Origin of the sequence: Carboxylicivirga agarovorans (assembly GCF_050589845.1) — a bacterium.
Taxonomy (GTDB): Bacteria; Bacteroidota; Bacteroidia; order Bacteroidales; family Marinilabiliaceae; genus Carboxylicivirga; species Carboxylicivirga agarovorans.
Window position 1 is genome coordinate 57,672 of sequence record NZ_JBNGPA010000020.1, and the last position, 49,663, is coordinate 107,334.

The window sequence follows — 49,663 nt, forward strand, 5'->3', positions numbered from 1 at the left end:
AATGCTCATCCAGTTCACCGCGACCTGTACGACGTGCTGTACCAGTCACTTCAGGAATGGTCAGCAACTCCTGTTCAATCAATTTTCCAAGCTGGTTACTCTCTTCCAGCGAAACCCCAGCTTGACTAACAGCAGATATAGTTAATGCTCCTTCATTAAATTGGGGCAAAAAACTCCGTCCCATTGTGCTCATAACACCAACAGCCACAGTAAATAAAATCAGGCTTCCCACAAGAAATCCATTTTTATGGCGAAGTGCCCAATCCAGTGAAGTTGAATAATATTTTTGTAAAAAACTTACCAAACGGTTCTCCTTTTCTTTCTTTGCCAAATACCTTTCATCAGACAACAGTAAACGACATAACAAAGGTGTTATGGTCATTGCAATGATAAGTGACATAAAAAGCGAGACGATGTAGGCAATACCCAAAGGCCTTAACATACGTCCTTCCATTCCTGATAAAAAGAACAATGGAATAAAGGCAACAATAATGATTAACGTTGCATTTAATATAGAAGCCCTTATTTCCTTAGAAGCTTCGTAAACAACAGAGATGGACGATATTCGTTTACTAACGGGCAGTTGATAATTCTGTCGCAGGCGTTTATACACATTCTCAACATCAATAATTGCATCATCTACAAGTGAACCAATTGCAATGGCCATACCCCCCAGGCTCATTGTATTGATGTTCAGATCAAGATATTTTAAGGTAATAACAGCTCCCAAGAGGGAAAGCGGAATAGCCAATAAGGAAATAATTGTCGTACGAAAGCTGCCCAAAAAGATAAACAGTATTACAACAACAAAAATACCCCCTTCTATTAATGCGCGCTGAACATTATTAACTGATGTTTCAATAAAATCAGCCTGACGGAATATTGTTGTGTCAAGCTTTACATCAGGAGGCAATGTTTCTTTCAACTCAGCTAGATTCTCTTCAATCCGCCTTGTTAGATCAAGTGTATTGGTATTGGGCTGCTTTGAAATAGATAGTATGACCGCTGAGGATGCATTTTGTGAAGCATACCCCATTTTAACAACCGGTTCAACAACAACCTCAGCCACATCGTGTACATATATTGCTTGTCCCTTGTTATGTTTAACCAATGAATATCCCAACAATTCGATATCAGAACTGCGCCCCAGACCACGTACTACATACTCATTTCCGAATTCACGAATAACACCACCTGTGCTGTTCTGGCTCAAGCCCTTACATATATTACTCAATTCTTCCAATGAAACATTATAGTTCATCATCTTTTGTGGGTCGGCCAGCACCTTGTATTGTTTAAAATCACCACCAATAATAGTAACCTGTGACACTCCTCCTGTTGCCAGTAACAGTGGCTTTACCTGCCAGTCGGCCAGGGTACGTAAGGTCATATTATCGGTACTGTCGGCCTGTAAACCAACAAACAATACCTCTCCCATCACACTCGACTGGGGTGCCAAAACTGGCTGCGAAATGCCTAAAGGCATTTTTCCGGCCAGTGTCACCAGCTTCTCACTTACTATCTGACGGGCACGAAAAACATCAGTCCCCCAATCAAACTCCACCCATACAAATGAGAAACCATGTGAGCTGGCAGAACGTACCCTTCGTACATCTGTTGCTCCGTTAACTGCTGTTTCGATGGGAAAGGTAACAAGACGCTCTACTTCTTCTGTTGCCATTCCATGAGCATCGGTCATAACCACAACCGTTGGTGCTGTTAAATCAGGAAAAACGTCGACATCCATCTCTCCAGCCGTATAAATCCCGGCAAGCATCAGCGCAACCGCTCCTAATAAAACTATCAGTTTATTATGAAGTGAAAATTTAATAATTGAATCTAACATATCTTCACCTCCTAATGTACATGCCCGGCATGTGGATCAACACTACTGGAAACAGCTGCCAGCTTCACAAAAGTTGCACCTCGTGCTACAAATCGTTCATTGTTATTTAATCCTTGTGTAATAACATATGAATCTCCATCTGTAGCTCCCAGCTTTACTTGCCTCCTTTCAAACAATTCAGGTGTTAACTGAACGTATACAAAGTACATACCCTGGGTTTCAATTAATGCGGTTTTGGGAATAACAATCTCCTTTTTTGAACTAACAGTGCGCAAATACACATTTGTAAAACCACCAACTGTAAGTCTCTGGTTATGATCCACCTCAATAGAAACCGGTAATAAATAAGCATTTTCACTGACTGCCTGCCCCACTGAAACTATTCGTCCATTTAAGTCGGCTAAAGAAACAATTGTTCCGTTATTCAACTCGATATTAGCATCGTACAGTGAATTAAGCATGGGAAGATGCCTGGGCCTAAGCATTGCTTTCAGCAACATCTTTTTTGCTTGTACCATGGTAAATAATGCTGTTCCAGCTTCCACATATTGGCCATTTTCAACTAATAACTGATTTACAAAACCTTCTGATTCGGCCACTACCTTTTCACCGCTTAGTCCTACAGTATTCTGCAAATTAGTCCAATGTGTCCTGGCTTTATCAAATCGCGCCTTTGATTCCAAAAACTGTTTATCCGATACTATCTTCTGGCTATTTAAGCGCTTATCCCGCTCATAGTCAGCCATAGCTATGTCATATTCTACCTTAGCTTCCTGCAACCTAATAAGCGCATTGTTATCCGTCAATCCCTCACCGGTGACAGTCATTAGCCACTCACCTGGTTTCACAGCCTGCCCTGCAGAAATAATACCTGATGAAAGCTTTACAAAACCATTTGTTTTAGCTGAAACAATAAACTGACCAGTAGGGGAAAAATCAACTTTAGCACCAGACTTTATAACATTACCAAACTCCATCATATCTGGCATTTGCGTCATGAAATCAACTTTCCATGCCTGTTCTTTGGTAAAACTTATGCCATTAGCAGAAACTGGTAGATTAGCTTCAGTAAGATGTACAGCATCATGCTGATTCTTATAGACATTTACATTTGTCACTGATACTTTATGTTTTTTCCCCTGCACTGTTAAGATAAATTCAAGATATCCTACTCCCGCTGTTTGCGGCTGAATAACTACCTTAAATATTCCATCCTGGACAGCTTGATCACTTTTCACTTTTAAACCCTTTTGTCCAACAATAAGAGCCACTTCAACTTCACTGGCCACTACCGGCTTAAAGGAGCTTAAATCGGTGAAATGTATGATCATCTGAGAATTGGCCCCAACAGCAAGGGGTTCTACATCTGCAAACACTTCAATGGAATTTGAATAACCGGTATAAGGAATGGTTATATCATCATGTGAGTGCCCCTCATTATGATGCTTTTGACCACAAGCCACTAATAAAGCCATGCCAAACAAACAGGCTATATATTTAAAATATTTCATAAAATTAGTATTGTAATTCAATCTAATGTTCAAGAAAAGCAACACCAACAGTAAATAATCTTACTGCTGATGTCTTTCTTTTATCGTCACCTTAATTGTGATCGTGATCATGTCCATGTTCGTGGTCATGATCATGCTGGTGCTTTTCTTCGTGCGTTGTGCACTCTTCTTTTGTAGCACAGCTGTCTTTACTGCATTTCGAACAATCGTGTTCTTTCACCTCAAAGGCTTCCTGAGAAGGAGCTTCATGCTCATGAGCTTCATGAACAGTGCCATCCGCATGCACATGTGTGCCCTCTTTCTGCTCTGCTTTTTTTGTGCCGCACGACGATAAGATCAAGGCTGATACAGCCATAATGAAAAGTAATTTTCGCATGATTCAATAGATTGAATTAGATAAATAAAAGAATAGTCCAATACCATTAGATCAACTATTGCATTGGATAATGTCGTAAAATGTAAATCATGCTAAAGCCGGCGGTGCCCTTAGTGGGACCGCATAATTATAGCCCTCCGGAAGTCGTTGGAGGAAATAATCAAATTCGTTCTTAGGTAATTCTTTAACCGGTTCATATAATTGAAGAAAATCACTGTTTAAAACAACAACAGCAATAAGAACCTGTGTTTTTGAATTGACAGGCTGTACTTCAAAATGACAAGCTTCATGTGGCTCATGTGAATGAGAATGTTTTACCTGATCATCTTCGTCATGCGCGTGAGACGCATGTGTATGATGATGAGGCTCGTCTCCATGATGATGGTGATGATGACCTGTATCTTCAGCGCAAATGACAGCAACTATGTTGTTAACAAGATCCAGGTGGTGATGATGAGGAATAACATTATGAGCGAATACAATACTGTATATCGCCAATAATAACAATGCTATTTTTCTCCTTAGATGAATCATCACTGCAATTTTAGCACAAAAAAACTAAACAAAAAATGATATAGGAAATTATTAACAGTTGATCCACAGCCTGCATATAGAAGGTAATGTGAAGAGATGCGATGAGAGTGACCAGTTCAAGCTCGTCTTGGTTGTTTAACTTTTATATAAGTTGTCGCCTGCATCTCTATTGCTTATTTCCTAAATTACCTTAAGAGTATAATATTATAAAGGCATGTTTCTAACAAGCGTATCAGTTCGACGGATAATCGATTCTACAATTCGACATTCTATCCACTTATTTTTTACAAACTCAACTCAAACTTAGCCCGAATACCAAACTCAGGTGCTCCAATATCTGAGTGCGGTGTTAATCGCCAGATGGCTTCTATACGAAATAAGCGAATAATATTTTCCAAACCTGCTCCAAGCTCTACATAAGGCTGATCAAGAGCCTGAACACTTGCTGGTAGTTCAATTGTTTCATACTGTTTATCACTCAGTGAGCCATACATGACTTTGGCTGAAAACACCTCTCGTAATCCCAGGTTTTTAAGCAAAGGCATCCGGTTAAAGAAGAATCCATTCAGGTGATAATCGGTGTATAAGTGTACATATTTATCGTGGGCGTACTCCAGGTAGTTAAGCATATTAAAATCGTAATTATAATAGCCATAGGTTTCATTTCCCCGCGGTATTTCAAGCAGTGTAAACGGCACTTTTCCAAAGATAGCACCACCTTCCAGGGCATAACGAAAATATGTTTGCCCAATATTGATCCGGTGTTTAACAGTTGCATGTAACTTGGTATAGTCGTGACTGACATTATTAAACTCAGCCCTTCCGGCTGTAAATGCCAGGTTTACTATGGGATAATCAGTTGATACATACAAGCGCATAAACTCATCATCGATTATCTTTTCCTGGAACGAAAATCGAAAATCAAGTGTTGCCTCATAAACCCCAATGGCGTCAACCGCCTGAGATTGATAAATAAAAGGATAATATTCCGGAGAAAACTGCTTGCGATATTCGAGGTTCAAACGACTTGACAAACCTGTACGCCATTCATGCTCATAGTTAAGACTCACGTTTTGCTGGCGGTGCAGCTCATTAAACTCATCCCTGACAAAAAAGGCTGAAACAAGGTTATTCTCCGATGGTGTCAGCATATTTTCATACAGGTATAGTATCTTTCGGTTCTCTCCCATCCTGATGTACCTGTCATCATAATAGAGCTTAAAAACTTTACGTTTAGGCGTTTTAAACTTATACCCCAGGCCGGAGGCTCCTGTAAAACGCTTTGTCCGGGTTCCGTACCCCAAACCACCCCAAAACATCCAGTTGCGACTGATCTCCTTACTTGTACGCCCGCCAACAAACAAGCGAAAGCCTTCAATCTTGTTGGCTTGTAAGAAATCCATATAAGGCCCCAACTCAATATTACCAATATCATAATAACCCGTCATAAACATACGGGTAGCGTTATCCGCAATTTTCACGATGGGGATGTTATTAATAGAATCAATGACCTGGTACATATCCTCCTCTTTATCACTTATTTGAATATGCCTGGCATCAGCCCAGTACGATTCTTCCCTGTCGTAGGAGTTATCGAGTTTAATGGACTCATAACTTAAACTCCTGGCACTCAATACAATTTCCTCCTGCGGGTTTATTTCAATATTACGAAAGGATACCTGTTGAGTAAAATCAAGCCCCATCTCACGTTTTCCGGCTCCTATATCAAAAGGCAGGTAGTCAAACTTTGCATCTATTTTCTGTTTTTTATAAAATGGCTGTCCGCCTTCCAGCACCTGGTACTCCACCTCCAGGCTCATATCTTTTAAAAAATTCAGATTGGTTTTGGACGATAAGCTTGCATTGATCTTAATAATATCAAAGCCATCCTCGTCAATCCACATGGTTCCTCGAAACACCTTATCGTGCTTGCGTTTAGGAACAAACAGCACTTCAAAGTGCTTGGAACTGTCTGTCATTACACTATCCTGAATGTAGTAGTTGTAATAAAACCAACCATTGGTGGTTGCCGGACTAACAAAGTTCTCTTCAAAAACCTTAATAAAGTTGGAGTAGAAATTATATTGCATGTCCAGGCCAGATGTATAGCCACTTATTTCGTAGTCACCAAGCACCCCCAACCCTTTGGTTTTATCGGCTACGATGGTTGACTTCTGCTTCAATGGTTTGCGCTGATACTCATTGTTAACTACCTGCTCCGACAGGTAAACCGGTAAATAACGTGAACCATCATCAGCGGTCCTGAACAAGGACTGATGATTACGAAAGTTATTGGAGTTCATGATCGAGCTATCAACATTGGTTACAGAATACTGCCACCTGGTGTATTTCTCATATGAATAACGCTCATGCAGGTCCGGGTTGTTTTGCGCTTTATTCTTCACGAGGCTCTTCATCAATGACCTGATCCTGCTGTCATCCGGTTTTACCGATACTTCGTGTAACTCTACATCTTCAGGCTCCAGGTAAATGGTTAATGGATTCTTTTGGCCTGCATAAGCCAGTTCTGTATTTCGATAGCCAATGGACGAAAAAACAAGTGTATCGACATTCGTATTGTTTTTCAGATAGAAAATGCCGTCAGCACCACTCACTGTTCCAATGGTCGTTCCTTTGAAATAAATATTAACCATAGGAATAACATCTTTATCCCTGGCATCTTTAACAACACCCCTTATCTCGGTTCTTTGAGCACTTACCGGAAAGGATATCAGACAAATTATATAAGTAAGAAATATATAATGAATTGTTTTCTTCATGTAAAATCAGGTACAGGTCTTTATAATCTGAAGTCCAAATTACATAATGTAGAGCCTAAGTTCACTAAAAAAGACAACAAAATGTAGATTTTTAAGCATGAAACAGCCGGTCAATGTACTTAATTTATAATTAATACTTAATTTTAGCCTTCAAATATAAGCTATGGAATTTCTGCAATCATTAATAGAACTCGATAAAGAACTTTTATTATTTCTCAACAGTTTCAACAATGGTTATTGGGACAACTTCTTCTGGATGTTTACCAGCAAGGAAGTCTGGATTCCGCTTTACCTGACATTGGCATATGTAATTTTTAAGAAACATGGCTTAAGAGGTCTGGTAACTGTGCTTTTCATTGGACTATTGATTACTTTATGCGACCAGATATCTACCAATGTGTTTAAACATGGTATTGAACGATTACGACCTTCACGCGATGAAGACCTGAAGTACCTGGTGCACTTAATTAATGGTAAAAGAGGTGGCATGTATGGCTTTGTCTCATCTCACTCCACCAATTCATTTGGTCTGGCTCTCTTTACCTCTTTGTTATTCCGAAACAGAACCTACAGTATATTTATTTTTAGCTGGGCCGCAATCAATGCCTATTCACGGGTTTATTCCGGCGTTCATTATCCCGGCGATATCATTGGAGGCATGCTGCTTGGATTATTACTGGCACGCATTGTTTACGGCATCTATTTAAGAGTTATCCCCCGTTTCATTGTTATTTCCCATCACAATAAACGACTACTGAAAGCAGGCATAGCAGAATCGTTTTCAACAGATTACCGCATGATTTACTTTGCAATTATAATCATGACCGGCACATTACTTACTGCGGCAAAAGTAATGCTGAAAATTACGGGTTAAAAGCTAAAAAGAACTATAACGCCCAAAACTGCAATCACTGCACCTATAAGCTCCTTGACGGTTACCCGCTCTTTAAAAAGAATAATTGCCGGTGGAATGATCAATACTGGTACTATCGCCATTATGGTGGATGCCACTCCTGTGGTCGTGTATTTTATGGCTAAGAGGGAAAATGATACACCTAGAAACGGTCCGAAAAACGCACCAATGGAGATACGCACCATGGCTGCTCCATAACTTAACGCTTTAATAACCTTGGGCCAATGCCCCGTGAAAATAAACAAAATACTAAAGCCAACAGTACCGGCTATTACCCGAATCATTGTTGCCGAGGCCGGATCATAATCGCCCATACCCAACTTACTTAATACAAGTCCCAGCCCCTGACCTGCTGCCCCTCCAAAAGCCAGCAATATTCCTTTTACAGGATATTTTATCTCTATACGTTTTCCTTTATCGGGCTTACCCAATATGACAAGGCAGATTCCCCCCATCGTAACCAACATACCTGTTATATGGGCGAGTGTCAGTTGTTCACCAAGTATGATCCAGCCAAATAAAGCTGCCAGAGGAGGCGACAAGGACATAACGAGCATTGAAATGCGTGCGCCAACCACAACAAAGGCTCTGAACAGAAGCATATCGCCAATAACAAAACCTACCAGACCACTCACCGACAACCAAAACCACTGATAGGTATCTGCTCCTTCAGGAAAAAAGTAACCAAAGCGAATGTATTGGGCCGTCCCCAACAGTACGATAGCCATTACAAGCCGGATGATATTGACCGACATGGAACCAACTTTTTTACCCGCCGATTCAAAGGATAAGGAAGTAAATGTCCAGCAAATAGCAGTAACCAGAGCTGCAAACTCTCCAAGGTGATTTGTTATGAATTGTTCCATGAGATGTGATGTTGCCACAAAAGTAATTATTCGGATGGATATATTGCTGATTTATTAAATTGGAAACAGGGAGTCAGCAACAACCTGCAAATAAAAAAAGGAGCGCCAAACGACACTCCTTTTGTTATATAGATAAGAACTAATCTATCTTAAAGTCATTGGTTTACTTTCTTCATCCTTTTTAAGTGAATATTTCAGCAGGTAGAAACCAAATAAACCGGCTACAATAGAACCGACAAATATACCGATCTTAGCCTGATTTAATAACTCAGGACTTCCCTTAAAGCCTAAGCTGGCAATAAAAATTGACATGGTAAATCCGATACCTCCAAGGAATGCCAGCCCAAGGAATGACAACCATGATGAACGCTTTGGCTTAACAGCAATACCAAGTCTTACAGCTAACCATGAGAAGAAAGTGATACCGATGCCTTTACCAAACACCAGGCTAAACGCAATGGCTATGGATAAGGAAGTAAATACTTCACCGTTACCTTCTCCATGGTGGATAATAGTAACACCCGCGTTGGCTAAGGCAAAAACAGGCAGTACAAACATACTGATGAATCCGTGAAACTGATGTTCAATAAACTGGAGTGGACTCTGAACCTTCTTAACACTGTATTCAACCTCATTGATGGCATATAACTGATCATCGGTCAATACGCGCTCATTCTCACTTTTAGGCACAGAATCAAAACGTGTTAATCCAGACTTAATACGCGCAAGAAACTCATTGACGTGAACCTTTGGACGAGCCGGAATAGTGAATGCTATTAACACACCTGCAATTGTTGCGTGCAAGCCAGATCCTGGTCCGTCAACACCCGACTGAAGGAACAGGTACCAGATGATGAAACCTAAGAAAGTATAGATTTTCAAATCCTGGATATTACGCAAGTTAGCAACTGTAAGTACAATTAATAATATACCGGCAATCATCAGGTATGTCCAGTTCAGGTCACCACCATAGAACAAGGCAATAACCAATACAGCACCAAGGTCATCAACAATGGCCAGGGCTGTTAAAAATACTTTAAGAGCCAACGGTACACGCTTGCCCAATAAGGAAAGAATACCTAATGAAAAGGCGATATCTGTTGCCATGGGAATACCCCATCCTTTAGCTGCCATACCTTCAAAGCCAAATGCGAAGTACAAAATAATAGGTACTACCATTCCACCTATGGCTGCGAAAATAGGCAATGAAGCCTGCTTAAATGAACTAAGCTCCCCAGCCAGAAACTCACGCTTGATTTCCAATCCTACCACAAAAAAGAATATAGCCATCAAGCCATCATTAATCCAGTGCATCAAGCCCATTTCAACATTAAATATTTCCGATGAAATACCAAACGGACTGTGCCAAAAATGATGATAGCTATCGTGGTCGACATTAGCCCAAACTACCGCAACCGCGGTTGCGATCATTAACAAGGCACTACCACTGGTGAAGAATTTAATAAATTTTTGAAACGGGTCACCTAATCTGCGTCGCCCGGTTCCACTTTGAATTTCACTCATTCTATTTTAGTTTATTTCCCTGGTTTATATATTTTTCTGCTTCTTTTAATTTTTCAATAGTCCCAACATCAAACCATGGTTCTTCATCGGCAACCCTGAATCCACTAACCTTTTTGTTTTTAGCCAGCTCCAGATAAGCCTGTATGATGGAAAAAGGCCTGATCTCTCCCAGGCTATCCAACACATGTGGCTCTACAATGTGCATCCCGCTAAAAGCCAGATCAACACTGGCATCAACCTCCCTCACTTTTATTTCATCACCGGTCTTAATGTTCTTCCAACCACACAACTGCATGTTATCATCAAACACGAGGTAACGCGATGTGCTACGTTTTTTAACCATTAAAGTTGCGTCATTTTTGTTGGATCGATGCGAATATATGAAACTTTCTACATTTGTAGATGTGATAATATCTACATTCCTTATGAAAATCGACTTATTTGGAATGAATAAAGATTGAGCTTTTAACAAACCACCCCCTGTATCAAGCAATTGATCTGACTCATCGGAAATTACAACATCAGCTTCCCACTTAACCGACTGGATATAATCAATAATCGTACCGGCAAAATGATGTACATTGACAACGATGCGTTCAGCCCCTGCTTTCTTCATACTCTTAATGGCATGCCACAATAACGGTTGACCATTAAACGGAGCCATGGCTTTAGGTAACTTATCGGTCAATGGTTTCAGTCGCGTACCCAGGCCGGCCGCAAAAATCATTGCATTCACTACTATTTAATCTTTTTAGGTTTACACAACTTATCCTCTTTTTTGGAGCCGATGCCACATTTTTTACATTCATACATATGGCTTTCTTTCACAACAGGATGTTTTAGCTTCTCTTTGTCTTTACACTTTTTCTTTGCCATGGTTAAAACGTCTACTTCTTCATTTCTTGCTCTACATGTTTTAACTCAACGTTTAATTTATATTTATGTTGAAGGTGGGTTGCTAAAGATTCTGCACTAAACACCGAACGATGCTGTCCTCCGGTGCACCCGAAGTTGACCATCAGGTTTTTAAACCCTCTGGAAATATATTTCTCAACTGATTTTTCAACAATAGAGTATACATCCTGCAGGAATGCCGACATCTCAGGTTCTTTACCAAAGAAGGCGATCACCTCTTCATCCTTACCGGTCTTATCAGCATACTCGGGATAGCGACCAGGGTTGTGAATGGCGCGGCAATCAAATACAAATCCACCTCCATTGCCAGATACATCAACTGGTATTCCTCTTTTATAGGAGAAACTGCTTATACGAACCGTCAGCAGGGAATCACTTTGACCGATTGTCATCAAATCCTCCGATTCAGTAACATTCTTAAGCGCCGCAAACAGTGTTGGCAATTCTATGCCCAAGTCAACATGTTCAAGCAGGTATTTTAGATTTTCAATGGCATAAGGAATACTTTTTAAAAAGTGTTCTTTCTTTTCGTAGAAGCCTCTGAACCCATAGGCTCCCATTGCCTGCATAATTCTGATTAATACATATCCGTAATAATGGCACACAAAATCATGTTCATTGACTTCCTGGTATTGCCCCAGTTCTTCCATGTAATAATCGAGCAATTGCTTCCTGACATCCTGCGGAATATCGGCTTTGGCGTCATATAACAATGACGCCAGATCATATTGTAAAGCTCCTTTTCGACCTCCCTGGTAATCAATAAACCATGGTTCATCATCAACAACCATCACATTTCTCGACTGAAAGTCTCTGTACAGGAAGTAATCATGCTTAACCTCCAGCAGGAAGTTAATCAGCTTATGATAGTCATCTTCCAAAGCCTGCTCATCAAAAGGAACACGAGCCAGTTTTAAAAAGTAATATTTAAAATAGTGTAAATCCCAAAGCATTGACTGCCTGTCAAAAGCCTCGCGCGGGTAGCACTTACTATAATCGAGCCCCTCCCCACCTTTTACCTGGAAGCAAATGAGCTTTTTAATGGTTTTTTGGTAAAACTTAAGCAACTCATCCGGGAACTCATCTCCCTTTCTAATTCCCTGAAGAAAACTATACAAGGTTACATCACCCAAATCTTCCTGTAAATAAACACTGTTATCCGTGTCTGTATCATAAATTTCAGGAACCGGCAAGCTCTTGGTTCTAAAGTGCTTTGAAAACTCCAGGAATGCCTGATTTTCTTTAGCATCTGAATTATAGGCTCCCATAGCAGATTTTGTACGCCCGGTTATGCGGTAATACTCGCGGTACGAACCTGAAGGTGGTAACATAACGAATGAGCGAGCTTCCTCACCAGCCCACTTTTCAAACATTTGTATCAGTAATGATTTTGTATTTGCTTCCAATGTGTATTTTTTTTGTCGATGAGCGTTTAATGGTTAACTGCTAATTAGAAAAAAGAACTGATCCATACCATTATAATAATAACAATAAGTGATGGTAACATATTCATGATTCTAATCTTTTTGATCTCCAGAATATTTATGCCCAGGCCAACCAAAAGAATGCCTCCTACAGCCGTTAATTCTGTAATTACCTCAGGTGCAATAAAGTCACCCAGCATATAAGCTAATAATGTGATGCCTCCCTGAAAGATAAATAATGGAATAACAGACATTCCAACTCCTAAACCGAATACAGAGGCCAGTGCAATGGATGAGAAACCATCCATTATGGCTTTTGTCATCAATATTTCAGAACCTTTGCCCATGCCTTCATCAATGGCCCCCAATATGGTCATTGAACCGATGCAGTAGAGCAAAAAAGCAGTCAGTAAGCCTTCTGAAAACTTAGAATTTTCAAGTTTAAGTCGGTTTTTTATCTTATCGGATAGACCATCAACAGCCGATTCAATGGACATCCATTCACCCAATATCGTACCAATGATAAGACTAAACACAATAGCTAACAGCATTTGTCCTTTAATGGCCATGCTTACACCAAGTACCAATGTAAATAGACCCAATGCCTGAAAAACGCCTTTGGTGATCTTGTCAGGGATTCGATTACCAACCACCATACCTATGGCACTTCCAAGCGCTACAGTAATCACATTCAATAAGGTTCCGCCCAATAACATATGGTCATTTTTTACTATTAAACCCGTAAAAATAGTTTAATAAACAATAATAAAGAAAATAGCAGGATAGATTTGTGTTGGAAAAAACGATCAACCATAATTAGGGCTTATGTGAATAAACTGATAAACTGATGAACTGATGAACTGATGAACTGATGAACTGATGAACTGATGAACTGATGAACTGATAAACTGATGAACTGATAAACTAAATAAAATCCTCACCATCGCCCAAAGAGACAGCACAGGTTCAACAGGAAGCCAATCAGAACTCATTTTTCCCCGATTAATCCTCCGCCTCATGTCTTCAAAACTTCGTCTTCAGATTAATGACAAAACTCAGCTTATTATAAGTTTATTTTCTCATTAATTCTTCTATTTTTGAGCAAACCAAATAAATGATAATAATAACCTATTAAATCTGTATTATGACCGATAAGAAGATGACACCTGCAGATTACATTGCACGTGAAGACAAGTACGGAGCACATAATTACCACCCACTACCAGTTGTTCTTGAAAAAGGAGAAGGCATCTACGTTTGGGATGTTGAGGGCAAAAAATATTTTGACTTCCTTTCTGCCTATTCAGCAGTTAACCAGGGACACTGTCACCCAAAAATCATTAATGCCCTTACTGAGCAGGCTCAACAGCTGACTTTAACATCACGTGCTTTTTACAGCAGTGTATTAGGTGAGTTTGAAGAATACATGGCCAAGTATTTTGGTTTTGACAAAGTATTGCCAATGAACACTGGTGCCGAGGCTGATGAAACAGCTTTGAAACTTTGTCGTCGCTGGGGTTATGACGTTAAAGGTATTCCTGAAAATCAGGCCAAAATAGTTGTTTGTGCCGACAACTTCCACGGACGTACCATCACCATCATCTCTATGTCTACCGATCCTGATTCATACAAAGGATTTGGTCCATACACACCTGGCTTTGTAACAGTTCCATACAATGACCTGGATGCATTGGCTAAAGAGTTGGAAGATCCTAACGTAGCAGGTTTCCTTGTAGAGCCTATCCAGGGTGAAGCAGGTGTTTATGTACCTGATGAAGGCTACCTGAAAAAAGCGTATGAATTGTGTAAGGAAAAGAATGTACTATTTATTGCTGATGAAGTACAGACTGGTATTGCACGTACAGGTAAGTTGTTAGCTTGCGACCACGAAGGTGTTAAGCCGGATATCTTAATTCTTGGTAAAGCTATTTCAGGTGGTGTATTCCCTGTATCGGCTGTATTGGCCAATGACGATGTTATGTTGGTAATTAAACCGGGTGAGCACGGATCAACATATGGTGGTAACCCACTTGGATGTAAAGTGGCTATTGCTGCTCTTGATGTTATCAAGGACGAAAATCTTGCTGAAAACTCAGAACGCCTTGGTAAGATCTTCCGTGAAGAAATGCTAAGCATAGATTCGGATATGATTGAGCTGGTGCGCGGTAAAGGTTTACTAAATGCCGTTGCCATTAAACCTAAAAATGGTAAAACCGCATGGGATGTTTGTGTTGCCATGAAAGAAAATGGTTTGATTGCCAAACCAACTCATGAGCACATTATTCGTTTTGCTCCTCCTTTGGTTATCAATGAGGAAGAGCTGCGCGAAGCCATTGCCATCATTAAGAAAACACTTGCTCAATTTGCATAATTGAGTTTAGAAGAAATAAAACCCGGCAGCTTAGTTAAGCTGCCGGGTTTTTATTTTGTGCCCCACACAAAGTCTGTCGTTTATAAATGATTATATCCCCCACGACTTCATAAGGGTTAAAACCGTTGATAGCCTGCCACTGTCATCATCTGCTGACTGACAGGCTCATCCTGATTCATTAAAAATTAAGCTGCTTCCATCCGGCCTTCAGGCGCTCGGTCAATGGCTTACCCATTCCCTTGACATCAATCCCCATTGCCCTGAGGTCATCAGCAACGCCATACATATCGGCACAATTAACACAAGCTTCAACTACCACACCATTGTCCTGCATGACCTTTAATTTTTCCTGTAACTCTTTATCCTCGCTCAACAATTTTGCCGATGGTCCCCAGATAATCAGGTAAACATCATTGAACCATTCCATCTTTTTTGCTGCATTGGTATACATAAAACAAACCTTAAGAGCCACATCTCTGTCACCACTGCTCCATATAACCATCAGTTTATCTTGTTCTCTCATCGTCTTTTTTTTAGCGGTCACCCCCAATAAAGGTACTGTTATCAAAAACAAAGTAAGTAATAAATGCTTCATAAGTATATTTTTTAAATTAGAGTTTACAATATCATATCAATAGTTGAAAAACGCAATTATGAACAGCCAGGCATCATACTTAACTTTACTGCAAAATCAACTTAACCAGATTGATGATCGGGAATTTGATTTTGCCTCATGGAAGAATGCTACTATTCTTTTAATTACAACTTGCTTTGGTGCTAACTCGCCTCAGGTTGCCGCTCTTGACAAAATTGATTATAACTATAGCAGTTGGGCTCTCAGGGACGAATCAGGCACCAGCGACCCGGTTAAACGTGAATGTAAAACCACTTTATCAACAATAATCAAGGAATTTGAGATCAGGCTGGACGCTGATACTGATGCCAGCAAGACCTCTTCAGATGCCGGTCTTGACTTTGTATGGTTGCCTTTTGAAGATGAATTAACAGGAGCCTCTCTTAAAAAACTAAAATCTATTTTAACACAGGCCAATGTCTCACCCGACGAAGTGGAGGCCTTCTTGAAAGACTTGCCCAATCAAACGCTGGTCAATATTATCCAAACCGTCTTGTTGTCTAAAGAATTTAAGCAATGGATAAGCAAGTAAACTCACCTTTTAAACTACGTTACATGACCTCATATGCATTCATTAATGACATACTGCATGTTTCTATTGAAGGACCAGCAACCATATACGACCTGTATGATTTTCTGGATGAATTAGGCACCCTGCACAGTTTACCCGAACACCTGAAAGTGTTTTACGATTTAAGAAAAGCATCAATTGACCTAAGACTTGACGAAATCAATATTTTATCAAAACGGGCAGAGGAAAAAACGCTTCATTGCAAATCTGTTAAAACTGCATTTTGCGTACAGGATCCTAAAATTACGGCTTATACAATGCTATTTTCATGGCTACCCGATAATTCTAAAATTAGGCGCAGGCAGTTCTCCACTAAAAAGGCTGCCTTTGAGTGGCTAAACGCCGATTACATAATGTAATTAACGATTCTTAATATTAAAACATCATTAAAACATTGAGACAATGTTAACTTTGTGCGAAATTTTACTCAAGTTAGCATGACCTTTACGAATAAATCAGGTAAAACTCATAACGAATACATCGTTCTGATTTACCGCCTATTATTAATAATGCTTTTTTACAGTGCCTTTCGCATTGTATTCTACCTTTTCAATGCTTCAGCATTTCCTAATTTAGATTTCAATGCCTTCATCACGATTTTGAAAGGAGGATTGATGTTTGACTTAAGTGCAATGCTCTATTTAAATGGATTGTATGCATTGCTGTACATATTACCGCTGCCATTTAAGTTCTCCAAAGCATATCAGTACTTCCTTAAAACCATTTACCTCTTCATTAATGGTCTGGGCTTTGCCCTTAACAGCATTGACCTGATCTATTACCAGTTTATTCAAAAACGCACCACTTACAACGTTTTTAACATTCTTGAGAATGAAACAAACATGACTAAGTTATGGGGGCAGTTCATTATTGATTACTGGTATGTGGCCTTACTATTTATCGCTTCGGTTTGGTTACTGAGCATTGCATACTCTGCCCTGCAACCAACAAAGATCAAATTTTCAAACAGATGGTTCTACCCCGCTGTCTCGATAGTTGCACTGGCTTTATTCTCCGGCTTTTCCATTATTGGAATGCGTGGTGGATATAAGCACTCAACACGCCCCATCAACATGGCCAACGCGGGCAAGTATGTCAATACGCCGGACGAAATGGCGCTTGTGCTAAATACGCCTTTTTGCGTTATTCGCACCTGGGGCAAAAAAAGCTTTACTTCTTATTCATACTTTAAGACTGAAGAGGAGTTGCAAAGCATTTACCACCCGGTGTATATACCAGATACAGCAGTAGTACAAAACAAGAAGAACGTTGTCATATTTATTCTCGAGAGTTTTAGCCGTGAATTATTCGGTTCGTTGAATAAGAACCTGGATAACGGAACTTATAAAGGCTATACGCCATTTTTAGATTCCCTGGCTCAGCACTCACTTGTTTTCAACCATGCCTATGCCAATGGACGAAAATCAATAGATGCCATGCCATCAGTTCTAGCTAGTATTCCGGCACTGGTTCTTCCTTATGTTGTATCAGAATACTCATCAAACCAAATAAATGGCTTGCCATATCTATTAAAGAAAGAGGGGTATCAAACGGCCTTTTTCCACGGTGCTCCCAATGGTTCAATGGGATTTGATTCCTTTGCCAATGTAGCTAAGTTTGACGAATACAAGGGAATGAACGAATTTAATAATGACGATGAGTTTGATGGCATGTGGGGCATTTGGGACGAGCCTTTCTTCCAGTTTTATGCCGATGAAATGAATAAGATGAAGGAACCTTTTATGACATCTTTATTTTCACTTTCATCACACCACCCTTTTAAGGTGCCAGAGCAATATACCGATGTTTTTCCCAAAGGAACACTTCCTCTGCATCAATGTGTTGGTTATACCGATAATGCGCTTCGTCAGTTCTTCAATAAAGCGAAAGAAATGCCATGGTACGAAAATACCTTGTTTGTAATTACCGCTGACCACAGCTCCCGTGGCCATTACGATATTGCACACATCAGCACCAACAAATTCCAGATCCCCCTCATATTCTTCAGCCCGGGCGATTCTACCCTGCAAGGTGTTGACGAACGTATTGCACAACAGATCGATATCATGCCAACGGTACTTGACTACATTGGCTACAAACAGGAACCGTACGTTGCCTTTGGTAACAACCTGCTAGATGATAATTCAAAGCGCTTTGCGGTTAACTATATTAATGACAGCTACCAGCTGCTGCATGACAACTACGTCGTTCATTTTGACGGACAAAATATCATAAGTGCATTTGATACTGATAAAGACTCCATGTTAACGACCAACATTAAAGATACCAACAAGGAATATCTGAATCACTTACCACTAATGAAAACGATTATACAACAGTATAATAACCGGATGATCGAAGATCGTCTGACGGTTGAATAAAGACAGTGATCCTTCACTTACGCAAAAGACTAAAGGTCAAAAACAGCACTAAAAAAGGGCCTGATACAATATCAGGCCCATTCATATACTTAGTCATTTCTTTCTAGAATTTATGCTTGAGTTTTTCGTCCATCAACTCACGCGCCAGCTTTTGCTCACGTTTCAATGCCGATTTACGGTGCGTTTCAAACTCCTCTTCAACCTCATTCAAACGATGCTTGGTTTCATTTGTAACGCTGTTGCTTCGTTTAAACATCAGAAATAATACCACCGACAAAACTATTAAACCAAAAACCAGTCCCCACATAGCAGAATTATAAACACCTTTAGCTATTTCAGCTCCCAGAAAGGCCATGCTATCCTTGCTCTTAGTCACAGCTTCAAGATCATTTGTCAGCAGGTTTATTTTATCATCTTTACCCGCTACGGTGTTTTCAAGCTCAGATATTTTACTATTACGCGATTTCAATTCCGTTTTATATATATTAATACTATCAACAGAATTCTGCTTAAGCAGGTTAAACGTAGCGATCTTAACCACTTTATACCGTTCGTATGTTTCTGACTTGTCGTAAACATACTCAAATTGCTCTTTTAATTCCAGGGAGTCAAAACGGGCCTTTAAATCGCTTTGAGCAAATAGACTAATAGATTGACCAGCAATAATAATCGCAAATAGCAATGATTTAATTCTCATTTGAAAGTATTTAATGTTTGAGTGTTTATTTCAGCAAATGGACTAACCACATCGATCATTGTATCCACTTCAGAGTTTTCACATAATCAAATATATTGAATAATCCGCAGAATCTTAAACCTGCAATGGTAAATTAGTCATCTGTCATCTGATTTGGAAAAAATGATCTGCTTACCATATAAACGCAAAAAAGGGACTATTATTTCAAATAACAGTCCCTTTCAATCGTTTTATTGTGGTTCTTTACATTCTTTCCGGAACATCAATTCCCATCATCCACATACCATTCTTAATTACAGTACCTACAGCCTTACATAACAATAGTCGCATAGAACGTTTTGTTTCATCTTCCTCGACTGCAATTGGAGACTCGTGATAGAACTGGTTAAATTCTTTGGCCATATCGTAAACAAAGTTAGCGATCAAAGCCGGGCTATATACCTTTCCGGCTTCTGCCACCACAGCCGGGAAGTTAGACACCATGCGCATTAACTGAATTTCCTTTTCACTCATTGCTGTTTCCAACACTGCCTTATCCGATATTTCAATGCCATTTTGCTTTGCCTTGCGATAAATTGACTGAATACGCGCATAGGTATATTGAATAAATGGCCCTGTATTTCCATTAAAATCAATTGATTCTTTTGGATCAAAAGTCATATTCTTACGAGGGTCAACCTTAAGTATGAAATATTTAAGGGCACCCAGGGCAATTGTCTGGTATACTTTTTCAGCTTCCTCTTCAGAGTAACCTTCCAACTTACCAAGTTCCTTCGACATTTCACGAGCTGTATTGATCATATCAGCCATCAGATCATCGGCATCTACAACTGTACCTTCACGCGACTTCATCTTACCCTCAGGCAGTTCAACCATACCATAACTAAAATGAACAAGATCTTTACCCCATTCAAGACCTAAGCTGTCTAAGAGGATAGCCAACACCTTGAAGTGATAATTCTGCTCATTACCAACAACATAAACCATCTTGTCAATATCATAGTCATCATAGCGGAGTTTGGCTGTTCCAATATCCTGCGTCATATAAACGCTGGTACCGTCAGTTCTCAACAATAACTTTTCATCAAGGCCATCTTTCTCAAGATCAGCCCAAACACTGTTATCTTCCCGACGATAGAATACTTCTTTATTAAGGCCATCCAACACCATGTCACGCCCTACCTTATAGGTATCTGACTCGTAATAGATCTTATCAAAATCAACACCCATCTGTTTGTAGGTCACATCAAAACCAGCATATACCCACTTGTTCATCTGCTCCCACAAAGCATAAACCTCCGGGTCGTGTGCTTCCCATTTCAAAAGCATTTCACGTGCTTCCTTCATCAATGGCGAATTAGCCTCTGCTTCTTCTTTTGACTGACCACCGGCAATTAGTTCAGCTTGCTCTTTTTTATATTCCTGATCAAACTTCACATAGAAATCACCTACCAAATGGTCGCCTTTTTTTCCTGTTGATTCTGGAGTTTGACCTTCACCCCATTTTTTCCAGGCCAGCATTGATTTGCATATATGAATACCTCTGTCATTAACAATATTCGTTTTGACCACACGGTTTCCATTGGCTGCAACAATACGCGACAACGAATAACCCAACAGGTTATTTCTGATATGCCCCAGGTGAAGTGGCTTATTGGTATTTGGTGAAGAATATTCGATCATTACCAAAGGGGAATTATCTTCAGCTTTAGTCAAGCCATGTGAATCATTCTGAACACACTCATTTAACAAGCCCAACCAATAAGATGTAGATAACTGCAGGTTCAAAAACCCTTTGATAACGTCAAATTCAGATACATCAGGACAATCCCCTTTAATAAATTCCCCTAGATCTTTACCTGTTTCAACCGGGTTCTTTTTAGATATTTTTAAAAGCGGAAACACAACAACTGTGTAATCACCCTTCATATCTTTTCGTGTTAACTGTATCTGAACCGATTCTTCAGTAATCTCTGTTGCATACAGTTCTTTCACTGCTTTAACAACCGAAGCTTTTATCTGACTTTCAATTATCATTTTTGTATCTTTAATATGGTCGATTTTTTACAAAACGCAAAGTTAATAAAGTTACCGTATATGACATGTAAGAATATTCAAAACATCTGCATAAATATAGACTTTAAAGATTTATAACATCATTTTTGTAATATTTCATACCTGACAACTTGTATACAAACCATCAAAGAAATACTTTTGTCGTCATTTTGAAACATTTTAGGAAAGGAGACCTAACTTAATGCATCTGACTCGATTAAATCAATATTATCTGTTTACACTCTTGCTTTGGCCGGCCAGTGCTATGGCTACAGATGATAATACAATTGACTTAAATGAGATTCAGTCTTTGTTTTATCAGATAATAGCTCTGTTAGGTCTATCTTTATTAGCATACCTCTATATCAACTTCCGAAACAACAAAAAAAGACATTCACACTCGACGAAGTTTAAAGAAAATGGTGCCGTAGAAAACAAGGTAACTGATATTCTGAGGCAGGTAGTGGATTTAATTCCCAATGCGGCTTGTATTGCAAACGAAAATCAAAAGGTCGTATTTACTAATGCCTTATACGATCAACTATCTGTTAACAAGCATAAAAGCTGGGATAAACAATTACAAATCGACACTTCAAGCCTCAACCTGAGCAACACCGGTGAAGTAATTGCCACAAACAACATTGGTCAAAGGCTTAAAATAAATATCAAGCCACTTAACATTGAAGCGATAAGCTTCCCCTTGTATTGCATTACAGTTGAAGAGCTTTCTGTAGGGCAAAACATTCAGAACAGCATTATTGAGAGGAGGGCCAACTTAAAGAAAACAATTTCTAACGCCAACTTCCCAATATCAATTATCGACAGTGATTTAAAGATTTTCGAATCAAATAAGCACTTCTGTAAAATTCTAAAAACAAAGTACGATCAACTGCTCAACTCCACCATCATTGAAATATTTCCTGAAGATGAACGTGATCTGGTATTACAGTTTTTAAGCACTAAAGACGAATCACTCCTTGAAAATAACTCTTTCCATATAACGACCAGTGAAAAACAGCTTATTCCTGTTGAACTTGACGCCATTCATTTTGATCTGGAAGGGGAAAATTCGATCATCTGTTTCTTCAAGGATATTTCTGTTCGCCAACACATGGAACAGGAAATGCGCAAAGCTAAAAGAAGAGCGGAAGAATCGGATCGTTTAAAATCATCCTTTTTGGCCAATATGTCTCACGAAGTTCGTACGCCACTTAACAGCATCATGGGTTTTACTGAGTTAATGAGCGATGAACAACTGAGTGCAGGCGAGCGAAAAGAGTTTCACAACATCGTTAAAGCCAGCTCCAGTGAACTCCTCAACCTGCTAAATGACATTATGGAGTTCTCAAAAATAGAATCAGGATTGATCAAACTCAACAACACACTTATTAACCCGCATGATATCATGCAGGAATTAAGTGAGTACGCATCGGGGCAACTGGCCAATAACAAGCAATTACAATTTGTTATTAATGAACCTATTGGTCTGGATAAAATCCCCGAACTCTCTTCAGATAAAAGCCGAATTAAGCAGGTATTGCGTCACCTGATCGATAACGCCATTAAATTCACCTATAACGGAACCATCACATTATCTTATCAATACAGGCTTGATAACTCCATAGAGTTTATTGTTGCTGACACCGGTATAGGTATTCCTCAGCATAAGATTCCGAATATCTTTCACAAATTCAGGCAGGCCAACGACGATAATTCTAGGGATTTTGGAGGTGCCGGACTGGGCTTAAGCATCTGTAAGCACCTGGCTAATGTGCTTGGGGGATTTTTATGGGTTTCCTCTGTTGAAAACCGCGGTTCTGAATTTCATTTTATATTACCGGCCGGTAATAATTCCACACAAAATTACCGCTATAATAATTCCATTGTCTTTTATTCGAAAACGCCTAAAGAAGCTCCTGTGAAGATAGAAGATACCAATAACTTATTGTTGTTTTCATTCACAGCGCTGCTGAACATCCCAATGGCACACAATGTATCTGTTATCATTCTTGACTCTCCTTTAAAAGATGAAGAACTGGCGCTGTTATTAGCCATTCCACAGGTTCAGTCATCAACCATTATTCTGTATGGCAGCAAGCAGTCAGAAGTTATCTACAGCCCGCTCTCAAAAGACATTAACCTGACTTTGAACTCAGGAAGTAAATTACAGAAATATATACTCAAAAGCATTGAGATGAAACTGAGCGATTAGTTCAGACTGGATTGCCTGACATACTCCAGGTCAAACTCAATGGTTATATGATATTCACCGGCAACCACCTGCCCCATATTAGTAGCCGGAATAAAACGCCAGTCGTTTGGCATCGTCTTAACACAATCAATTACAGCCCTGTCAAGAACCGGGTGTAACTTCTGGTAGATATAGAAACCGAAAACCTTTCCCTCTTGATTAATTTTAAGTGCCAGAATCACCTCTCCTTCCACATCGTTATCAATAGCTTTCATTGGATAACTGAGGTTATTAACCAGAAATAAGTAAGGTATAAGCGGGCTACCCAGGAATAAACACGGAGATTTACGTTTTAAATCATGACGGTCAATACCGCTTACCATTAACAGCTCATTCTTATCAAAGTCATACTCGTAATCAAGGATACTTTCCAGGTTATAAAAGCGCCATATGCCAACCCGTTTGTTTTCCTTATACTGCCCCTGCTCTATCACTTTGCCTTTATAATAGGTGCTGCTTTTACCGTTCCGCATTTCATTGTCAAGTGCGTTGACCCAATACACCTCTTTAAACAAACCGTCCTTTTGGGTTATTAAAACCTTATTTTGTCCGGTGGCAAAGTTCGCCACCAATAATGTGACTATGAATGTGATCAATTTTAACGTCCCTGAGTTCACTGCGTTGTTTTTAATAAACGATGAAGATACGATTATTTATTATGCACACCTGATAATCTTTTGCATTAATAATTGATGAACACGCATGAACAATGCTTTTGAAACTCAATTAAAGTGCATTTACAAACTTAAATGCAAAACCCAAAGACAGGGATTTGACAGGTCGTGATACTTGAAACAACTCAGAAATAAACAGTCTGCCTGCAATGTCATTGACTGTTGTATTCTCTCCCAGTACATAAAAAAATACAGAAAATGAATTTCCTGACATTTTTGCATAAATATACAAAAACAATACACTATATTCGTCTTGGCTTTTGACTGGAATTTCCTTCTGGCAAGGACTATTCCATCACAGCAGCCTTTAGGTCGATTTCGGCCAAAAGCCACTTTTAACACTTCTTAGCTTTGAGAAGTGTTATTTCCAACCTGTTACAAAAGTTGACATAAATTTGTCAGAATCTAATTAATTATACCTCAATATTTATCATTTTTTGATAATTTTACGCCTCCATTAAAAACAAATACAAGTGACCAAAACAGATAGTCAATTCGAGCATGTCATTAATATTTGCAAAGACATCTTTGAGAAAAAGATGAAAGATTATGGCACAGCCTGGCGCATTCTTCGCTCTTCGAGCATGACCGATCAAATATTCATAAAAGCCCAACGAATCAGAAGCATTGAAACAAAGGGAACTTCAAAAGTTGATGAAGGCATTCGCGATGAATTTATTGGTATAGTTAACTACTGTGCCATGGCTCTGGTTCAACTGGAGCTTAAACCAGCCGATCAACCTGAAATGAATCACGACGAAGCATTGAAAATGTATTTGGACAACATTTATGCGTCAAAATCATTGATGGAAAACAAGAACCATGATTATGATGAGGCCTGGCGAAAAATGCGAATCAGCTCATTTACTGATCTGATTCTGATGAAACTGCACCGCACTAAACAAATTGAAGATAACCAGGGTCAGACAATCATCTCTGAAGGTATTGATGCCAATTATATGGACATGATCAACTACGCCATTTTTGCATTGATCAAACTGGAGTTTCCGGATGACGCTGACAATGAATAAAACATCCTTCTGATGCTTAGAACAATTAGTCGAATTTTAACCGGTCTTGTATTTGTATTCTCCGGTTTTGTAAAAGCTGTAGATCCTGCAGGTGGCGCCATTAAAATTGCCGAATACCTTGAAGTTATTGGCCTCCACAATACAGATGGCATTGCACTTATTCTTTCAATCGCACTCTCTACTGTTGAATTCGTATTAGGCTTCCACCTCTTGTTTGGCTTTAAGATCAAACGGGTAGCATTACCTGCTCTCCTGTTTATGGTTTTCTTTACCATCATCACATTCTTCATAGCCCTTTTTGAACCTGTATCTGATTGTGGTTGCTTTGGTGATGCCATTAAACTAAGCAATTGGGAAACACTGATTAAAAACCTGATCATTCTTCCGTTCAGTTTGGTTGTCTTTTATCAGAAAGACAAATACAAATGCGAATTACCTTCAGTGAATCAGCACGTTCTCACCCTTGTTTGTTTTTCATTTATTGTTGGCATTTCGGTTTACAGTATTTACAACTTACCGGTCCTCGATTTTCGTCCATACCACGTAGGAGCTAATATTCCGGCTCAAATGAACATACCTGAAGGTGCCGATGAAGGTGAATATGAAACGACATTTATCCTTGAAAAAGACGGTGAAAAGAAAGAGTTTGGCGTTGATGATTATCCTTACAATGACAGTACATGGGTATTTTTAGAAAGTAAGACAAAGGTGATTCGTGAAGGTTATCAACCGCCAATTACCGCTCTTAATTTTGAATCGACCGACGGTGATGATCTGACCGATGCCATTATAAACAATGAGCGCACTGTCTTCCTGGCAATTGCACCTCAACTGGAAAAAGCTTCAACAAAGAACATTAAGCAGCTGATCGAGATAAAGAATGCAGCATTTCAACACGACCATCTCTTTTATTTCGCAACGGCATCACTAACTGATGCCTGCTTTAAATTCGACTTAAAGCACCAGGCTGCCTTTGAATACGCCTTGTGTGATGAAACAACCCTTAAAACCATTATCAGAGGTAATCCGGGATTGCTTATCATTCAAAACGGAACAATAATCGCAAAATACAACCATACTCAATTACCCGACGCAAGCCAGTTAAGCAACCCACTTTCACATTCGGTTCAGGCTTTGCAAAGTACAAATGACAAAACCTGGCTTTGGTTTAGTTTTACTGTACTGTTAGGAGTAATTGTCATAATATTCAAATTAAAGTAAACTTAAATTTTTATCAATGAGACAAAACATTGTTGCAGGGAACTGGAAAATGAACAACACTTTAGAAGAAGGTGTGACATTAGCCAAAGAAGTGAATGAAATCTTGAAGGCGAACAAGCCTAATTGTCAAGTTGTATTAGGTGCACCTTTTATTCACCTGACAGAAGTTGTTAAAACTGTAGATGCTGAACTAGTTGGTGTTGCAGCTCAAAACTGTGCTGATAAAGTAAGCGGTGCCTACACCGGTGAAATTTCTGCTTCTATGGTAAAATCAACAGGTGCACAATATGTTATTTTAGGTCACTCTGAAAGACGTGCCTACTATGGCGAAACAAATGCCATCTTAAAAGAAAAAACAGATTTGGCTTTAGCTAATGGTCTTACCCCTATCTTCTGTATTGGAGAGGTTTTGGAAGAGCGTGAAGCTGAGAAGCACTTCGAGGTTGTTAAAGAGCAGATCGAAGAAGCTTTATTCCACCTTTCAGCTGAAGATTTCGCTAAGGTTGTATTGGCTTATGAGCCGGTTTGGGCAATCGGTACAGGTAAAACTGCTTCTCCAGAGCAGGCACAGGAAATTCACGCCTTCATTCGTCAGACTTTAGCTGACAAATACGGTGCTGAAGTAGCTGATAACACCAGCATCTTATATGGTGGTAGCTGTAAGCCTTCAAATGCCAAAGAATTATTCGCTAATCCTGATGTGGATGGTGGATTAATTGGTGGTGCATCACTTAAAGCAGAAGATTTCCACGGAATTATCGCTGCATTTTAATTAGAGTATCAATTGCTCAAAATAGTTTTTCAGAAGAAAAGATCGCCAATGGCGATCTTTTTTTATATCCAGTTTTCCTGATCAATAAGCAAAAGCTTCCAAATATCGTATGGCAGATAACACATCCAGCCCCGCAATAACTGCTAAAACCATTCCCGGTTTATATATAACGATTATAAAATAAGAATATATAAGCCGACAGCTCGGTCGATTCATTTCGTTTTATTACGTTTACGATCTAAATCATTACACAAACATAAAACCATGAACATTAACACTTCGCGTCTTCACGTCATTGACGCCTTGCGAGGGTTTGCCATCGTTGCCATTATGCTCCTGCACAACCTTGAACATTTTGATTTTTACTTTCTGCCCGAGCACTTACCTGATTGGATGAAATCTCTTGATAAAGGCATTTGGGACACCCTCTTTTTCTTATTTGCCAGCAAATCATACTCCATATTTGCTTTATTATTTGGTCTTACCTTTTTTATTCAAACAAGTAACCAGGAGAAAAAAGGGAACGACTTTAGAGCACGTTTTGCCTGGCGCCTTGTTCTGTTATTTGCCTTTGGAATGCTTAATTCTCTGTTTTTCCAGGGCGACATACTAACCATATATGCAGTCATAGGGGTATTACTGATACCGATCTCTAAATTAAGTAACAAGGTATTGATTGGCATTGCCGTCTTTATGCTGCTGCAGCCCGCCGAATGGTATGGTTTAGTGCATGCCATTCAAAATCCTGACCTGGAAATAGCTAATCCTGTTTCATGGACCTATTTTGGTAAAATGCAGGAGTATATTCCCAACAACTCCGCCATTGATACATGGATTGGCAATGTAACCAATGGTAAAAAAGCTGTTATCCTGTGGAACTGGGAGAACGGACGCTTCTTTATCATTTTTGCCATGTTTATATTTGGTCTTGTGGCAGGCAGAAAACAATTGTTCGTCGCTTCCGAATCTTCCAATAAGTTCTGGAAGTCCCTCCTGATCATTGCGTCTGTGTCGTTTATCATTCTATACCCAATCCGCATGGCATTGCCTGAATGGATCGAAAGTCCCATCATCAAACGCTCAGTAACAACCATGTTCAACCCCTGGTCTGATATTGCTTTAATGCTTGTATGGGTAGCAGGTATCACCCTGTTGTTCCAAAAGAGAAGCTTCAATAAATTCCTGATGCTCTTTGCCCCCTTAGGCAAAATGAGTTTAAGTAACTATGTTATGCAATCGGTCATTGGCTCCAGCATCTATTATGGCTACGGCTTAGCCATGTATCAATATACAGGAGCAACATATAGCCTTCTGATCGCAATAGTGTTAACACTTATAACCGGAGGTTTCTGTCACTGGTGGGCAAGAAACTTTAAACACGGTCCGCTGGAAGGTATATGGCACAAACTGACATGGATAGGGTCAAAGAAATAAAACAAAAAAGGGGCGTAATGCCCCTTTTTAATTAACTACTCAATTAAGCGTGTTAAATTAATAATCCATTTATAAATGAGATATAAATAAGAAGCCCTCCAATTATTACGATAGAAACCATAAGAAGAAGCTCAATAAAAATATCCTTAAACATCTGATAGTTCGTCCTCCTTTTCATACGCTTTCTTTTTGTTTTCCCGCAATAAGAAAACAAAAACCATACCAAACGATCTGAAACTGATTAATAAACTATTTTTCCTCTGACGGATCATCACTTTCGCGTGCCTCTTCAATCAATGAATGGGTATCCCAGGCACAATCCATCTGCTGATACGGATGCTTCTGCTGCATCAGCAGTATATTTTCCAGGTGCTCTGAAAACTTTTTTGTTTCCATCACAAAATGGGGATCATCCTTAGAGTACCTCTGCTGAAGGTTTTTCATAAAACGTTTATCGAGGTGCTTAAAGGTTAAGGCTGCCCGGTAACTCTGATGTTTATTAAAGCCCAGAGAAGACATAGCATTAACACCTAATTCAATGGCAGAATCGAATATGCTCTGCCTGTGACCTTCTACTCCCAGATTCTGGAGAGCCAGTTCGTGTGCAACATCTTCAGCACGAACGATAAGCTTGAGATGAGGGTAGTGTTTTTGCGCCAACTCAACCAATTTATCGATCTGATGCCTCTCACTCATGGCAATAACAAGTGCTTTGGCGTCTGCTGCACCGGCTGCATCAAGCATATCCTTCCGCGTCATATCACCATAATACAGCTTGTAACCAAACTTTTTGAGGTATTGCACATTATGAGGATTATTATCTATGATCGTTAGTTTGATCCCATTGGCATTTAAAAAGCGCCCCAGCACCTGTCCCAGTCGCCCGAATCCTGCTATTATAACTGGATGACCATTATCTTCAAAATCATCATCATCCAACTGTGCCGTTTCATTCAACCTGGGCTGAATAACATGCTCATTGATGATGAACAGGACAGGTGTAATCAACATAGATAGAGCTACAACTATTAAAAGAATGCCTGCAGTAAATTCATCATAGATGGCATTTTGTGAAGCAAAAGTAATGAGTACAAAACCAAACTCACCCGCCTGTGCCAGGCTGAAGGTAAAGAGCATATTATGTGACTTCTCAAGTTTAAAGAGCTTACCCAGGGCATACAGCACAATTAATTTAACCCCTACAACGATGGATAAGATCAACAATATCATCTGCCAGTTAGTAAACAAGAGATCAAAATTAATACTTGCTCCTACTGAAATAAAAAACACGCCCAACAACAATCCCTTAAAGGGTTCCAGGTTATCCTCCAGCTCATAACGGTATTCACTGTTAGCTAAAACAACACCTGCCAAAAAGGTTCCCAATGCGGGTGATAAACCTACAAGATCCATGAATACGGCAATACCAATCACCAATAGCAATGCTGTTGCTGTAAACAACTCTCTCAGTCCGGTTTCCGCTATTAACTTAAAAATATACTGAGCCAGGTAACGGCCACCAACAACAATAACGGCTACGGCTGCGATTATAATCAGTAGTTGCTGCCACCCTTCACTAAAAGCACCTTCATCAACAACGGTAGTATCGGTTACTATCAGGTTGGCCAAAAGCGCAAGTATTGCAAATATGGGTACCACAGATATATCCTGCATTAAAAGAACCGAAAAGCTGTGCCTTCCGCCCCGTGTCTTCAGCATTCCCTTTTCGGTAAGGGTTTGTAGTACAATAGCCGTTGATGACAGCGCTAAAATCAAGCCGGTTGTTATGGCCTGGGCCGTATTTAACCAAAAGAAAGCTGTTATTCCCGCGAATATCAATGCTGTAAAACCGATCTGCATCCCTCCCAGTCCGAATATCAAACGTTTCATACGCCACAGCATACTTGGATGCAGCTCAAGACCTACGATAAACAACATAATCACAACGCCAAACTCAGCAATATGCATGACGCCTTCCCCTTCACTTCCGACCAGTTCCAAAGCAAAAGGACCGATAACTATACCGGCGATGAGATACCCAAGGACTGAGCCCAATCCTATTTTCTTGGCTATCGGCACTGAGATAACTGCAGCCAACAGGTAAATCATTATTTTGAAGAATATTTCGTCAAGATGCATAAAGTCTGTATTTGCATGTGTAATAATCAGCCAGCGCTCTGATTGCTGCCTTTCCTTAATCCTAATACCAATTGCTGATACTGGTTCTTATAATTCTCAATCTCTTCGTTTGTTAGTAAATGAACACCATGCACTACGAAAGGCTTGAGGTATTTCATTTTACATAAGTGGGCCGACTGGTTAAAGGGCAACAAATAATCTTCAACCGGATAACGATTTAAACCACCTGGTGCATAGCTTGCTTCCCTGCCTCCGGTGGTTATACAATTCATGGCCATTTTACCCTTTAGCGCACTTGCATCTTTACCATAGGCAAAGCCATGCTCCAAAACCAGGTCAAACCATTCTTTTAACAAAGCAGGTGCGCTGTACCAGTAGAACGGATGATGCCAAATTATTACATCATGTTTTAAAAGCAGGCCCTGTTCATACTTTACATCTATAAAGAAATCAGGGTAACGTTCATACAGGTTATTGACCGTAACATGTTCCATGCCATCAAGAACAGATATCAACTCCTTGTTTACCCGAGACTTATGCTCCATAGGATGAGCAAATATTATAAGTACCTTCTTCATATCGTAAGTTTGATATATAAAAATATAAAAAAAGCCCTTTTTATAAGTAAAAAGGGCTCTTCAATTACTATTTAAATAAACCGCTATCCAATCCATTCTCCTTTAAGGGCCTTCTCAAAACGTTTGTTAACAACATGCCAGTTGACTACGTTCCAAAAGGCACTGATGTAGTCACCACGTTTGTTCTGATAATTCAGGTAATAGGCATGTTCCCACACGTCAATCGTTAATAAAGGAATACCTTTAACCTCAGCTATGTCCATCAATGGATTATCCTGATTAGGGGTAGCTACTACTTTCAGCTTTCTTTCCGAATCAAGAATCAGCCAGGCCCAACCACTGCCAAATTGTGTTTTAGCAGCTTTTGAAAAGGCATCTCTAAAGGCATCAAATGACTTAAAGCTTTTGATAAGATGACTGAGCAGCTTGGCTGAAGGTTCACCTCCGTCAGGATTCATGTTTTCCCAAAACAACATATGGTTGTAATATCCACCACCATTGTTCCTGACTGCATCACCATGCTTGGAAACCTCACTGAAAATGGCAGGCATCGAGGTGGTTTCAAGCACGCTACCATCAATAGCTGCAGAGAATTTCTTAAAGTATCCACGGTGGTGTTTATCGTAGTGCAACTCCATTGTAGCTGCATCAATGTGCGGCTCCAAAGCATTATAGGCATATGGTAAAGCAGGAAAAAAATGCCCGCTTATTGGTCCTGTTTTAATTTCTGATTTTGCTTGTGCTTTATTTTCTTCACTTTTGCCTGTTCCTGTGCAGGCAGCCGCGGCTCCTAATCCTACTAAACTAATAAACTGTCTTCTCTTCATAGTGTTAAGTATCCATTTAAAAGACTTAACAAGTTCTACCTGCTATTGTTCAGCTACATACTGTCTAAAATAACACAAACACAACTTAAGAGGCCATTCATCAAATAATAAATGGTTGTTAGGCTAAAAATTGCTTTCTTTAATGTGAATAATCGCAATCACACTATGAATAAATTTCTAACCCCTTTATTACTTTGTTTGTGTGTCTTAAATGCTTATGCACAAAAATCATCTACACATAAGTATGAACAAAGAGCTGATAAATACTATAAATATTACAACTACGAGAAAGCCAGAAAAGATTACATCCGCGTGTGGAGAAAGGACAAGGACAATGCCGATCTCTTACGCAAAATAATAGACTGCTACCTTAGTGACAACACCTTACGCGAAGAAGCCTTACCATACGTTGAGCACCTTATCAAAATTAAACCCAAAGATCACGAAGCTTTGGTCAACAAGGCGATAGTCCTGTTTCACGCTCATCAGTTTGACGAGGCCAGTGCATTACTAAAGAAAACAGAACCGCTGATAGCCAATAATTCTGAACTAAGTAAAAAAGCAAGCACGCTCAAAAGAAACATAGAGAATGCTGAACGCCTGATGTCCAAGCCACTGGATGTATCCTTCATCAACCTGGGAAATGACATTAACACATCGCGCAATGAAGTAAGTCCATATGTCACCTTTAAAGAAAATGTGCTGTTTTATGCCTCTGACAAACGCTATAACAGTTATGCGGGCATCTATTACTATAACATATGTGTCAGTGAGAAGGAGAAGTTGAACTTTGAAAAAGGAAAAACCATTGGTTCCCAGGTTAATTCAATCTATGACGAAATGGTAGCCGGTATTTCTCCCGATGGCAGCAGTTTATTTGCCTTTCACAACAGAGAAGGATCTGAAGCTATGGGTTACGCTCCTTACAAAGGTAACTACCGCTTTGATCCATTGGTTAATTTCGGTCCTCCGCTTGACGCCAAAGGTTCTGAATATGGTGTCTGGATGACCGAACAAAAGGACACCATCCTGTTTTCATCTGAAAACATCAATGGAAACACCGACTTGTATTATGCCATTAAACTACCCAATGGAGAATGGGGCAATGCCCGTTTAATTCCGGGACGGATCAATACCGACAAGTACAATGAAAACTTCCCTGTACTGTCGAAAGATGGCAGGCGACTCTATTTCTCATCTGATAATGATCAGTCAATGGGTGGATATGATATTTTTTATTCGGTATGGGATGATCGTAAACAAGAGTGGGCTCAACCCATTAACATGGGCTATCCTATTAACGACACCTATAACAACTATAATATCTGCTGGGTAGAAGAACGCTTCGCGTATGTTTCTGCCATTCGTCCTGAAGGACAGGGAAAATATGATGTGTACAAAGTCGTTTTCAACAATACCAATCCCTACAACGCTGTAGTTCGCTGCGACATCAGAATTAAAAAAGACAGGCGCATACAGATTCCGGATTTTAGCCCTCAAATAACAGTAACCGATAGTTTGGACAATTTAATTGGAACGTATGTTGCCAATACAGATTCAGCTGATTTTGTCGTGGCACTCACTACCGGCTATTATAAAATAAAGATCGAACACGAAAGCATTGAGTCACTTAATTACGACTTGCTGATTCCTGATAACCATTTCGAATCTGTTGCTGACAGGATTCGCCTGATCGTATTACCCCGAAGACCAGAAATAACAAGCAAATAACGACGTAAAGCATAGATAAAACATGGCTTTTAACTACTTTTGCTTTTCAAACTTATTATTAAAAACGACATTAATATATGAAGCTTCATCTTAAAAATCCTATAGTATTTTTTGATTTAGAAACGACCGGCATTAACATTGCCAAAGACCGAATTGTTGAAATTGCCATTTTAAAGGTGAACATTGATGGTTCGGAAGAATCACATTGCTATAAAGTTAACCCTGAAATGCCGATCCCAAAAGTAACTTCTGAAATCCACGGCATTTATGATGAAGATGTAAAAGACGCTCCTACCTTTAAAGAGCTGGGTAAGCAGATGGCGAAGATCATGGAGGGTTGCGATATTGCCGGGTTTAACTCCAATAAGTTTGATGTGCCTTTACTGGCAGAAGAATTCATTCGTGCCGAAGTTGATTTTGACATGAAAAAAAGAAAGTTTGTTGATGTACAAACCATCTTTCACAAAATGGAAAAACGTACGCTTGGAGCTGCCTACAAGTTCTATTGTAACAGGGACCTGGAAAATGCCCATTCGGCTGAAGCAGACACCAAGGCTACTTACGAAGTGTTAAAAGCTCAGTTGGACAGGTATGAAGAATTAGAAAACAACATAGAGTTTCTGAATGACTTCTCATCCTTCAATAAAAATGCTGATTTTATAGGTCGTATTATTTTCAACGACAAGGGGCAGGAAGTATTTAACTTTGGTAAATACAAAGGTAAAGTTGTGGAAGAAGTATTGGCCAAAGACCCCTCCTATTATGGATGGATGATGAATGGTGATTTCCCATTATTTACAAAGAAAGTATTGACAAATATTAAATTGCGTAACTTCAATAAATAGGTCGTTATGAAGATTTTATGCATTGGACGCAACTACGTTAAGCACATTGAAGAGCTGAACAACCAGGTGCCCTCGGAGCCTGTTATTTTTGCCAAGCCTGATTCGGCCTTGTTATTGAAAAACAAACCATTCTTCATTCCCGATTTTGCAGAGGAGTTTCATCATGAAGTGGAACTGGTGGTGAAGATCAACCGCATTGGAAAGAACATTGCACCTCAGTTTGCTCATCGTTACTACGAAGAGATAGCCTTAGGTGTTGATTTTACTGCTCGCGATTTACAATCGGAATTAAAAAGCAAGGGTCTGCCATGGGAAAAAGCCAAAGCCTTTGACGGTTCGGCCGTCCTTTCAAAATTCATTAACAAAGAAAAGTACCCTGATATTCAAAACATCAACTTTCGAATGGAGAAAAACGATGAAGTGGTGCAAAATGGAAATACCGGCCATATGATATTCCCCATTGACCGCATCATTTCCCATGTATCGCAGTTCTTCACACTGAAAATTGGTGATCTTATATACACCGGAACACCCGCCGGAGTTGGTCAGGTAGCCATTAATGATCGTCTTAAAGGTTATATAGAAGATGAGCTGATGTTTGACTTTCTGGTAAAGTAAAGACACGTTAATTAAATAACAATGGAAGAAAGTAATGATATCATCGCTTTGATATTTTTCATTTTAGCTCATATGATTCTATGCGTATGGGCCATTCGTAAAGTCTTATTGGATAATTATTATTCCAGGAGGAGAAAAAAAATAATGAGTGCGTTGATAATCTTGCTTCCTTTCTTATTTAGTTTAATCGTCATCATATTCTTTAGTCCGGTCAGTAAAAAAACAAAAAGTAAATACCGCTACATGGAGGCTGGCTATAGCAGCTATACACGATGGTCATAATGCTTTTCAACTAAAAACGAATAATCTTGTAAACTACCTATCCTATCAACTGTTAAACTATTAAACATTCAACGAATAACTTATGAAAACTCTAAAACACCTGTTATTATTTGCCTTAGTCATTCCTTTTTTCACAAGCTGTGGTTACAATACCATGGTTGAAAAAAGTGAAACTGTTGATGCCAACTGGGCACAAGTTGAGAACGTTTACCAACGTCGTGCCGACTTGATCCCTAATCTAGTGAATACGGTTAAAGGCTATGCCGAACACGAACAAGAAACCCTGACGGGCGTTATTGAGGCGCGTTCAAAAGCAACCAGTGTTAACATTAGTGCCGATAACCTTACTGAAGCTAACCTGGCACAATTTCAACAGGCTCAGGCCGGTCTTACTTCCGCACTGTCAAAATTAATGGTGGTAATGGAGCGCTATCCTGACCTAAAGGCAAATCAGAACTTTATGGACCTGCAGGTGCAGCTGGAAGGAACAGAAAACCGCATTGCTGTTGAGCGCAAAAACTTTAATGATGCTACGCTCGATTATAATTCATACATAAAAAAGTTCCCGCGCGTTATTTATGCCAGCTGGTTCGATTTCGAAAAGAAACCATATTTCCAGGCAAGTGCAGGTGCTGAAAAAGCACCCGAAGTAAAGTTCTAGTCTGATCATTTTACGTGTTAATTCGCATTAAAAGGATAAGTTTAAAGACAGTGTACCAGAAGTGATGAAACACCTGTTTTATTCTTTTACAATTAACATTTAACTACCACTGACAATTGTAATTATGGCAAAAGACTTTTTTACAGAAGAGCAACGCATGCAAATTGTAAACGCGATCAAAGATGCCGAGCTTAATACCTCTGGAGAGATACGCGTTCATTTAGATAAATTTTGCAAAGAAGATGTTTTAGACCGTGCAGCCTACTGGTTTGAAAAACTGCAAATGCACAAGACAGAACAGCGAAATGGTGTATTGTTTTACCTGGCTTACGAAGATCGTAAGTTTGCTGTTTTAGGTGATGCAGGCATTAATCAGAAAGTACCTGAAAACTTTTGGGATTCCATTAAAGATCAGATGCTGGCTAATTTCAAAGAAGGACTATTCGCCGATGGATTGGCCAATGCCATTATTGAAAGCGGCAAACAACTAAAACAACACTTTCCTTACCAAACAGATGACGTCAATGAACTGTCTGACGACATATCCTTTGGTGACAATTAAACCGGATGCAATGAAGAAATATATATTGTTATTAACAGTGCTGATCGCAACCTGCGCGTATGCACAGGATATACCTGAAAAACCCAGCTCGGATCAGTTGATGCACGATTATGCAGGACTGTTATCGGAACAGCAGGAAAAGAGCATAGAACAGGTTTTGGCTCAGTTTGCACGCGAAACCAGCACACAGATAGCCATTTTAACGGTGAATGATTTTGGTGGCACTTCGCGAGAAGACTTTGCTATTAAAGTAGGCGAAAAGTGGGGCATCGGACAAAAAGGTAAAAACAATGGCCTTGTTGTAGTGATCAAGCCCCGTGTAGGAAATTCACGCGGTCAGGCATTTATAGCTACCGGCTATGGCCTGGAAGGTGCTGTACCTGATGCTGTTGTCAAACGCATTATCGATAAAGAAATGGTTCCCAGCTTTAAGCAAGGTGATTATTATAGTGGTATAGCACTGGCTGCTAATCGCTTAATGGATTTAACACGCGGTGAATACACGGCTGATGATTACCTCAATGAAACTAAAGGAGGTGGTGGATTCGGCGTCTTCGGCATCATCATTTTCTTTGCCATTGTATCCTTTGTTATGAAGGCTTCAGGTGGACACAGACGCTCTAATATAGGAGGATCGAGTCTACCTTTCTGGTTATTGATGTCAATGATGGGAAGTCGCAGCAGTGGCTCACATGGCGGTAGCTTTGGTAATTTCTCAAGTGGCTCAGGCGGCTTCGGCAGTTCGGGTGGCTTTGGAGGTTTTGGTGGTGGTAGCTTTGGTGGTGGTGGTGCCGGTGGAAGCTGGTAACAGCAAAAATCCTACCTTAAGAGCACCGTCCACGTGCACATGGGCTTGTAGACAGGAAAACACCAAAGCCGAAACCGATGAAGACGTGTTCGGCAGCTGTCTCGTTCCAAAAGACAATTGCATTGCCCTCTTGTCCGAAATAAAATACGGCATAGGCAATCAATACACAAACAACACAATAAACAATAGTTCTAAAGAAGTGAGGAGATGTGATAAGACGCCTTATCCAGCTCCTCTCCTTTTTTATTTCGAGTTTCTTAAACTTAAATACTTCCATATTATCGACAGGTATAGCCCAAACTGTTAATGGTTTCTTTTACGGTATCCATATCTATTTTTGTGCCCTCAAGTGTCACCGTTTTTTCGCTAAGGTTTACTTTAGCGCTGTCTACAAATGATAGTTTTTCCAGGTTCGTTTCCACATTGGCTTTACAATGATTGCAAGTCATACCATCGACCCTGACCACTTTGGTGGCAATGGGGCTGAACGTAAACTGACTGGCCGTTTGCTGATTGATAACGACCGGTTTTTGCTTCTTGGCCGACCTGTATTTTTGATAATAGCCATTGACGATCAACCCAGTCAGCACTAATCCCGACACAATCTGCAACCAGCTTAAACCCTCGTGATGCTCATGCCCCAGGTGCTGCTGTGTTATCCCGGTAAACCAATGAACCGGTAAGGTATAATCAATGATCAAGCCAAATGCTAAGGCCCCCACTATTATAGTAGACAGGTAAGTCAGTAAACTTTTCTTACCAAGCACTTTCCCGATCATGGTTATGGTGGCTGCGTTAGTGGCAGGACCAGCCATTAGCAGTACAAAAGCAGCTCCCGGACTGATGCCCTTAAGTATTAATACAGCCGCCAGTGGAATGGAACCGGTGGCACAAATATACAGCGGTACTGACACCAACAGTATCAATAGCATTTGAACGATCGGCGGTAAATTCAGCAGTTCAAAGAAATCGTTAGGTATTAATGCCGAGATAATAGCCGCCAACACCAATCCGATAACCAGCCATTTTGATATATCCTGTATAAATTCAACAAAACCATACCTGAAAACATCAACTACCTTTTGCTGCATCGTTTTCTTAACCTGCTTTTGTTCGTGCCAGGTTCTTGATTCTGTTTCGTTTTTAGTAACCACACTTGTTATTAATCCGCCTGTAACACCCGTTATCAAAGCTGCCAGGGGCCTTACTATGGCAAAAGGCAGGCCCATTAACGAAAAGGTAGCCAATATGGAATCCACACCCGTTTGAGGAGTCGAAATAAGAAATGACACCGTGCCGCCCTTGGACGCTCCGTTTTTGTAAAAGGCAGCACCCGTTGGTATTACTCCGCACGAACAAAGTGGCAGCGGTATGCCAAACACCGAAGCCAGTATTGACGACTTTAATGGCTTTCCGCTAAAAAAGCGTTCAATCTTTTTTTGTGGGATAAAAGCATATAGTAAGCCTGCAAAGAAAAAACCAAGCAGAAGGTAAGGCGACATCTCTCCCAGTATCTTCACAAAATCTGTAAAAAATGATAATATATAATCTTTAATAGGCATGTTGTTTGTTTTTTCTGATTTCTTTAAGAGTAATACAAAGTAAGCATGTACCTCAATACAATATGTTACATATTTATGGAAAAAATGTATATCATTTAGAATTAAACTTCGTCCAGGGGTTTACGTTTATAATCTTTTAAACGCCTGAAGTGCGATGGGGTCAGCCCGGTTATTTTCTTAAATTGATTTGACAGATGCTGGGTGCTGCTATAACCGAGTTGAAAAGCAATTTCTTTTAGCGATAACTCATTGTAAGCCAACAACTCTTTAGCTCGCTCAACCTTTTGACTAATAATATATTTCTCAATTGTAACGCCCTCAACGGATGAAAACAATTTGCTCAGGTATGAGTAGTCATATCCCAATGCTTTTGAAAGATGATCTGAACTGTTGATTACTTCTTGTGCCGGACCTGAATAATGTACCCTTTCAATAATCAGGGTCTTTATTGCTTCGATCAACTTACTTATCTTATCATCAATTAGTTCAAAGCCATTATCTTCCAGCACAGCCTTAACTTTATCCTTTGTTTCTGGCGATATGGAAGTAAACAGGCTTACTTTGCCAAGTTCAATAGATTGAATTGACAAATGCAGCTTTTCAAACTCATCACGCACCACTTTTATGCAGCGCTTGCAAACCATGTTTTTGATATGTAGTGTGGTCTTACCCATTCCTATAATTTGTTTAATGATGATGGTGTTCATGACCATGCCCATGCTTATGATCCGCACCTTTTATATCCAGTAATACCGAGCCCGAATCCTTTAACAAACCAACTGACCACTTAATGATAACCAGCGAACTGATAATGGCAGCAATGGTGTCAATAAATGGAATATCCCAAACCATGGCCACATACAGGCCAATAATTGCCGATAAACTGGTTAAAGCATCCGCTATTACATGCAGATACGCTGCTTTTATATTATGGTCGGAATGCTGATGATCGTGGTGCAGCAGGAACGCGCTGACAATATTAACCACCAGGCCGATTACGGCCACAGATATCGCCTCTTTATAAACAATATCAGCAGGATTATACAAACGCTCAACTGCCTCAACGATGATTACAATGGCAAAAAGTAAGAGCATTAATCCGCTACTATAGCCCGATAAAGATAGAATCTTGCCGGAATTGCCATTAAACGATTCTTTCTTAGACAGCTTTCGCACAATAACATAAGCCAGCCAGCTCAATCCAATAGCCAGTACATGAGAACCCATATGAATACCGTCGGCCAGCAATGCCATTGAATTGGTGGTGATACCATATATAATTTCAACCACCATGGTTACCGCCGTTAACAGCACCACCCAAAGGGTCTTTTTTTCATGCGAGTGTCTTTCCATTTCTATCCGTTCATTTGATTTACAAAACTAAAGACAGTAATGCGTATATCAAATACCAACATCTTGCGATTTTGTTCACCAAATAACTTAATACGGTGCAGATCCTAAATTAAACATCATATTTGGGTCCTAACTCACCTCATAATGCACTATATCATATACCTGGTGATATGTCACCTCAATACCACATGATATGCTTCCCCGTGTATTAGTTGATATGCATGCCTCCTATTAACTGATATGTACCTTCTGTATTATTTGATATACACATTAAATACCATATGATTTCATGTACAAATAGCACCTGACACATGCACTCTTGAACCATGTTACGGAAAATAGCAGATGGTATATCAGTTACTACGTGAAAAGCACAGCACACATCACGAATCCCCCCTTTAGAGTCAATCTGCTAATGACAAGAGATAAGGCTATTTTTCATCAAAAGTGGATGCGATCTTATGAAGCAACTCCAGCTTTGGCTTCATACGGTTGGCTTTTATCGTATCATTAAACGATGCGGCACCCAAACAGTATTTACTGAATGACTGTGGTTTCACTTTGTACTTGCGTAGTGTATTCATAGCCACGGTCGTGGGGCTGTACTTCAACTGTTTTAATTCAATAATGGCAATATGGTGAAACGACTCTTTAAAACCATTATTATCGGTGAATGACAAGCCAAAATCAATGGTCACACGCTCATGTATACCAACCAGGGTTATTCGATGAAAGCTATTGGATAGTTTCAGCTCCAGCTCTTCACTCTTATAGGGTGTATTTTCGTTGATAAAGTCCAGTTCAGGATGTGAGAAGCACGTATTATCATTTCTCTCGATCCGTTTCTTTATTGTTCGCCTTTTGTTATTTTTGAATTTAACTTCCAGAAAATGAAGTCCTGAAGACACATATTCTCTTTGGCGGACTTTATAGCGATTGAGTTTACCATTCTGATGGGCTTCATACATGTCATAGCCTGTTGTGTCGAAGTAATTGGTTCGGTATAAAAACTCCCGCTCACCATCGATCTCCAGTACCTTGTAACATTCCACAAGGTCTGTCAAGATACCTGTCATCAACCCAACAGAGGCAACAAATTTGGTATCCACCCTGTCCATTAAGGCAGCATCCTGCATCTCTTGCAGAGATACTGACCGAAATAAATTCAGGCACTTATATATTTCATTTGTGTCAATGCTTTTATTCATGCTCTCATTAAGGTTTTAAAAAACCTGGTTTGTATTCCACGCCCAACTGGAATATATGATATTGATCGGGCTCTCTGACATTGAATTCATCCTGTAATTTGTAGGTCACACCAAAACTCAGCTCTTTTGACATGCGGTAATCCAGCCCTGCGAAATACCGGCTTTTCCACCGACCGGAGTGAGTCGCCGGTCGCACGGAAAAGTAGTACTCCATACCTGCCGATGGTCTTAGTTTCCACTTTTTTCGATAGTATTTAAGACTTAATTTATGACGGTGTCCCATGTGGTTATTCAGCCCGTCGTTGGATGTCAGAACATTTCTGTACTCGTTTTGCAACATGGCCCTGTAGCGCCATCGAAAACGCTTTATCTTGTAATTGAAGTTCAGATAAGCAGCGACGCGATGTATCCTTTCATTATAATCAGGTTTATCATACTCAACCTGGTATCTGTACAAACCGCCTGCTTCTATGCGTTTGTGCAGCTCATAATACAGACTGACCTCAGTCAGCCAGCTGTGTACGCGGCTTGTGTTCTCAAATAAGCGGAGCTCAGGTTCTATGCTGTAACCCAATTTTTTATTTAAGCCACCTTCTACTTTAAAGCCGTACCAGGTGAGCATATCCTGCTGTTGCGCAAATAAAAGACTGCTGCCTGATAAAACAAATATGACTATAAGGACATATTTCATCATTGAATTATTTTACCACATACATATCATCAACGATTAGCTTTTGCTTTTTAGAAGTAATGCTTACTTCCCTTATAATCGGAATCTTCCTGGAGGTGGTATTGTAATCGAGCGTCTTATCTTTAGAATAAACGAAAATGGTGTAGTCCCCTTCACGCAGATAAGGAAACTCAAAATAGCCATCGTAGCTGGTTTTGATCCTGTCACCATAATAATCATCATCTCCATAGATCAGATACACATCATACTCCTGTGCAGGGTATGTATCCCGGAGTATGGTAAAGTCAAAATTGTAATCTTCGATAATAACTGTTCCACCAATGGTGGCCTGCCCCCCTTCTCCGGGTCCCTTTTCACAGGCAAAAAGTGTAACAAGCACGGCGATAATTAATAAAACTTTTATCTTCATTTTCACTTTCTTTATCATTACAGGTAAATCAACTTAATGCTTTCGGCGCCATCAGCACCACGCAGTTGCAAAAAGTACATACCCTTAACTAAACTTTCATTGGTCAATTCAGGAATTGACACACTATACTTTCCTGGCGAATAGGTCTGCCGGTATGATTGTGATAAGACTTTGCCCCTGCTATCGTACAGCTGCCAACTGTATGATCCGGCATCTGTGATAGTAAAAGTAACAACCGAGCTCTTGGTTACAGGATTTGGCACGCATTTCAATGATGCATTCAAGGCATATGGCCTGTCAAATAAGCCCACATCAGTATAATTTCTGTTGCGCTCACCAGGTGTTCCTCCGTCATGCGATGCTTTCCAATTAGCAGCCAGTTCATTATTCTCATGAGGCTGAATAAGTTCGATGGAAGCTCCCATTCCGTTGGCTTCTGTTGGCCAGTTGCCATTGGGATAATAATCAACGGCATCCATCAACTGGCCTTGTGCATTGTACAGGCGCAGGTTATCACCCTGACTGCTTAATCCAAACAGGATTTCTCCTACCAGGTTTCTCACACACGGATAGGTCGTTTTAAAATTCTCCTTGTTTTTACAAATAACCAAATACTCATCGGGGTATAAAATACGCGCATTATCAAATACAAAGGCCGAATCCTGTTTACCATCACTGAAAGTCCAGTTTTTCAGATCAACTGCCGTTGAACCGGCATTATAGATCTCTACCCAGTCTGATGGTTTAATGTTCTCGCCTGATTTATAAAATACCTCATTGATAATTACCTGTACATCATCTTCACTTGCTTTGGTAAACATGGCTTCTATTGATGCTTCATCTTCTACAAGATGCTTGACTGACAGCGATTTTGACGTATTATCACCTCGCCAGCCTGCAAATTTATATCCTGGTCGGGGCATGGCCTTAAGCGTTATTTCGCTACCGTTAAAATAGGAGCCATAGAACGGATAAGACTCAGGACAGATGGAGTTGACCTTTACAGTACCCATGTTGTCATCTTGCGTATCAACAATAATAGCATGGTTTGACTGATAACCCAACACCTCTTTAATGTCGTTCAGGTAGTAGTTGGGTCTGTTATAAGCAAATATCTTAAGACGGTTAACTTCATTACTCCAATTTTCATAGCTCAAGCCCCATCGCTGGCAATGACCAGGCATTTCATTTACATACAGGGACTTGATCGAGTCTACCACCTGGTTGACGTGTGAGGATTTCCAAATGGTATTTAACAGGTCGTTGGCTTTTACACCCATTTTCTCCTTAAAATCCCTGTTGGTTATCAGTCGCCTGAACAACAAGGTAGACCATGGAGGATTGGGCCAATTAGGTCCGTTAGGCGCCAGTGCATCCTTTAGTGAATTATGCTTATAGTTCTCGTTCCCATATAAACCAAATCCAAAATCAGTATCATATAATATCCAGCGGTACTTACCTCTGATGCTGTTTGTGTTCCAGAACTTAATATTGTTACCAGGCCAGTCGCGATTATCAATGTATGTTTGAATGAGTTGATATTCGATATAATTGTCAATATCGATAATTGATGCCACCTTTTGGTAATTCTCATCACTGACCAGGCTATTGGATGAAATGAAAGTTAACAAATCCTGGTAATCATCATTATTGCCATTAACAATATCTCCGTTTTTTTCAAGGATATTCACCTCGTCGGCATCAGCACCAGTATTATCAGAAATAAAGTGTTCATTAACTTTTTCACGCAGGTTCATTACTCCCCAATAGGCACCGTTAATATAAACAGCCGTCGGTTGAAAAGCCTGCATTTCAATGTCGGAGCCATGCATAAGGTCGGTCATAAACGCATCATGCAGGTGCGTACCATAGAAAGCGTTACCCGAGTTTCGAAGCACCAGGGCTTCATACTTATCATTACTTCGCTTGTCGAAAAAACGGTAGCTAAATGAACCATCGCCATATTCTTTACGGGCAAACAATGCAAAGGATTTTTGCGGATGGGCACGCGACCATGCACCAAATATTTTGATACCAGCCCCCTGGTTAATGCATGCATTGCCTTCCTTATCGTAATATTCAAAATTAACCGGTCGCTCCCAATCCTGCCAGAAGTTAGCGCCAAAATGCGGATTATCGCTACTGGCATTAGGCCCCATTTCATAAATACCCGTTTGGTAGTCCCACAAGTTACCGGGTTCTGTTGACAAGGAGACAACAGGCATATCATGGACTTTACCAATAATATAACTATGAGTTGTGACGGGTCCGGGCAAGTGCCCTGCAATGTAGGCCCGCGCTTTTATTACTGAAACATCAGTGATATCAAGAGCCTGCTGATAAAGCGTACTTTCTTTATCGGGTATAGTCCCGTCAGTTGTGTAGTATATTTCCCCAGTATTGTCTCCTGGAACTAACAATTCAATTTGCTGTGCCATGGCATATATACCACCAGGTACAGAGAAGCTTACGCTGTCGGTAAATAGTTCGCCGGCGCCATCATCACCATTGGCACCACCAGGCGTTGGCACTGCATAAAATAACCATTCATCGTTTTGCTGTGGAGAGCGTCCATAGGATATGTCAGCCATCAGGCGGATGCTTGTGACAGAATCGGCTAGTTCCTTGTGGTGGAACAAATACAAGGATTCACCATCGGCCTTTATTTTGAAATTAGCATGCAGGTATGATGAAGGTAAACCGAGATCGGATGATGCATTGAAAGTATCGCCACTCTTTAATCCGACAGACAAATAGGGAATACAGCTTAAATCGGATGATGACGTTGAGTGATTATGCACCTGGATAGCTAAAACATTGTCCCCTTCATGCACAAAATCTTTCCAGTTGAGTATTTCAAACTGATTGGGCGGCAAACCCTGATACATTTGTGCCTCATGGTTATAATCATCGGCTGCCTGATTGTATGATACATAGCTCCCGGCATTGCCCAGGCGGTCGCGTGCAATCTCAACCCCATTGATATAGGCCACAAAACCATCATCATAATCCAGATGTAGTACCATTTGTACCACCTCATCAAGCTTAGCAATATGAAACGAACGTCGCACAAAAACACTCATAACACCCTGCAGTAACGTCTCATCATCGTCATCACCATAACCAAAACCAGACTTACCCTTGAGCCATTGTGAATCATCAAAGTCACTGTTTTTCCACGCATCATCAACAGCAGCGTTTGGCACTTTATAACGCCACTCATCACCCTTATTAATAATGGTATTCCAGCCTTTGACCATTACCTTACGATCCTTGCCCGATGCGAAGACCAATTGATAGTCATTACTGGCAAGCTTCATCTCGGGAAACTGCCATTTGGCTGAATCGCTAATATTATCACTTAGAAAGTAGTCACCCAGGTTGATCGAATCTCCCGAAGCATTAATTATTTCAATCCAGTCATGAAAATCACCATCTTCATCACACAGTCCGTAGATATTAGAAGAGAGTATTTCGTTAAATTTAACCTGAGCCTGAGTTAAGTTACAGGTCATAAACAATAGAAACAGGCACAACAGCCCCTGGTAGTTGATCAGCGATTTTTCTCCTGGCATAGTTTTGCTAACAATGATAAAGGTGAGGCAATGATACTAATTAATTATCGGAAATACCGAAAAACACAACTCACTTTTAACTCATCATTTCCAAAATATTAACCTTAATACAAAACCTATAAGAAATTAATTACCAGGATGAAGAATGATAATAACCTTGTGTTAGGTCCAGCCCCTTTTTTTACTGACCTACCGTTTACCGATTACAGCCTGGCAATTACAAACATGCCATAGCCCCAAAGCATGTCACCTATAACTTACATGGTGTTACTAAATATGACATCCGTAAATCCTGCGCGAAAGTTAAGTTTTACAGCAAGGTCGCAAAACATATAGTATTCATATTATATACATTGCGACCTTTGTGAACTTTATCATTTGCGTTCTTGGAATGAAATAAAATGTATGTAACCCTCTTTAAAACTTATGCATCTTATGCCATTACTCAATCACTTCAACAGTCAATTCCAGTGGTGCTGTCCCCTTTAGGGCTTCTAATCTTTGAGAGGGACTTGACGACCCAATATACAAGCGGTATTCACCCAACGGCAACACCTCTTGTCCATCCATATTAACCTGTGCCAGGCTTGCTTTATCAATGGTAAACGTCACCTTTGTTGTTTCGCCTGCTCCCAACACAACATTCTGTATACCTTTCAGTGCGCATATGGGCGTTAAAAAGCCGGCATCGGGCTTACTAACGTATAGCTGTACACTCTCGTTCTGCACCATTGAACCATTATTAGTAACGCTTAAGTCAATCTGAAGTGAAGCGTCTGCTTTCATTTGTACTTTATCAGTTTCATTCCATTTATATTCAATGGTATTATAACTTAAACCAAAGCCAAAGGGATATAAGGGTTGACCATCAAAATAACGGTATGTCCATCCGCCTTGTGAGATATTATAATCTTCGAAATCGCCTAACTGCTCTGTTGACTGATAAATGGTCAATGGCAGTTTACCCGATGGAGAATAGTCACCAAAAAGCACATCAGCGACAGCATGACCTCCCTGTTCACCCGGATACCAGGCCCACAACACAGCATCGGCCAGTTCATGAACCTCAGGCATGGCAATGGCACTACCCGACAAAACCACTGCTATTAATGGCTTGTCCTTGCACTTGGTTCTTAAGTCACGAAGCAGCTTCAGCTGGTTAGCCGGTAGTTCTATTTTCTCACGGTCGCCTCCCGTCTTAGAGAATGGTGTATCGCCGTTTTCCCCTTCATACAAAGGTGAAATACCTAAAACCGCAATGACAGCATCGGCAAACTGGGCATTCCATACCTGGCCGGTATTAGTGTGCTCCAGCTCTTGCTCCAGTAGTACACTCTGATTGTATTGTACAATACTGGTGGGCGATACCGCGTTGGCAATACCTTCCAGAACCGTGACATAATGCCTGGATACGCCATAATAATTGCCCATCAACGCATTCACATCAGCGGCATTATTACCCGTTACATAATATTGTGTTAAATCCTTTTTCAGAGGCAGCACCTTATTATCATTCTTCAATAGTACCATTGACTGGCGAGCCACATCGCGTGCCAATTCCTTATGCTTATCACTGCCTACTACCGATAGCGGAATGTTTGAATAAGGCACATCATCCTGCGGGTCGAACATACCCAGCTGAAAACGTATTTTTAGCTGTTTGGCCAATGCCGCATCCAGTTGCTTCTCATTGACCATCTCTTGCTCAATCGCCTTATCGAGATGACGATAGACACTCCCGCAATTAACATTAACATCGGCCCTGAGGGCAATGGCTGCCGACTCCACAGCATCTTTACTGATCTTATGGAACACATGAAAATCGTACAAAGCCCCGCAATCAGAGACAACATAACCGTCAAAGCCCCATTGATTACGCAATACATCAAGCAATAATGTGGGGCTACCACAACACACCTCTGAATTCGTGCGGTTATAGGCGCACATAATCCCTGCAACACCTTCGTCAACCAAATGCTTAAAGGCAGGCAGATAGGTTTCATTCAGATCTTTACGGTTGGTCTTTGCATCAAAATAATGCCGTTTGGCTTCCGGACCATTGTGAACGGCAAAATGCTTGGCACATGCCGCTACCTTTATGTACTTATCATCATTACCCTGTAATCCCCTTACGAAAGAGGCTCCTATCCTGCCCGACAGGTATGGATCTTCACCGTAGGTTTCGTGACCACGTCCCCAACGTGGATCACGGAAAATATTAACATTGGGCGACCAGTAGGTTAATCCCAAATACCATTTATGGATATCCTTTTGGATGGCGGCATGGTAAAGCGCTCTTCCTTCATCTGAGATAGCGCCTGCAACCTGCTCAACCAGGTCAGGATTAAAAGTAGCCGCCATTCCTACAGCCTGAGGAAAAACAGTGGCAGGAGCCGAGCGGGCTACGCCGTGTAAGCCTTCATTCCACCAGTTGTACTGCGGTATACCCAGTCGCTCAACAGGCTGAGCCGTGTTTTCCATCAGACCAATTTTCTCTTCCAACGTTAATTCTCCGATGAGTGATGCCACACGCTCATCAAAGGACAGAGCTGTATTCTGAAATTCATACTCAAACGTTTGTAAAGGCATGTTTTTATCTTTTGATGGTGTGGTGCAAGCGGTCAGTAATCCTGCCAGCAACAACAATAATAGGTTTTGAAGCTTCATAGTATTAATAAAGTAAAAATGATAAAAGCAAGTTACAAAATACCTTGGGGAATGAATTATTGCCATTATGCTTTTAGGGGGGAATATGTTCAAATTGTATCTATACTCAACTTTTTATTATTTAAACGTTCGGGCATTTGCCGGCCGGTGCATGGAAAAGAAGTGCATTGAAATTCAATTGCAGTTGCACCGGATTGATGGGCGTAAGTATGCCGTGGCGTCGCTGCGCTTTGCCTTTTAGTGTTCGAAAAGATTCAAACATTCACATATATAGTGTTTTGCAAGCTGTAAATCAGCTCTCCTCCTGGCAAGGAGGAGTACCTCGACGAAGGAGAGGGGAGGTGGTTTTAAGTCTTTTTTATAAAT

41 protein-coding genes (1 of these 41 running past the window's edge) are annotated in these 49,663 nt (G+C 40.2%); 16 read left to right on the forward strand and 25 right to left on the reverse strand.

From position 1 onward, the window contains the following. From ACRD69_RS17580 to ACRD69_RS17600, 5 genes are all read right to left on the reverse strand, one after another. Nucleotides 1-1,846, reverse strand: partial view of an efflux RND transporter permease subunit gene (locus tag ACRD69_RS17580; RefSeq protein WP_430816435.1) — the 5' portion only. It extends 1,262 nt beyond the left edge of the window; 1,846 of the gene's 3,108 nt are visible here — the first part of the coding sequence; its start codon is at nucleotides 1,844-1,846; its stop codon lies beyond the left edge, outside the window. 11 nt (nucleotides 1,847-1,857) lie between these two features. Next, the gene (locus ACRD69_RS17585) at nucleotides 1,858-3,357 is read right to left on the reverse strand and encodes an efflux RND transporter periplasmic adaptor subunit (protein ID WP_430816436.1); all 1,500 of its coding nucleotides are present in this window, start codon (nucleotides 3,355-3,357) and stop codon (nucleotides 1,858-1,860) included. A gap of 91 nt (nucleotides 3,358-3,448) precedes the next feature. Further along, nucleotides 3,449-3,733: a hypothetical protein gene (locus ACRD69_RS17590; protein ID WP_430816437.1), complete on the reverse strand. Its 285-nt coding sequence runs from the start codon at nucleotides 3,731-3,733 to the stop codon at nucleotides 3,449-3,451. An 87-nt stretch (nucleotides 3,734-3,820) separates the two neighbouring features. After that, nucleotides 3,821-4,267, reverse strand: a complete 447-nt coding sequence (locus ACRD69_RS17595; RefSeq protein WP_430816438.1) for a DUF6769 family protein — start codon at nucleotides 4,265-4,267, stop codon at nucleotides 3,821-3,823. Between the two features lie 284 nt (nucleotides 4,268-4,551). Continuing rightward, a complete protein-coding gene (locus tag ACRD69_RS17600; RefSeq protein ID WP_430816439.1) occupies nucleotides 4,552-7,047 on the reverse strand; it encodes a DUF5686 and carboxypeptidase-like regulatory domain-containing protein in 2,496 nt (831 codons plus the stop codon). A 163-nt stretch (nucleotides 7,048-7,210) separates the two neighbouring features. Here ACRD69_RS17600 and ACRD69_RS17605 point away from each other — a divergent pair, with 163 nt between their 5' ends. Further along, on the forward strand, nucleotides 7,211-7,921 hold the full coding sequence (locus tag ACRD69_RS17605; protein WP_430816440.1) for a phosphatase PAP2 family protein: 711 nt from the start codon (nucleotides 7,211-7,213) through the stop codon (nucleotides 7,919-7,921). Here the strand turns inward: ACRD69_RS17605 and ACRD69_RS17610 are convergent. The 5 genes from ACRD69_RS17610 to ACRD69_RS17630 form a co-directional block, all read right to left on the reverse strand. Continuing rightward, a complete protein-coding gene (locus ACRD69_RS17610) occupies nucleotides 7,918-8,826 on the reverse strand; it encodes a DMT family transporter (RefSeq protein WP_430816441.1) in 909 nt (302 codons plus the stop codon). The genes ACRD69_RS17605 and ACRD69_RS17610 overlap by 4 nt on opposite strands. 144 nt (nucleotides 8,827-8,970) lie before the next feature. Beyond that, nucleotides 8,971-10,350: a Na+/H+ antiporter NhaA gene (nhaA, locus tag ACRD69_RS17615; protein ID WP_430816442.1), complete on the reverse strand. Its 1,380-nt coding sequence runs from the start codon at nucleotides 10,348-10,350 to the stop codon at nucleotides 8,971-8,973. 1 nt (nucleotide 10,351) lies between these two features. Beyond that, nucleotides 10,352-11,077, reverse strand: a complete 726-nt coding sequence (locus ACRD69_RS17620) for a nucleotidyltransferase family protein (RefSeq protein WP_430816475.1) — start codon at nucleotides 11,075-11,077, stop codon at nucleotides 10,352-10,354. 160 nt (nucleotides 11,078-11,237) lie between these two features. Then, nucleotides 11,238-12,671: a RapZ C-terminal domain-containing protein gene (locus ACRD69_RS17625; protein ID WP_430816443.1), complete on the reverse strand. Its 1,434-nt coding sequence runs from the start codon at nucleotides 12,669-12,671 to the stop codon at nucleotides 11,238-11,240. A 44-nt stretch (nucleotides 12,672-12,715) separates the two neighbouring features. Next, nucleotides 12,716-13,405: a DUF554 domain-containing protein gene (locus ACRD69_RS17630; protein WP_430816444.1), complete on the reverse strand. Its 690-nt coding sequence runs from the start codon at nucleotides 13,403-13,405 to the stop codon at nucleotides 12,716-12,718. 428 nt (nucleotides 13,406-13,833) lie between these two features. Between ACRD69_RS17630 and rocD the strand changes: the two genes are divergently transcribed. Then, nucleotides 13,834-15,060 carry an ornithine--oxo-acid transaminase gene (rocD, locus tag ACRD69_RS17635; protein ID WP_430816445.1) on the forward strand — a complete coding sequence of 409 codons (1,227 nt, stop codon included), beginning with the start codon at nucleotides 13,834-13,836 and terminating at the stop codon, nucleotides 15,058-15,060. Nucleotides 15,061-15,238: 178 nt separating this feature from the next. Here rocD and ACRD69_RS17640 read toward each other — a convergent pair whose 3' ends face one another. Further along, entirely contained in the window at nucleotides 15,239-15,655 is a 417-nt protein-coding gene (locus tag ACRD69_RS17640; RefSeq protein WP_430816446.1) for a DsrE family protein, read from the reverse strand. A 58-nt stretch (nucleotides 15,656-15,713) separates the two neighbouring features. On the opposite strand from ACRD69_RS17640, the gene ACRD69_RS17645 reads away from it, so the two are divergent. From ACRD69_RS17645 to ACRD69_RS17655, 3 genes are all read left to right on the forward strand, one after another. Beyond that, entirely contained in the window at nucleotides 15,714-16,226 is a 513-nt protein-coding gene (locus ACRD69_RS17645) for a hypothetical protein (RefSeq protein ID WP_430816447.1), read from the forward strand. Further along, nucleotides 16,211-16,624: a hypothetical protein gene (locus tag ACRD69_RS17650; RefSeq protein ID WP_430816448.1), complete on the forward strand. Its 414-nt coding sequence runs from the start codon at nucleotides 16,211-16,213 to the stop codon at nucleotides 16,622-16,624. The genes ACRD69_RS17645 and ACRD69_RS17650 overlap by 16 nt, the downstream gene beginning before the upstream one ends. Before the next feature lie 78 nt (nucleotides 16,625-16,702). Continuing rightward, nucleotides 16,703-18,646 (forward strand): LTA synthase family protein, encoded by a 1,944-nt coding sequence (locus ACRD69_RS17655; RefSeq protein ID WP_430816449.1) that lies wholly within the window; start codon nucleotides 16,703-16,705, stop codon nucleotides 18,644-18,646. 103 nt (nucleotides 18,647-18,749) lie between these two features. Here ACRD69_RS17655 and ACRD69_RS17660 read toward each other — a convergent pair whose 3' ends face one another. Then, nucleotides 18,750-19,343 carry a hypothetical protein gene (locus ACRD69_RS17660; RefSeq protein WP_430816450.1) on the reverse strand — a complete coding sequence of 198 codons (594 nt, stop codon included), beginning with the start codon at nucleotides 19,341-19,343 and terminating at the stop codon, nucleotides 18,750-18,752. 243 nt (nucleotides 19,344-19,586) lie between these two features. Further along, entirely contained in the window at nucleotides 19,587-21,380 is a 1,794-nt protein-coding gene (gene argS, locus ACRD69_RS17665) for an arginine--tRNA ligase (protein WP_430816451.1), read from the reverse strand. A 220-nt stretch (nucleotides 21,381-21,600) separates the two neighbouring features. On the opposite strand from argS, the gene ACRD69_RS17670 reads away from it, so the two are divergent. Next, on the forward strand, nucleotides 21,601-23,610 hold the full coding sequence (locus tag ACRD69_RS17670; protein WP_430816452.1) for a PAS domain-containing sensor histidine kinase: 2,010 nt from the start codon (nucleotides 21,601-21,603) through the stop codon (nucleotides 23,608-23,610). Here ACRD69_RS17670 and ACRD69_RS17675 read toward each other — a convergent pair. Then, nucleotides 23,607-24,266, reverse strand: coding sequence for an energy transducer TonB (locus ACRD69_RS17675; protein ID WP_430816453.1), 660 nt, complete (start codon nucleotides 24,264-24,266; stop codon nucleotides 23,607-23,609). The two genes, ACRD69_RS17670 and ACRD69_RS17675, sit on opposite strands and share 4 nt — an antisense overlap. A 530-nt stretch (nucleotides 24,267-24,796) precedes the next feature. On the opposite strand from ACRD69_RS17675, the gene ACRD69_RS17680 reads away from it, so the two are divergent. The 4 genes from ACRD69_RS17680 to ACRD69_RS17695 all read left to right on the forward strand — a co-directional run bounded on the left by ACRD69_RS17680 (nucleotide 24,797) and on the right by ACRD69_RS17695 (nucleotide 28,781). Beyond that, nucleotides 24,797-25,354 (forward strand): DUF1599 domain-containing protein, encoded by a 558-nt coding sequence (locus ACRD69_RS17680; protein ID WP_430816454.1) that lies wholly within the window; start codon nucleotides 24,797-24,799, stop codon nucleotides 25,352-25,354. A 12-nt stretch (nucleotides 25,355-25,366) separates the two neighbouring features. Continuing rightward, on the forward strand, nucleotides 25,367-26,575 hold the full coding sequence (locus tag ACRD69_RS17685) for a BT_3928 family protein (RefSeq protein WP_430816455.1): 1,209 nt from the start codon (nucleotides 25,367-25,369) through the stop codon (nucleotides 26,573-26,575). 16 nt (nucleotides 26,576-26,591) lie between these two features. Next, nucleotides 26,592-27,347, forward strand: coding sequence for a triose-phosphate isomerase (tpiA, locus tag ACRD69_RS17690; RefSeq protein WP_430816456.1), 756 nt, complete (start codon nucleotides 26,592-26,594; stop codon nucleotides 27,345-27,347). A gap of 264 nt (nucleotides 27,348-27,611) precedes the next feature. After that, the gene (locus ACRD69_RS17695) at nucleotides 27,612-28,781 is read left to right on the forward strand and encodes a DUF418 domain-containing protein (RefSeq protein WP_430816457.1); all 1,170 of its coding nucleotides are present in this window, start codon (nucleotides 27,612-27,614) and stop codon (nucleotides 28,779-28,781) included. A gap of 249 nt (nucleotides 28,782-29,030) precedes the next feature. Here ACRD69_RS17695 and ACRD69_RS17700 read toward each other — a convergent pair whose 3' ends face one another. The 3 genes from ACRD69_RS17700 to ACRD69_RS17710 form a co-directional block, all read right to left on the reverse strand. Continuing rightward, complete coding sequence (locus ACRD69_RS17700; protein ID WP_430816458.1) at nucleotides 29,031-30,920, reverse strand: monovalent cation:proton antiporter-2 (CPA2) family protein; 1,890 nt, start codon at nucleotides 30,918-30,920, stop codon at nucleotides 29,031-29,033. A 26-nt stretch (nucleotides 30,921-30,946) separates the two neighbouring features. Continuing rightward, on the reverse strand, nucleotides 30,947-31,498 hold the full coding sequence (locus ACRD69_RS17705; RefSeq protein WP_430816459.1) for an NAD(P)H-dependent oxidoreductase: 552 nt from the start codon (nucleotides 31,496-31,498) through the stop codon (nucleotides 30,947-30,949). 83 nt (nucleotides 31,499-31,581) lie between these two features. Next, entirely contained in the window at nucleotides 31,582-32,325 is a 744-nt protein-coding gene (locus tag ACRD69_RS17710) for a superoxide dismutase (RefSeq protein ID WP_430816460.1), read from the reverse strand. A gap of 165 nt (nucleotides 32,326-32,490) precedes the next feature. On the opposite strand from ACRD69_RS17710, the gene ACRD69_RS17715 reads away from it, so the two are divergent. From ACRD69_RS17715 to ACRD69_RS17740, 6 genes are all read left to right on the forward strand, one after another. Beyond that, a complete protein-coding gene (locus ACRD69_RS17715) occupies nucleotides 32,491-34,056 on the forward strand; it encodes a hypothetical protein (RefSeq protein WP_430816461.1) in 1,566 nt (521 codons plus the stop codon). 77 nt (nucleotides 34,057-34,133) lie between these two features. Next, the gene (locus ACRD69_RS17720) at nucleotides 34,134-34,901 is read left to right on the forward strand and encodes an exonuclease domain-containing protein (protein ID WP_430816462.1); all 768 of its coding nucleotides are present in this window, start codon (nucleotides 34,134-34,136) and stop codon (nucleotides 34,899-34,901) included. 6 nt (nucleotides 34,902-34,907) lie between these two features. Continuing rightward, nucleotides 34,908-35,519 carry a fumarylacetoacetate hydrolase family protein gene (locus tag ACRD69_RS17725; protein ID WP_430816463.1) on the forward strand — a complete coding sequence of 204 codons (612 nt, stop codon included), beginning with the start codon at nucleotides 34,908-34,910 and terminating at the stop codon, nucleotides 35,517-35,519. A gap of 364 nt (nucleotides 35,520-35,883) precedes the next feature. Next, on the forward strand, nucleotides 35,884-36,462 hold the full coding sequence (locus ACRD69_RS17730; protein ID WP_430816464.1) for a LemA family protein: 579 nt from the start codon (nucleotides 35,884-35,886) through the stop codon (nucleotides 36,460-36,462). Nucleotides 36,463-36,586: 124 nt separating this feature from the next. After that, a complete protein-coding gene (locus ACRD69_RS17735) occupies nucleotides 36,587-37,024 on the forward strand; it encodes a TPM domain-containing protein (protein ID WP_430816465.1) in 438 nt (145 codons plus the stop codon). 10 nt (nucleotides 37,025-37,034) lie between these two features. After that, the gene (locus tag ACRD69_RS17740; protein WP_430816466.1) at nucleotides 37,035-37,832 is read left to right on the forward strand and encodes a TPM domain-containing protein; all 798 of its coding nucleotides are present in this window, start codon (nucleotides 37,035-37,037) and stop codon (nucleotides 37,830-37,832) included. Nucleotides 37,833-38,110: 278 nt separating this feature from the next. On the opposite strand, the gene ACRD69_RS17745 is transcribed toward ACRD69_RS17740, so the two are convergent. The 8 genes from ACRD69_RS17745 to ACRD69_RS17780 form a co-directional block, all read right to left on the reverse strand. Beyond that, nucleotides 38,111-39,394: a permease gene (locus ACRD69_RS17745; RefSeq protein ID WP_430816467.1), complete on the reverse strand. Its 1,284-nt coding sequence runs from the start codon at nucleotides 39,392-39,394 to the stop codon at nucleotides 38,111-38,113. A 101-nt stretch (nucleotides 39,395-39,495) separates the two neighbouring features. Beyond that, nucleotides 39,496-40,068: a helix-turn-helix domain-containing protein gene (locus ACRD69_RS17750; protein WP_430816468.1), complete on the reverse strand. Its 573-nt coding sequence runs from the start codon at nucleotides 40,066-40,068 to the stop codon at nucleotides 39,496-39,498. Nucleotides 40,069-40,081: 13 nt separating this feature from the next. Then, nucleotides 40,082-40,747, reverse strand: a complete 666-nt coding sequence (locus tag ACRD69_RS17755) for a cation diffusion facilitator family transporter (RefSeq protein WP_430816469.1) — start codon at nucleotides 40,745-40,747, stop codon at nucleotides 40,082-40,084. A 431-nt stretch (nucleotides 40,748-41,178) separates the two neighbouring features. Beyond that, nucleotides 41,179-41,955 carry a polyphosphate polymerase domain-containing protein gene (locus ACRD69_RS17760; protein ID WP_430816470.1) on the reverse strand — a complete coding sequence of 259 codons (777 nt, stop codon included), beginning with the start codon at nucleotides 41,953-41,955 and terminating at the stop codon, nucleotides 41,179-41,181. 7 nt (nucleotides 41,956-41,962) lie between these two features. Next, a complete protein-coding gene (locus ACRD69_RS17765) occupies nucleotides 41,963-42,646 on the reverse strand; it encodes a DUF2490 domain-containing protein (protein WP_430816471.1) in 684 nt (227 codons plus the stop codon). Between the two features lie 7 nt (nucleotides 42,647-42,653). Beyond that, on the reverse strand, nucleotides 42,654-43,055 hold the full coding sequence (locus ACRD69_RS17770) for a hypothetical protein (RefSeq protein WP_430816472.1): 402 nt from the start codon (nucleotides 43,053-43,055) through the stop codon (nucleotides 42,654-42,656). Between the two features lie 17 nt (nucleotides 43,056-43,072). Continuing rightward, nucleotides 43,073-46,630: a CotH kinase family protein gene (locus ACRD69_RS17775; protein ID WP_430816473.1), complete on the reverse strand. Its 3,558-nt coding sequence runs from the start codon at nucleotides 46,628-46,630 to the stop codon at nucleotides 43,073-43,075. Nucleotides 46,631-47,071: 441 nt separating this feature from the next. After that, the gene (locus tag ACRD69_RS17780) at nucleotides 47,072-49,297 is read right to left on the reverse strand and encodes a glycoside hydrolase family 3 C-terminal domain-containing protein (RefSeq protein ID WP_430816474.1); all 2,226 of its coding nucleotides are present in this window, start codon (nucleotides 49,295-49,297) and stop codon (nucleotides 47,072-47,074) included. Nucleotides 49,298-49,663: the final 366 nt, after the last annotated feature.

Bases quoted from the DNA above. Each gene is read 5' to 3' on its own strand.
- ACRD69_RS17740 (WP_430816466.1), top strand. From the start codon at position 37,035: ATGAAGAAATATATATTGTTATTAACAGTGCTGATCGCAACCTGCGCG.
- tpiA (WP_430816456.1), top strand. From the start codon at position 26,592: ATGAGACAAAACATTGTTGCAGGGAACTGGAAAATGAACAACACTTTA.
- nhaA (WP_430816442.1), bottom strand. From the start codon at position 10,350: ATGAGTGAAATTCAAAGTGGAACCGGGCGACGCAGATTAGGTGACCCG.
- ACRD69_RS17595 (WP_430816438.1), bottom strand. From the start codon at position 4,267: ATGATTCATCTAAGGAGAAAAATAGCATTGTTATTATTGGCGATATAC.
- ACRD69_RS17725 (WP_430816463.1), top strand. From the start codon at position 34,908: ATGAAGATTTTATGCATTGGACGCAACTACGTTAAGCACATTGAAGAG.
- ACRD69_RS17610 (WP_430816441.1), bottom strand. From the start codon at position 8,826: ATGGAACAATTCATAACAAATCACCTTGGAGAGTTTGCAGCTCTGGTT.
- ACRD69_RS17660 (WP_430816450.1), bottom strand. From the start codon at position 19,343: ATGAGAATTAAATCATTGCTATTTGCGATTATTATTGCTGGTCAATCT.
- ACRD69_RS17705 (WP_430816459.1), bottom strand. From the start codon at position 31,498: ATGAAGAAGGTACTTATAATATTTGCTCATCCTATGGAGCATAAGTCT.
- argS (WP_430816451.1), bottom strand. From the start codon at position 21,380: ATGATAATTGAAAGTCAGATAAAAGCTTCGGTTGTTAAAGCAGTGAAA.
- ACRD69_RS17645 (WP_430816447.1), top strand. From the start codon at position 15,714: ATGAACAGCCAGGCATCATACTTAACTTTACTGCAAAATCAACTTAAC.
- ACRD69_RS17605 (WP_430816440.1), top strand. From the start codon at position 7,211: ATGGAATTTCTGCAATCATTAATAGAACTCGATAAAGAACTTTTATTA.
- ACRD69_RS17770 (WP_430816472.1), bottom strand. From the start codon at position 43,055: ATGAAGATAAAAGTTTTATTAATTATCGCCGTGCTTGTTACACTTTTT.
- ACRD69_RS17700 (WP_430816458.1), bottom strand. From the start codon at position 30,920: ATGCATCTTGACGAAATATTCTTCAAAATAATGATTTACCTGTTGGCT.
- ACRD69_RS17620 (WP_430816475.1), bottom strand. From the start codon at position 11,077: ATGATTTTTGCGGCCGGCCTGGGTACGCGACTGAAACCATTGACCGAT.
- ACRD69_RS17715 (WP_430816461.1), top strand. From the start codon at position 32,491: ATGAATAAATTTCTAACCCCTTTATTACTTTGTTTGTGTGTCTTAAAT.
- ACRD69_RS17765 (WP_430816471.1), bottom strand. From the start codon at position 42,646: ATGAAATATGTCCTTATAGTCATATTTGTTTTATCAGGCAGCAGTCTT.
- ACRD69_RS17650 (WP_430816448.1), top strand. From the start codon at position 16,211: ATGGATAAGCAAGTAAACTCACCTTTTAAACTACGTTACATGACCTCA.
- ACRD69_RS17670 (WP_430816452.1), top strand. From the start codon at position 21,601: ATGCATCTGACTCGATTAAATCAATATTATCTGTTTACACTCTTGCTT.
- ACRD69_RS17710 (WP_430816460.1), bottom strand. From the start codon at position 32,325: ATGAAGAGAAGACAGTTTATTAGTTTAGTAGGATTAGGAGCCGCGGCT.
- ACRD69_RS17750 (WP_430816468.1), bottom strand. From the start codon at position 40,068: ATGGGTAAGACCACACTACATATCAAAAACATGGTTTGCAAGCGCTGC.
- ACRD69_RS17735 (WP_430816465.1), top strand. From the start codon at position 36,587: ATGGCAAAAGACTTTTTTACAGAAGAGCAACGCATGCAAATTGTAAAC.
- ACRD69_RS17630 (WP_430816444.1), bottom strand. From the start codon at position 13,405: ATGTTATTGGGCGGAACCTTATTGAATGTGATTACTGTAGCGCTTGGA.
- ACRD69_RS17720 (WP_430816462.1), top strand. From the start codon at position 34,134: ATGAAGCTTCATCTTAAAAATCCTATAGTATTTTTTGATTTAGAAACG.
- ACRD69_RS17600 (WP_430816439.1), bottom strand. From the start codon at position 7,047: ATGAAGAAAACAATTCATTATATATTTCTTACTTATATAATTTGTCTG.
- rocD (WP_430816445.1), top strand. From the start codon at position 13,834: ATGACCGATAAGAAGATGACACCTGCAGATTACATTGCACGTGAAGAC.
- ACRD69_RS17655 (WP_430816449.1), top strand. From the start codon at position 16,703: ATGACCTTTACGAATAAATCAGGTAAAACTCATAACGAATACATCGTT.
- ACRD69_RS17775 (WP_430816473.1), bottom strand. From the start codon at position 46,630: ATGCCAGGAGAAAAATCGCTGATCAACTACCAGGGGCTGTTGTGCCTG.
- ACRD69_RS17730 (WP_430816464.1), top strand. From the start codon at position 35,884: ATGAAAACTCTAAAACACCTGTTATTATTTGCCTTAGTCATTCCTTTT.
- ACRD69_RS17695 (WP_430816457.1), top strand. From the start codon at position 27,612: ATGAACATTAACACTTCGCGTCTTCACGTCATTGACGCCTTGCGAGGG.
- ACRD69_RS17760 (WP_430816470.1), bottom strand. From the start codon at position 41,955: ATGAATAAAAGCATTGACACAAATGAAATATATAAGTGCCTGAATTTA.
- ACRD69_RS17685 (WP_430816455.1), top strand. From the start codon at position 25,367: ATGCTTAGAACAATTAGTCGAATTTTAACCGGTCTTGTATTTGTATTC.
- ACRD69_RS17755 (WP_430816469.1), bottom strand. From the start codon at position 40,747: ATGGAAAGACACTCGCATGAAAAAAAGACCCTTTGGGTGGTGCTGTTA.
- ACRD69_RS17585 (WP_430816436.1), bottom strand. From the start codon at position 3,357: ATGAAATATTTTAAATATATAGCCTGTTTGTTTGGCATGGCTTTATTA.
- ACRD69_RS17780 (WP_430816474.1), bottom strand. From the start codon at position 49,297: ATGAAGCTTCAAAACCTATTATTGTTGTTGCTGGCAGGATTACTGACC.
- ACRD69_RS17640 (WP_430816446.1), bottom strand. From the start codon at position 15,655: ATGAAGCATTTATTACTTACTTTGTTTTTGATAACAGTACCTTTATTG.
- ACRD69_RS17745 (WP_430816467.1), bottom strand. From the start codon at position 39,394: ATGCCTATTAAAGATTATATATTATCATTTTTTACAGATTTTGTGAAG.
- ACRD69_RS17590 (WP_430816437.1), bottom strand. From the start codon at position 3,733: ATGCGAAAATTACTTTTCATTATGGCTGTATCAGCCTTGATCTTATCG.